At 47.0% G+C, this 57,671-nt stretch carries 50 protein-coding genes, 7 pseudogenes and 1 riboswitch (1 of these 58 running past the window's edge); of the genes and pseudogenes, 36 read left to right on the forward strand and 21 right to left on the reverse strand.

Annotated elements, in window-relative coordinates; genetic code table 11:
* Window positions 1–56 precede the first annotated feature (56 nt).
* The 10 genes and pseudogenes from HEN21_RS11570 to HEN21_RS11615 form a co-directional block, all read left to right on the forward strand.
* Entirely contained in the window at window positions 57–3,461 is a 3,405-nt protein-coding gene (locus HEN21_RS11570) for a type VI secretion protein IcmF/TssM N-terminal domain-containing protein (protein WP_176252479.1), read from the forward strand.
* A gap of 3 nt (window positions 3,462–3,464) precedes the next feature.
* A complete protein-coding gene (gene tssH, locus HEN21_RS11575; protein WP_176252480.1) occupies window positions 3,465–5,996 on the forward strand; it encodes a type VI secretion system ATPase TssH in 2,532 nt (843 codons plus the stop codon).
* Window positions 5,997–6,687: 691 nt separating this feature from the next.
* Window positions 6,688–7,827: a VasL domain-containing protein gene (locus HEN21_RS11580; protein ID WP_176252481.1), complete on the forward strand. Its 1,140-nt coding sequence runs from the start codon at window positions 6,688–6,690 to the stop codon at window positions 7,825–7,827.
* 499 nt (window positions 7,828–8,326) lie between these two features.
* Window positions 8,327–8,722 carry a hypothetical protein gene (locus HEN21_RS11585; RefSeq protein WP_286192463.1) on the forward strand — a complete coding sequence of 132 codons (396 nt, stop codon included), beginning with the start codon at window positions 8,327–8,329 and terminating at the stop codon, window positions 8,720–8,722.
* 358 nt (window positions 8,723–9,080) lie between these two features.
* Window positions 9,081–9,584, forward strand: coding sequence for a kinesin (locus HEN21_RS11590; RefSeq protein WP_286135442.1), 504 nt, complete (start codon window positions 9,081–9,083; stop codon window positions 9,582–9,584).
* Between the two features lie 69 nt (window positions 9,585–9,653).
* On the forward strand, window positions 9,654–10,184 hold the full coding sequence (locus HEN21_RS23075; protein WP_286181326.1) for a hypothetical protein: 531 nt from the start codon (window positions 9,654–9,656) through the stop codon (window positions 10,182–10,184).
* Window positions 10,185–10,547: 363 nt separating this feature from the next.
* Window positions 10,548–11,695 (forward strand): annotated as a pseudogene (locus HEN21_RS11600) (IS3 family transposase).
* A gap of 97 nt (window positions 11,696–11,792) precedes the next feature.
* Entirely contained in the window at window positions 11,793–12,389 is a 597-nt protein-coding gene (locus tag HEN21_RS11605) for an AvrPphF family type III effector (RefSeq protein WP_105290856.1), read from the forward strand.
* A gap of 54 nt (window positions 12,390–12,443) precedes the next feature.
* A pseudogene (locus HEN21_RS11610) lies at window positions 12,444–12,638 on the forward strand (Hha/YmoA family nucleoid-associated regulatory protein).
* 209 nt (window positions 12,639–12,847) lie between these two features.
* Window positions 12,848–13,077, forward strand: a pseudogene (locus HEN21_RS11615) (IS66 family transposase); the annotation flags it as partial.
* Here HEN21_RS11615 and HEN21_RS11620 read toward each other — a convergent pair.
* The 3 genes and pseudogenes from HEN21_RS11620 to HEN21_RS11630 form a co-directional block, all read right to left on the reverse strand.
* Window positions 13,055–13,619: pseudogene (locus HEN21_RS11620) on the reverse strand (DDE-type integrase/transposase/recombinase); the annotation flags it as partial. The pseudogenes HEN21_RS11615 and HEN21_RS11620 sit on opposite strands and share 23 nt — an antisense overlap.
* A gap of 109 nt (window positions 13,620–13,728) precedes the next feature.
* Window positions 13,729–14,076: an IS66 family insertion sequence element accessory protein TnpB gene (tnpB, locus tag HEN21_RS11625; RefSeq protein WP_176252089.1), complete on the reverse strand. Its 348-nt coding sequence runs from the start codon at window positions 14,074–14,076 to the stop codon at window positions 13,729–13,731.
* A pseudogene (locus HEN21_RS11630) lies at window positions 14,076–14,201 on the reverse strand (IS66-like element accessory protein TnpA); the annotation flags it as partial. The gene tnpB (HEN21_RS11625) and the pseudogene HEN21_RS11630, both read right to left, overlap by 1 nt.
* A 425-nt stretch (window positions 14,202–14,626) precedes the next feature.
* On the opposite strand from HEN21_RS11630, the gene HEN21_RS23080 reads away from it, so the two are divergent.
* From HEN21_RS23080 to HEN21_RS23445, 5 genes and pseudogenes are all read left to right on the forward strand, one after another.
* Complete coding sequence (locus HEN21_RS23080) at window positions 14,627–15,205, forward strand: hypothetical protein (protein ID WP_286192464.1); 579 nt, start codon at window positions 14,627–14,629, stop codon at window positions 15,203–15,205.
* Window positions 15,206–15,305: 100 nt separating this feature from the next.
* Window positions 15,306–15,473: pseudogene (tnpB, locus tag HEN21_RS11640) on the forward strand (IS66 family insertion sequence element accessory protein TnpB); the annotation flags it as partial.
* 215 nt (window positions 15,474–15,688) lie between these two features.
* Entirely contained in the window at window positions 15,689–15,889 is a 201-nt protein-coding gene (locus HEN21_RS23435; protein WP_404864662.1) for an IS66 family transposase zinc-finger binding domain-containing protein, read from the forward strand.
* 24 nt (window positions 15,890–15,913) lie between these two features.
* A pseudogene (gene tnpC / locus HEN21_RS23440) lies at window positions 15,914–16,625 on the forward strand (IS66 family transposase).
* A gap of 53 nt (window positions 16,626–16,678) precedes the next feature.
* Window positions 16,679–16,825: a transposase domain-containing protein gene (locus tag HEN21_RS23445; RefSeq protein WP_329807557.1), complete on the forward strand. Its 147-nt coding sequence runs from the start codon at window positions 16,679–16,681 to the stop codon at window positions 16,823–16,825.
* A gap of 98 nt (window positions 16,826–16,923) precedes the next feature.
* Here the strand turns inward: HEN21_RS23445 and HEN21_RS11650 are convergent, their stop codons facing one another.
* Both HEN21_RS11650 and HEN21_RS11655 read right to left on the reverse strand, forming a co-directional pair.
* Window positions 16,924–18,585 carry a flotillin family protein gene (locus tag HEN21_RS11650; RefSeq protein ID WP_183082914.1) on the reverse strand — a complete coding sequence of 554 codons (1,662 nt, stop codon included), beginning with the start codon at window positions 18,583–18,585 and terminating at the stop codon, window positions 16,924–16,926.
* Between the two features lie 26 nt (window positions 18,586–18,611).
* Window positions 18,612–19,241 carry an OB-fold-containig protein gene (locus tag HEN21_RS11655; protein WP_000599921.1) on the reverse strand — a complete coding sequence of 210 codons (630 nt, stop codon included), beginning with the start codon at window positions 19,239–19,241 and terminating at the stop codon, window positions 18,612–18,614.
* A gap of 266 nt (window positions 19,242–19,507) precedes the next feature.
* Between HEN21_RS11655 and glgS the strand changes: the two genes are divergently transcribed.
* Entirely contained in the window at window positions 19,508–19,708 is a 201-nt protein-coding gene (gene glgS / locus HEN21_RS11660; RefSeq protein WP_010348753.1) for a cell surface composition regulator GlgS, read from the forward strand.
* A 34-nt stretch (window positions 19,709–19,742) separates the two neighbouring features.
* Here the strand turns inward: glgS and ubiK are convergent, their stop codons facing one another.
* Window positions 19,743–20,042 carry a ubiquinone biosynthesis accessory factor UbiK gene (gene ubiK / locus HEN21_RS11665; RefSeq protein WP_010347865.1) on the reverse strand — a complete coding sequence of 100 codons (300 nt, stop codon included), beginning with the start codon at window positions 20,040–20,042 and terminating at the stop codon, window positions 19,743–19,745.
* 121 nt (window positions 20,043–20,163) lie between these two features.
* A riboswitch (FMN riboswitch) is annotated at window positions 20,164–20,312 on the forward strand.
* A 103-nt stretch (window positions 20,313–20,415) separates the two neighbouring features.
* On the opposite strand from ubiK, the gene ribB reads away from it, so the two are divergent.
* On the forward strand, window positions 20,416–21,069 hold the full coding sequence (ribB, locus tag HEN21_RS11670; RefSeq protein WP_001077004.1) for a 3,4-dihydroxy-2-butanone-4-phosphate synthase: 654 nt from the start codon (window positions 20,416–20,418) through the stop codon (window positions 21,067–21,069).
* A gap of 63 nt (window positions 21,070–21,132) precedes the next feature.
* Here ribB and HEN21_RS11675 read toward each other — a convergent pair whose 3' ends face one another.
* The 4 genes from HEN21_RS11675 to HEN21_RS11690 form a co-directional block, all read right to left on the reverse strand.
* Window positions 21,133–22,185 (reverse strand): fimbrial adhesin, encoded by a 1,053-nt coding sequence (locus HEN21_RS11675; RefSeq protein ID WP_016231454.1) that lies wholly within the window; start codon window positions 22,183–22,185, stop codon window positions 21,133–21,135.
* Window positions 22,182–22,922 carry a fimbrial biogenesis chaperone gene (locus HEN21_RS11680; protein WP_010348750.1) on the reverse strand — a complete coding sequence of 247 codons (741 nt, stop codon included), beginning with the start codon at window positions 22,920–22,922 and terminating at the stop codon, window positions 22,182–22,184. The genes HEN21_RS11675 and HEN21_RS11680 overlap by 4 nt, the downstream gene beginning before the upstream one ends.
* Window positions 22,923–22,937: 15 nt before the next feature.
* Window positions 22,938–25,460 carry a fimbria/pilus outer membrane usher protein gene (locus HEN21_RS11685; RefSeq protein ID WP_176251834.1) on the reverse strand — a complete coding sequence of 841 codons (2,523 nt, stop codon included), beginning with the start codon at window positions 25,458–25,460 and terminating at the stop codon, window positions 22,938–22,940.
* Window positions 25,461–25,539: 79 nt separating this feature from the next.
* Window positions 25,540–26,103 carry a fimbrial-like protein gene (locus HEN21_RS11690; RefSeq protein ID WP_000915004.1) on the reverse strand — a complete coding sequence of 188 codons (564 nt, stop codon included), beginning with the start codon at window positions 26,101–26,103 and terminating at the stop codon, window positions 25,540–25,542.
* A gap of 571 nt (window positions 26,104–26,674) precedes the next feature.
* Between HEN21_RS11690 and yqiD the strand changes: the two genes are divergently transcribed.
* The gene (gene yqiD / locus HEN21_RS11695; RefSeq protein WP_000469267.1) at window positions 26,675–26,845 is read left to right on the forward strand and encodes a protein YqiD; all 171 of its coding nucleotides are present in this window, start codon (window positions 26,675–26,677) and stop codon (window positions 26,843–26,845) included.
* Window positions 26,846–26,902: 57 nt separating this feature from the next.
* Here the strand turns inward: yqiD and zupT are convergent, their stop codons facing one another.
* Window positions 26,903–27,676 (reverse strand): zinc transporter ZupT, encoded by a 774-nt coding sequence (gene zupT, locus HEN21_RS11700; protein ID WP_000115866.1) that lies wholly within the window; start codon window positions 27,674–27,676, stop codon window positions 26,903–26,905.
* A 142-nt stretch (window positions 27,677–27,818) separates the two neighbouring features.
* Between zupT and ygiD the strand changes: the two genes are divergently transcribed.
* Window positions 27,819–28,607, forward strand: coding sequence for a 4,5-DOPA-extradiol-dioxygenase (ygiD, locus tag HEN21_RS11705; RefSeq protein WP_176251881.1), 789 nt, complete (start codon window positions 27,819–27,821; stop codon window positions 28,605–28,607).
* A gap of 113 nt (window positions 28,608–28,720) precedes the next feature.
* Here ygiD and HEN21_RS11710 read toward each other — a convergent pair whose 3' ends face one another.
* From HEN21_RS11710 to tolC, 3 genes are all read right to left on the reverse strand, one after another.
* Entirely contained in the window at window positions 28,721–29,881 is a 1,161-nt protein-coding gene (locus HEN21_RS11710) for a glutathionylspermidine synthase family protein (protein ID WP_000442877.1), read from the reverse strand.
* Between the two features lie 5 nt (window positions 29,882–29,886).
* A complete protein-coding gene (locus tag HEN21_RS11715; protein WP_000831533.1) occupies window positions 29,887–30,558 on the reverse strand; it encodes a DUF1190 family protein in 672 nt (223 codons plus the stop codon).
* Between the two features lie 147 nt (window positions 30,559–30,705).
* On the reverse strand, window positions 30,706–32,187 hold the full coding sequence (tolC, locus tag HEN21_RS11720; protein WP_176251880.1) for an outer membrane channel protein TolC: 1,482 nt from the start codon (window positions 32,185–32,187) through the stop codon (window positions 30,706–30,708).
* Between the two features lie 205 nt (window positions 32,188–32,392).
* Between tolC and nudF the strand changes: the two genes are divergently transcribed.
* Genes nudF through parE form a run of 5 tightly spaced genes read left to right on the forward strand, consistent with a single transcriptional unit; the run spans window position 32,393 to window position 36,799 of the window.
* The gene (gene nudF / locus HEN21_RS11725) at window positions 32,393–33,022 is read left to right on the forward strand and encodes an ADP-ribose diphosphatase (RefSeq protein WP_000917108.1); all 630 of its coding nucleotides are present in this window, start codon (window positions 32,393–32,395) and stop codon (window positions 33,020–33,022) included.
* Window positions 33,023–33,445, forward strand: coding sequence for a DUF1249 family protein (locus tag HEN21_RS11730; RefSeq protein WP_000833387.1), 423 nt, complete (start codon window positions 33,023–33,025; stop codon window positions 33,443–33,445).
* 24 nt (window positions 33,446–33,469) lie between these two features.
* Window positions 33,470–34,297, forward strand: coding sequence for a 3',5'-cyclic-AMP phosphodiesterase (gene cpdA, locus HEN21_RS11735; RefSeq protein ID WP_000444757.1), 828 nt, complete (start codon window positions 33,470–33,472; stop codon window positions 34,295–34,297).
* Window positions 34,297–34,878, forward strand: coding sequence for an esterase YqiA (gene yqiA, locus HEN21_RS11740; protein WP_000105733.1), 582 nt, complete (start codon window positions 34,297–34,299; stop codon window positions 34,876–34,878). The genes cpdA and yqiA overlap by 1 nt, the downstream gene beginning before the upstream one ends.
* Window positions 34,879–34,906: 28 nt before the next feature.
* Window positions 34,907–36,799 carry a DNA topoisomerase IV subunit B gene (gene parE / locus HEN21_RS11745; protein ID WP_000195277.1) on the forward strand — a complete coding sequence of 631 codons (1,893 nt, stop codon included), beginning with the start codon at window positions 34,907–34,909 and terminating at the stop codon, window positions 36,797–36,799.
* A gap of 62 nt (window positions 36,800–36,861) precedes the next feature.
* On the opposite strand, the gene HEN21_RS11750 is transcribed toward parE, so the two are convergent.
* Window positions 36,862–39,003: a TonB-dependent siderophore receptor gene (locus HEN21_RS11750; protein ID WP_176251879.1), complete on the reverse strand. Its 2,142-nt coding sequence runs from the start codon at window positions 39,001–39,003 to the stop codon at window positions 36,862–36,864.
* Window positions 39,004–39,376: 373 nt separating this feature from the next.
* Here HEN21_RS11750 and HEN21_RS11755 point away from each other — a divergent pair, with 373 nt between their 5' ends.
* The 5 genes from HEN21_RS11755 to HEN21_RS11775 are packed head-to-tail and all read left to right on the forward strand — an operon-like array spanning window position 39,377 to window position 44,054.
* Complete coding sequence (locus tag HEN21_RS11755) at window positions 39,377–40,186, forward strand: ABC transporter ATP-binding protein (protein WP_105285414.1); 810 nt, start codon at window positions 39,377–39,379, stop codon at window positions 40,184–40,186.
* Window positions 40,183–41,166: a FecCD family ABC transporter permease gene (locus tag HEN21_RS11760; protein WP_176251930.1), complete on the forward strand. Its 984-nt coding sequence runs from the start codon at window positions 40,183–40,185 to the stop codon at window positions 41,164–41,166. The genes HEN21_RS11755 and HEN21_RS11760 overlap by 4 nt, the downstream gene beginning before the upstream one ends.
* An 8-nt stretch (window positions 41,167–41,174) precedes the next feature.
* Entirely contained in the window at window positions 41,175–42,212 is a 1,038-nt protein-coding gene (locus HEN21_RS11765; RefSeq protein ID WP_176251963.1) for a FecCD family ABC transporter permease, read from the forward strand.
* A 10-nt stretch (window positions 42,213–42,222) separates the two neighbouring features.
* The gene (locus tag HEN21_RS11770) at window positions 42,223–43,170 is read left to right on the forward strand and encodes an iron-siderophore ABC transporter substrate-binding protein (RefSeq protein WP_010356901.1); all 948 of its coding nucleotides are present in this window, start codon (window positions 42,223–42,225) and stop codon (window positions 43,168–43,170) included.
* Complete coding sequence (locus HEN21_RS11775; protein WP_176251931.1) at window positions 43,167–44,054, forward strand: MurR/RpiR family transcriptional regulator; 888 nt, start codon at window positions 43,167–43,169, stop codon at window positions 44,052–44,054. Before HEN21_RS11770 ends, HEN21_RS11775 begins: the two co-directional genes overlap by 4 nt.
* Before the next feature lie 44 nt (window positions 44,055–44,098).
* Here HEN21_RS11775 and HEN21_RS11780 read toward each other — a convergent pair whose 3' ends face one another.
* The 4 genes from HEN21_RS11780 to qseB all read right to left on the reverse strand — a co-directional run bounded on the left by HEN21_RS11780 (window position 44,099) and on the right by qseB (window position 47,140).
* Window positions 44,099–44,413 (reverse strand): putative quinol monooxygenase, encoded by a 315-nt coding sequence (locus HEN21_RS11780; protein WP_000958592.1) that lies wholly within the window; start codon window positions 44,411–44,413, stop codon window positions 44,099–44,101.
* Between the two features lie 30 nt (window positions 44,414–44,443).
* Window positions 44,444–45,025 (reverse strand): NADPH:quinone oxidoreductase MdaB, encoded by a 582-nt coding sequence (gene mdaB, locus HEN21_RS11785; protein WP_000072420.1) that lies wholly within the window; start codon window positions 45,023–45,025, stop codon window positions 44,444–44,446.
* Between the two features lie 109 nt (window positions 45,026–45,134).
* On the reverse strand, window positions 45,135–46,484 hold the full coding sequence (gene qseC, locus HEN21_RS11790; RefSeq protein WP_016159777.1) for a quorum sensing histidine kinase QseC: 1,350 nt from the start codon (window positions 46,482–46,484) through the stop codon (window positions 45,135–45,137).
* Window positions 46,481–47,140, reverse strand: coding sequence for a quorum sensing response regulator transcription factor QseB (qseB, locus tag HEN21_RS11795; protein ID WP_001221480.1), 660 nt, complete (start codon window positions 47,138–47,140; stop codon window positions 46,481–46,483). Before qseB ends, qseC begins: the two co-directional genes overlap by 4 nt.
* Before the next feature lie 151 nt (window positions 47,141–47,291).
* Between qseB and ygiW the strand changes: the two genes are divergently transcribed.
* The 7 genes from ygiW to HEN21_RS11830 all read left to right on the forward strand — a co-directional run bounded on the left by ygiW (window position 47,292) and on the right by HEN21_RS11830 (window position 57,112).
* Window positions 47,292–47,684: an OB fold stress tolerance protein YgiW gene (ygiW, locus tag HEN21_RS11800; protein ID WP_000731637.1), complete on the forward strand. Its 393-nt coding sequence runs from the start codon at window positions 47,292–47,294 to the stop codon at window positions 47,682–47,684.
* Between the two features lie 52 nt (window positions 47,685–47,736).
* Entirely contained in the window at window positions 47,737–48,219 is a 483-nt protein-coding gene (locus HEN21_RS11805; RefSeq protein ID WP_000795660.1) for an AraC family transcriptional regulator, read from the forward strand.
* Window positions 48,220–48,328: 109 nt separating this feature from the next.
* Complete coding sequence (locus HEN21_RS11810; RefSeq protein ID WP_000288653.1) at window positions 48,329–49,936, forward strand: ABC transporter substrate-binding protein; 1,608 nt, start codon at window positions 48,329–48,331, stop codon at window positions 49,934–49,936.
* Between the two features lie 137 nt (window positions 49,937–50,073).
* Window positions 50,074–52,332 carry a DNA topoisomerase IV subunit A gene (gene parC, locus HEN21_RS11815; protein ID WP_176251932.1) on the forward strand — a complete coding sequence of 753 codons (2,259 nt, stop codon included), beginning with the start codon at window positions 50,074–50,076 and terminating at the stop codon, window positions 52,330–52,332.
* 227 nt (window positions 52,333–52,559) lie between these two features.
* Window positions 52,560–53,297 (forward strand): 1-acylglycerol-3-phosphate O-acyltransferase, encoded by a 738-nt coding sequence (gene plsC, locus HEN21_RS11820; RefSeq protein ID WP_176251933.1) that lies wholly within the window; start codon window positions 52,560–52,562, stop codon window positions 53,295–53,297.
* Window positions 53,298–53,369: 72 nt separating this feature from the next.
* The gene (ftsP, locus tag HEN21_RS11825; protein WP_000059392.1) at window positions 53,370–54,782 is read left to right on the forward strand and encodes a cell division protein FtsP; all 1,413 of its coding nucleotides are present in this window, start codon (window positions 53,370–53,372) and stop codon (window positions 54,780–54,782) included.
* A 110-nt stretch (window positions 54,783–54,892) separates the two neighbouring features.
* Window positions 54,893–57,112 (forward strand): YgiQ family radical SAM protein, encoded by a 2,220-nt coding sequence (locus HEN21_RS11830; RefSeq protein WP_000095166.1) that lies wholly within the window; start codon window positions 54,893–54,895, stop codon window positions 57,110–57,112.
* Window positions 57,113–57,154: 42 nt separating this feature from the next.
* On the opposite strand, the gene yqhH is transcribed toward HEN21_RS11830, so the two are convergent.
* Together yqhH and HEN21_RS11840 are read right to left on the reverse strand one after the other, a co-directional pair.
* On the reverse strand, window positions 57,155–57,412 hold the full coding sequence (gene yqhH, locus HEN21_RS11835; RefSeq protein WP_000719321.1) for a lipoprotein YqhH: 258 nt from the start codon (window positions 57,410–57,412) through the stop codon (window positions 57,155–57,157).
* Window positions 57,413–57,473: 61 nt separating this feature from the next.
* Window positions 57,474–57,671, reverse strand: the 3' portion of a protein-coding gene (locus HEN21_RS11840) for a hypothetical protein (protein ID WP_176251934.1). Its footprint extends 51 nt past the window's final position; the window shows 198 of its 249 coding nt (coding positions 52–249); its start codon lies beyond the right edge, outside the window — the gene reads right to left on this strand; its stop codon occupies window positions 57,474–57,476.

Consider the following 57,671-nt stretch of genomic DNA (forward strand, 5'->3'; position numbering starts at 1 on the left):
GTATCATTGTTATTTATTTTATATTATTATTTATGGTGTATGTGAGCTGATTTTTTATGTTTAAGAAAACATTTTCATTATTTCTCTGGATTTTTGTTTCTGCTTTCGTTTTATCTGTTTGCTATGTCATCGGCGTGCTTAGAAACTGGACAGATACTACAACTGCATTTTACTGGTTTTTTGTAATTCTGGTTACTCTTTCCCTGAAACTGCTTATGGATTGTATCCATAATTGCTTTTCTGCAGAAAAATACAGAAAGCTGCTAAAGTTATTTTCTCGTAAAAAAAGAACATTAACGCTTGATTCATATTTTAAGAAAGGCTTAAATATCATAAGCAAAAAAAGAAGAGGAGTGGTCCCTTGGTTTTTACTTACCGGTGATTCAGAAAAAAATAATTCCCTGCTTAAGGATATTAATCTTCCTGTCTTTCACAGTGATGGGTTAAATAGTATTTCCCAGCAATTTCGAACAATTCGTTGGTGGTTTTTCAGAGATTTAAGTGTACTGGAGTTGTCAGGTAAGATGTATGACAACCCAAGGGTGCTGAACTCCGTGATAAGTTTTTTATCAGCACGTAAATGTAAAAAACAACCACCTCATGGAGTTGTTCTTGTCATTCCGGTTGATAAGTTACTTGATCATGATTACACTTATATTCAGGTATTATCTCAAAAAACAAGGAGTTTTATAGAACAACTGTCGTCACACTTACATCATAATATTCCTGTCTTTCTGGTGATAAGTGGATGTGAGCACATCAGTGGATATTCAGCACTAGCGAAAAAAAATTATCAAAAAAATAATAAATGGTACCCAGTATTTTGGGCAACCAATAAATCAGAAACAAATGTATCTGAATATGATTCATCATATATATTATCATCATTAAAATCTAATATTACGACATCAATATGCCATGTGCTTGATGATACATTAAGTGATCAGGAAAAAAATGAGATTCTGCTGTTTCCTGATAAATTGGATGATCTAAAACATTCACTTGATGTGTTTATTTCCACATTCAGTATCGATAATGTGTTTTTTTCTCAGACAGAGATCTCCGGGGTCTGTTTATCTGGTGAGCTAGTGTTGAGTAAGGATAAAAATTGTTCTTTTGCAGATGTTTTAATTTCTAAAATACTGCCACAAATACAGTATTCAGAAGTTATTCATGTTAATAAACGAAGAATAAAAATGTCACTTAAATCAGCTATAGTCATGACTGTGCTGTGTTTTGTTGGCTATAGTGCATATTGTTCATATCATGTATATGATATCAGCCCAGGTTCTGTTGATACTAGCCATGCATTTCTGACAGAGCAAATATTAAAATATGAAGATAAAGTCAGGTCTAATATACTGTTTTTCCCTTTTAAACCTGCGTTGGATGATAAATATTTATTTTTCAGAGAGTCCCTTCGTAAAAATACCAGATTTTATACCAGTCCTGTCTCATGGCGCGTTGCCGAATATAAGAAAAAATTCATGCAGGCTTCCCCGTCAGAAAAGCGAGAGCTGATTCTGTCGCTTTCCTCATCACTCATCTGCTGGGATAAAATGATTAAAAATGAATCGCTGAGTGACTTAACAAAATCACCAGGTATTCATGAATCACTAAAAATAACCAGACCTTATGATAAAATATCATCAATAGCTTCACTTGCTATAGAAAGAGATGAGATACAAAAAAATAATGGAAGTAATAATATTGATGTATTCAGAAACCTCCTGACAGAGTTGATTCAAAGTGATCCGTCTTATTCATGGTTTGTTTCTGAATATGTTAATATTCCTGCCGTAAAAATTACGGATTTTTGGGAAGATGAAAACTCTTCTGTCTATCTTTCTGGTATGTGGACACAGCCGGGACAGGATAAACTTCATCATTGGTATGAGAATATCAAAGAGGCATATGGACGTGATACGATTCCGGAAGCATTTTCATCTTTTGTGCAGAACCTGGATGAAAGTCGTCAGGAGCATTTCAGACAGTTTATTATGGCTGTCGCAAGGGAGCGTAAAAATTCACATTCAGGTTTAATGAATCCGCTGCAACTGACTAATATTATATATAATCGTTCATCTGAGCATAAATTTTTTCAGTTTGTAGATGATGAATTACATAACATACCAGCAAGTTCGGCGCAGGACTGGCTTTCTGATTTCAGACTGCTTTACCGTCTTTTTTCACTTAAAGTGGATAACGGAATAAAGCGTCAAATAGAACAATTTGATCTCATGTTACGTATATACCTGATTTCTGTTTTTAATAACAGTCAAATGAACAGGACGCCGGATCATGTTACCGCATGGAGAGATTGGCAGAATGCTCTACGTAATGCTGTAAATTCAGAGTTACATACAGCATCATCAGTTGAACTTATCCGGAATGCTATGCGTTCAGATCCAAAAAACAAGCTGGAATTATTATTTGATGAGTTTAAAAAGGTTCGTTCAGTCATTAACAGCAATAATACAGAACCAGTGATTGATTCTGTATGGGATATTTATGAACGGCAAAATTATCAGCTTCTCGACCATGCTGTCACTTATATGGGGTGCTGGGTTGATGAACAATGGAAGAATTCTGTTTTAAGCCAGTTAAATTCAAGTGAGCATAATTTCAGTCATTCTGAAATGCAAGGCAAAATATATAAAAACATTATTGGTTTTTTAAATGGCCCAGCTAACGGAGTTTTAGCGATTGATCCGGAAGGTGTCAGATTATTGTCTTTCAGGGGAAGAAGTATACCGTTTTCTCCTTCATTCATTAGTTTTATCAATGACATTGTTTCTCCAGATGATTTGATTGACGTTCAGCTCAGAGACCGGACGCAAAACAAGGACGACTTAATAAATGTACAGGGACAATTAGACGTATTGGATCAGACCCTACAAGAAGTTGAATCACAGCCTTACAAAATTACGATAAGTAGTGCACCTGCGACAATTTCAGGTAGTCCAGGAATTAAACCAACAGGTACAACTTTGACTCTTGAGTGCAAAACAGGTAACAGTAGTATACGAAGTATGAATTTTGCCGATTCAGGTATTTTCACCTGGTATCCAGGACGTTGTCACTCTGTAAGTATTGATATTTTGTTCCCTGATTTTTCTACCACCTATAAATTTACAGGTGAAACAGCCTGGATTGATTTTATCAACAAGTTTTCGGATGGTGAGGATGAGTTAATGACAAAAGATTTTTCTCCAGAATCAAGAAGTCTTCTTGAATCAATGGGGATAAAAGGTATTCTCGTCCGTTACAAACTGAGTGATACAAGCGATCTAAGTCAGGGATATATCGAATGGGAACAATTAAAACAGAAAAAGGATAAACTTGAAAATTTGCAGGTGAATTTGAGTACTAAACTGCTTACAAAACATAGCTGGGAGAAAAGTGGCTGGATTTCCAGACTGCCTAGAAATATAACAATATGTCCAGCAGTACAGGAGTGATAAATGAGTACCTATCTGAAATTAATTATTAATAAATTAACTCCAGAAAGCCGAAGTACTCTTGATTCTGCTATTAATTACGCAATATCAAGAGAACACCATGAAGTCGATTGTTTGCATTTTCTGTGGAAGTTATTACAGGAATATAAGTATATAACCGAAAGGTTTTATGAACTGTCTTTATTTAATCCTGAAAGGGTTCTTAATGCCATTGAAAGTGAACTTATCCATATCAATACAGCGCCACAATCCTCACCTGTATTTTCTGAGTCGATGCAAACTCTACTGGAAAAAGCATGGATACATGCCACTACTAAATGGCAATACAATCATATAGATCTCTCTGTTTTTTTGATTACTATGATTAACATCAGAGATTCTATATTTCCTTACAATGTGGCTGATGCATTATATTGTGATGTAGATGCGGCAGAGAAGTTGCTTATTTCTTTTTCAGGAAAAACAGAACATTCTGCTTCTCATCGCTCCACTGATAACACTCCACATAAATATATCAGTAAATATACTGAAAATTTCTCTTTGCTGGCAGAAAAAGGGAAATTAGATCCAGTTACTGGCAGAGAGAAGGAAATCAGACAACTTATCGATATTTTGCTTCGTCGCAGACAGAACAATCCAATACTGACCGGTGAACCGGGAGTTGGGAAAAGTAGTATAGTAGAAGGCTTAGCATTGCAAATTGCATCCGGCCATGTGCCTGATGCACTAAAGAATGTCAGGATTCTTGCGCTTGATATGGGCGCTTTGCTTGCGGGAGCCAGTGTCAGAGGGGAATTTGAAAATCGCTTAAAATCGCTGTTAACCGAACTTAATTCTTTGGATGGTACTGCTATTTTGTTTATTGATGAGGCCCATTCTCTTATCGGTGCAGGAGGACTTCCAGGACAAACTGATGCAGCGAATTTACTTAAGCCTGCTCTTGCCCGTGGGGAATTGCGCATTATAGCTGCAACGACATGGGGAGAATATAAAAAGTATTTTGAAAAGGACGGTGCATTAGCCCGGCGTTTTCAGATAGTTAAAGTAACAGAGCCAAATCAGGATTCCACTGCAGGGATGCTACGTGCTCTTTTACCCATGATGGAAAAGCACCATAATGTCTCTATCAGGGAAGAAGCAATAACTGCAACGGTACATTTATCAGATCGTTATCTGCATGGGCGTCATCAGCCAGATAAATCTGTAAGTCTGTTAGATACAGCCTGCTCACGGGTTGCTGTATCTCAGTCCACATCACCAGATGCCATTCAGGATATTGAAGCCTCATTAGCAAGACACCAGGGAGAACTTGCACTGCTGACACAGGAAAAATCAAATGTTCAGCGTCAGGAAATACTTGTAAATAAAATTACTCAACTTGAGAAGAATCTTGAGCAACTTAAATCAGCATGGCGTCATCAACGTGAACTGGTTGCCAAGATACAAAGTACACATGATATTTCATCAAAGGATATGTACAGAAAAGAACTGGAAAGTGCATACAAGAAAGACAGTCCTATGGTTTTTGAGTGTGTGGATAAAAATTGTGTTGCTGATGTCGTTTCCGGGTGGACTGGTGTTCCACTGGGAGTATGCCTTGATAGTGAACAACAAAAAACATCCGGTCTGTTAAGATATCTGGAGCAGCGAGTTTTGGGGCAACGATATGCTATGTCTGCTATAGCATCACAAATCCTTATTTGCCGGGCAGATCTTAAAGATCCGGTAAAACCAGATGGGGTATTTTTACTCGCAGGCCCTTCTGGCACCGGTAAAACGGAGACAGCCAGGGCTCTGGCCGAGTTTGTTTATGGGGATGAGAATAAACTTATCACTATTAATATGACTGAATTCCAGGAGGCTCACACGGTTTCCACTCTGAAGGGGGCTCCTCCAGGATATGTCGGTTTTGGTCAAGGAGGGACTCTTACAGAAAGAGTGAGTCATAATCCATACAGCGTTATTCTGCTTGATGAAATTGAAAAAGCACATCCGGATGTTCTGGAGTTCTTTTTTCAGATATTTGATTTGGGGATTATCGAGGATTCTGAAGGTAAGATGGTGTCTTTCAGGGATTGTTTCATAATAATGACATCAAACCTTGCCAGTGAAAAAATCACAAGTCTATGGAATGATGGTGAGATAAATAAAGACAAAATAAAAGAAATGCTTCTTCCTTTATTTAATGAACATTTTGGAACAGCATTTATGGGAAGAGCTAACTTAATTCCGTTCACACCGTTGCATACCAAAATACTTAGAGATATCGTACTCATCAAAATCGATAAGATTTGCCAACGTTTTGAACAGGCATCTGGTAAGATGTATGAAATAGATTACACTGATTCTCTCATTGATTGGATTACACATCATTGTCAATGTGACAAGTCTGGTGCGAGGGATATAGATGCAGTACTTAACAGAATGGTTCTTCCTGTCCTTGCCAGATATTTAATTGACTCTGAAGATAATAAAATAATAAAAAGAATAAGAATGTCAGTAAGAAAAGACAATATTATATTACGTAATTTGTAATTTACTATGTTGATTTCTCCTGTACGGAAGTTAAATTGAACCAGAAATGTCTGGTTCTCATATGGCGATGTGCCAGGCATGGCGCGTAGCACCGTGACTGACACAGTTCTTCAACCGTTGTGTCTGAAAAACGACCTGGAGGTGTAAGTCCTTTACACATCCGGTGAGGAGAAGTGTTAGCGGAAGGTCAGGGGGGACGAAGTGAAATCTGAAGGAATCCGGATACAAAATGCTGGTCTGGCGAACAGGAAGGGATTAAGGCGATCGAGGTAAGATGGTATACATTCCGATACTCACACGTCACGCTGTAGCGAAGCACCGACAGGCATAAGCAGGAAAGCCACTCGAATTACCCCGGCAACTCAGCATGTGTGTCACTGGTGTCATGAGGTGTACTGGAACAGGCCGCTTAAGTCAGTCGACACCGTGGTAATGTGCAAACAGGTTGCACGTGAAGGGCTGAATATAATTTTAACCGTTATTACGGCATCCGAACCCGATGATGACGAATGAAGCACAAGTGCAGGCAACTGCGGTCATTGTCAGCCGCAGGGGAGGCGGATGGTATCCAGCTGTAAGAACGGTATTACACAATATTGCCTTGCTGATCTCTCATTACAATGAGAACCATATTCATGTTGTCTTCATTGGGGGACAGGCGTAAGTGGGTCAATAAAAATGGCTTAAGAAAATGGACAAAAATTTTATACTAGATCTTTCTGTAAATACTACTGATCCAAAAAATAATAAAGAATTTCTTTGGCTTAGTTATAGTATAAATAATTTAACTTCGGTAAAATATGAAAGATCATATTGGATGACACTGGAGAAAAGATGTCTCTCTTTATTCAGGGAAAACGGATATGACCTTCAGACAGGAGCATGGTTCTGTCTTATTTCCGCCCATCTATATAGTTGGGAAGGACTGGCGATTTCCTCATGGAAATTTGCAGATTCATTTGTTAAACAAAAAAAATGCTGGCCTCATGTCACGGCCACTCAGATGCGAATAAATATTCTTGTCTGGTATATTAAAAATGTTATTCCTGCAATACAGACTCTGCCTGATGATGAAAAAACTTACACATCATTAACTTTACTGGAGTATGCTTTAACATTATTGACTGAGCTTGAGTATAACCTTCTTTCCGGAAAATGTTTTATTATTTCAGATGTGCTGGCTGAACTCAGGAGGCAAAAAAGTGATGATTCTGAAAGTTTTGATTCTGAAGTTTCTAATGCAGAAAAGAGTCAGCCTTCTAGCGGGCGTTTATCCCCACATGTTGACTCAAATGATATCACAGGGCAAAAACATAATACGTTGATAAATAATCGTAAAAAAACACGCGTATATTATAATGTGATTTCTTTTATATCAGGTGTTTTAATAACCATTTTTATAAATTATTCAGGAAAGCCTGAAACAGCACTGAAACTCAGGAGCATCATACCTGATAGTTTTCTTACTGAAATGGTTATGAATTATTCAGGATGTTCAGAATTCACTCCTGATTCAACAGACTCCTGGTCTCAGCTCAACAAGAAAATTGATGACTTTACAGAAACACTGAATACAATTGAGGATAATGGAGGTTATATTACCATATCAAAGTTAAAAACGATTGCGTATGATATGAAAAATACTTTTCTCGAGTATGACCCCCCTTTGAATGTAAGAATATCAAAATTGTATAATAACGTGAATATAAGTAAAGAGGATATTAACAGAGAACTTGAAATAATACAGTATAATATTAATAAGTTTAATTGTGAGATTAGTAACTTAAAAATGAAAAATGAGTTGTTAAATGACAAATTAATAACAAAGTAAAATTTATATTTTGTTTCTTTCCATTTGAGTTTTCAGAACGTGATTCTTTCATTAATCCTGAGTATACCTATCAGAGAGGAAAAGGATGCAGCCCGCATATTGTAAATAGATGGTATTGTCAAACTTTGGCGTTTGTAGAACCTTAAGATAGACTGTATATAATTGCTCATGGAAATATAGCAGTAATTGGTGATGGAGTCCGTGGGACTGAAAAACTCAGGTGTGTCTAATAAGATGCCATTTGGCATGATAGTTATTTGTTCATATCTGGGGTCGCCCATACCCTCATTATGGAGGCAATTACTCTGAGCGTTCTGCCAACAATCCTGCCGTTGACAGAACAGTTGACAGCAACCTCTCTCTCTGTGATGGGGCTCGATGGTAACCGTGATATAAGTCAGCCAGTAACCACGAGAGTGGACAACGATATTCATGGAGTGAGTAAACCTCTGAATCACGTATCGTAATAGAATTCAACTAATTATGGATATCATGATTTATGAAACGTTTTTTTTCTAAAAACAAATTTAAAGAAATTGATGAAAAAATTTCTGATGGAGATCTTATTTTTGGTATTGCAGTAGTAATAAAAGAAATTCAGCTACATATAATAAAGAGGAATGATTTTAGATACATAATTCAGGCTGATCTCACAAATGATATATGGAATTATGCTGATACAAGATTTGTAATAAAGAATAACAATGAAAGAACACTTGGTTTTTTTAATTACATATCAAGTCATCACAAGTATAATGTTGCAGTTTTGTTTGTGTTAAATACTTTTAAAAATAGGATTAACGTTTTTAAAAAAACAAGTAAATGTGGTCTTGAATATCAGTTGCTTGTATTGAAAAAAAAGTTCATTTTTTTATCGATAAGCTTGATTTATTAGCTATTGCTGATAAGTCTGAAGGATTTGGAATGAGTGTCACTGCAAGTGAGTTAAGATGGTTATACAGACACCGATATATGACTGATGTGCAACAAAATCTTATATTTTGGAGTAATTATAAAGTAATATCTAATGATTGCGTCTTTTCATTACCTTTATGGCGAGCATATATTCCAAGTAATACTTATAAGTAAGGTGTCAGGACGGTTAAATTACTGTTTGTTGAAATTAAAACAGCATGCAATTATATTGCATGTGAAAAATTAAAGTATAAAGTGTAGTCTCATGCGTAATTTAATATATATGTCATTATCTTAATGTGTGTCGGTGATTTATGGACTTTACATATAGAGTAGATATGAAACACCAATGGCGTCCAGGAATAGGTGGTTTTGTCGATCTGAACTGTGGTTGGTATTGTCAGGATGCTTTACTGAACTGGTATTGTAATAAAAATAAATTGTCTTATCTTTTATTAAAGAATAAGGCAAAAAGAAGTCGATTAAGTTATGGTTTTTCTCCTGAGGATAGTTTTTGTCATAGAATTTTTCTTCCTAACAATATTGAGTGCTACAAATATGCCCTTTTAAAATATGGGCCTATTATAGCCTCTGGTAAAATAGGCATGGCTGACTTTGGACTTTTGGGGGGAGTCAATCATTATGTTTTAATTGTTTCAGTTAATACCAAGCGTAATAAAATAACAATACAGGATCCATTAACTTTCAGTTGGGGGAGGTTTGGGTATTCAGATTATAGTATATGCGATTTTCACAGGGTCACTGGAAGAATAGATGAAACCTTGGTTATTAATAAATATAAGGTTAATCTGTTTCTTGGTGGTCAAAGCTTCGCTGTGTAGATATGTAGCGTGGAGGAATTTTGTGTTGAGATGATCATTTTTTTGTAAATAGATAGTGGAGAAAGAATTATGAATATTGATTTTGAATTTCATTTTGAGCAAATGAAGTTTATGAGGTCAAGAATTTTAGATGTCTCCTTACATAAGGGGGTTTGTTTATCAATGTGTATTGATTTTATAGACAGACGGAGAAAACAGCTTCCATGTGATTTTCTTTATTTCAGCCAACTTTATAAATTTGCATCCTATCAAAGGGCTGTAAGTTATGGAGTAGAAGCCGGAAAGATACAGGATGCAGTTTTGTTTCCAAACGGAAGATTTTTGATTGGAGATAGAAAGCCTGCATATTTGTTTCGGGAGGCATGCCAAGAATATGAGTTTACCCCAGAAGAATTACCTGATGGTGACTTTATAATTAATATTGTATACTATACCCAAAATTGTCATGTGATTGCTTTACGTAAAAATAAATGCGGAATTGAGGTCTTTAATCCAAGCGAAGGATTATTTAAATCGGAAGATGTAAATACTCTAAATGTATATTTGCAAGAAAGAAACAAAAAAGTATGCCAGTATATTCACATATATCGCTGCCAGTAATTATTGATGTATTCAATAGAGTGAGTAATATGAACGAACTATAGACATACCCCGGCACGTAAGTGCACCGTGCACATTTCGATGCATTGGTGATTCCTCGCTCACTCGCTCGTTACACTTAGTCATGAGACTGCGGCGAGCACTGTATAATATCGCCATATGTACTATTATCCGTAACTTGAGGATGCAGGCAGCCGTTGTGATTTCCCGTGCGAAAAATAATTTTAAAAATGGATGCCATAAAATATAATGGTGTTTATATGATGATAACATGAGCCGGGACTTTGAAATACCAGACAGTGGATGTATCTTAAAATAAGAGATAGGCTTGGATATATCTCTAACACTAGTTCTAATTTTGAGATGACTGGAATTTTGCTGGGGCAGGAGCTCCGTAAGCGTAAAATACCTCAGGAAAAAATCGCTATTACTCAGCAGACAATGGAACCCGACATGATTGTGTCCCATGCAGCTCGTTTACATGGTATTAATCCCTCTGTCTGTTGTTTAAGTGGAAAAAACAATATCGGGAAGGATGCCTCACTGCTGTTGCTGCCTCAGAGCTGGCTGCTGCTATAAAATAAATAAAAGAGTTACAGTGTTTGCTGGGTAAGAAAACAATGGAAGTTGAGATCCTCAAAGAAGCTGTGGAGTATGGTCAGTCGAGAAAATGGATAGTGCATGTCCCTTTGTTGCCAACGGACAAGGAATAACCCCGGTAAGCCGTATTCTGGGCGTGTCGCGTGCGCAACTGGCACGAAAGATGAAAACATCTGGTAATAAGTCGAATACATCGTCACAGGCGTGATGAGGCTGCGGAAATGTTATTACGCACCCTCGATATCATTAGCAATATGCCGACATATGGCTATCGCCGTGTCTGGGCCATACTCAGGCGACAGTCCCGTAACGGAGGACTGCTGTTCGTGAATGCAAAGCGCGTTTATCGGATAATGAACGAAAATAACCTGTTGTTATTACATGACAAACCTTCACTGCTGCAGCGGGAACATAAAGGTTGAATATCGGTGAGCGAAAGCGACCATAGATGGTGTTCCGATGGCTTCGAGTTCGGTTGTTATGATGGAGAAAAACTACGGGTCACGTTCGCCTTGGACTGTTGCGATCGTGAAGCCATAGACTGGGCAGCGGGCACGCGAGGTTATGATAAGGCTACAGTGCAGGATGTCATGTTAGGAGCTATAGAAAAACGCTTTGGCTATAAAGAGCCGTAAAGAGCCATCCAGTGGCTGACCGATAACGGTCTGTTCTTACGGCTCATGAAACACGGCAGTTCGCCAGAGAGTTGAATCTGGAACCCTGCACAATAGCAGTCAGTAGCTCCAAAGTAACGGTATGGCATAAAGGTTCGTGAAAACGATGAAGGAAGATTACATCGCGTCATGCCTAAAACGAATGTAAGAACGGCATTGTATAACCTTGCAGTGGCGATCGAGCACCATCCGCATAGTGTGCTGGGTTATCTCTCTCCGAGGAAATATCGGCGTTAGCGAGTAACGTTAACTTAAGATACAACGGTTGCCTGTATATAGTGGGTCAAGGATATAACATATATGATGATAACATTTTATAAATGAGGTAATGCTAATGTTTTCAAGAAATCACCCTCATCGTCAGCCGTTCAATGCCAGAAACTCAAGGTTTTCTGAAAGAGCTATTGATCAAACACTTTCATATAAACCGTTTGGTGATAACCATTCTCCGGTATTATGGAACTCGATATATGGTAGTCTCGATAACTGGCCAGAAACAGCACATATGATGGCACTTCTCGGCATTCACCCAGACACATGGCTTGTGCGTATCACTTTACCCGATTATGTGGACCTTGAAAATATGCGGATCTCAGGGCATTCTCATACAGTGGCAAAAATTGAGGACCCTTATGATCTGAAACCCCATCCTTTGGTATCCGGGTTAAAGCTTCCCAGAACAAAACCCTCCCAAGATTTAGGACTTGAATGTCTTAATGTCATGTATACGAACAGTCGTATATCCCTGCATCGGGCGAAAATGAGTGTGCTGGGATATAGAAAAAGTCATCGCGATATTGTAATTTGTTTCCAGATGAAAGATATTCTGTCTGCTGGGGGTAAAATATACAGGGATGCATCATCGTCTCTCGAAAATGTTTTGATTTTGGGGCTTCCTGCAGGCGCATCTATACCTTTCAGAATAATATAATAAAAAGCAATAACAAATTTTATCATGCGATGAATGCCAATACAGAGAAATAATATGAAAACACGGAAGGAATGGCTTTATCAATTAAGGATGTCGACCCCAAGAGATACTCTTGAAAAAGTTATTGGGATTAACAGTTTATCTAAAGCAGTGGCGTTTTTTTCTGCGGCAGATCATCATTGAGCAGAACAGGTCATGGATGAACTCTATGATAAAGTTTCTTCTGGTGTCTGGAAGTATGTTTACTAAATGAGAAACGTTATATGTGAAATAAATATTAATAAGGCATTTTGGGGCATAAAGAGACTGTAATGTCATGAAAAAATGACTTATATAAAGCTCATATTTCACTCTCTTTCACCTTTGGCAATATACAAACAGATTCATAAAGGATAGTAGGGTTAATTATTGATGTTTATGGCAGACCGTATAAAAGTGGTCAGGGAGGACTGGAAGTTATAGCCCTGGTATGCTACTTCGCGTACAGCCCGGACCGGAAAGGCATCCATCCACAGAATCACCTGGCCGGTAACAGCGATGTGCTTCAGGTCGGTGATTCCGGGCTTTATACGAATCCGGCATAATAACAGAAGTCGAGTGTATGGCCCATGCCCGGAGAAAAATCCACGATGTGCATGCAAGAGCACCGACCGACATCACCACGGAAGCACTGCAGCGTATCGGTCAACCAGCACCGTTTTCACACTGCCACCGAAGTAGCGGAAGACGCGAACCAGTGATTCGTAGGTGTGCTCAGCATCCTGTTTTGGTGCGGCGAAGACATGGAAGCGGCGGGAGAACCCCTGCGTATTAACCGCAAAGTTAACTTTGCACCGTTGCCCGGCAACCTCCACCTCAACTTCGCCCCAGTCGTGCTGGAGCTGGTATCCTGGCTGAGTTTCGAAGCAAACCGTTCTTTTTGACGGACGCATTTTACGTTTGGGCTGGATGTAGTAACGCAGAATGGAACGTCCGATAGCCCATTGCCTTAATCTCCGCGAAGATAACCTCGCTATTCCAGACATTCTCTGCCAGGCGCATGTCGATGTAATCCATAAACGGTTTCAGCTTAACCATTTTGTGGCGGGTCTTTCTGGCTGGCGGTTCAGAGTATTTGAGGTAGCGTTTGACAGTTCGTCCAGAGCAACCAACCTGAGTTGCAATATCGACAATGTACGCGCCCTGCTGGCGCATTTGCTTTATCATGTAAAAGTCCTCTCTGCTCAGCATGTTGATGTCCTTTCTGGTGTGAGAACCTTAAGGAAACAACATGCTGGGTGGAGCGGACAATTCAAATGGTGAATTACCGTCTTATATCACTGGCGCTAACAACAACGAGTTATATGCGGATTCCAGAGCGTTCCGTTCGTTTTGGGTGCTTCCAGTTGATGCCTTCGGGAAGCATGGACAACTGAGCAGGAGTAAGGTGCACCTTTCCGTCACGGGTGACTGACCAGACGAAGCGGCCCCGCTCCAGGCGTTTGGTGAAGAGGCACAACCCGTCGCTGTCAGTCCACAACACTTTTATCTGGTCACTGCTGCGTCCGCAGAAGATGAACAGATGCCCGGAGAACGGGTCATCCTTCAGGACGTTCTGAACTTTTGAGGCCAGGCCGTTAAAGCCATTTCGCATATCGGTAATACCTGCAACCAGCCAGATACGCGAACCGGCAGGGAGAGATATCATCAGTGGCTGCTCTCTTTCATTTCGCGGATAATTGTCTGTAATAACGCTGGCGTCAGTTCGCCTTTCAGCCTGAGGGTTCCGGCTGGCTGAACCAGCTCGCAGCACAGACTGTCGGATGGTGTATTCTATCAAAAAACGTACCAAACACCCTATTGATATAGGTAAGCATGTTTAAAATAAATAGCTAACTATGATAATTTCAAAGCTCCTCTCTGGACTGATATTATCTATTTATTCGTGATATTCATCAACGGCAGGCCTGTTTGCAGCATCAGACTATTTTTATTAGTTAATACACTGGGAAATAATAAAATGATAACAATATCACGGATTTTTTTTTCGAGAAACAATAAAATTCTGGCGCAGAATAAATCAGAACTTCATTGTGTAACAAATCTCATGTCAACTTGTGGCTGCTGTTGAGAACGGTTCACCATTTTATGAAAACGATCACCCCATTCCCGGGAGGAAATCCTGGTCTGGTGAAAGTGAGGCAGGATTAGGCGAAGCTATTTAGCTGTCAGTTTTTCCAAATAGGAGTAAATTTATCATGAGAGTCGTTTACTTTTTTCCTTTTGACGATCGGGACGCAGAGGCGTTGTATGAACAGGAACGGAAACACTATCATCGTAAAGGTATTGAATTCATAAGTATTCTCGATAGCCCTAAAAAGCGCCTGGATTTTCTTAGCCCTACGGACAGATTATATATTGTTGCTCATGGTAATCCATGGTGTATTGGTCAGAGTCAAACTTCAGAGCAAACATTAAGTACTGTAGGGCTTGCTAAGCTTATGGTAAGCAAACATCTCACCAAGAATTTTGTTGATATTAGACTACTATGTTGTCAGTCTGGCATCAATGCCTCTAAATACACCTCTTCATTTGCTCAGAGATTTAAAGAGGCCATGGTGTCTTTTGGCTATAATAATCTGCAAGTAACTGGTTACTTAGGGGGGGTAATAACATTAAGAGATTGGCGTCTTGAAAATAAAGAAACAAGTGGTTTTTATAAAGAGAAAAAAAAAGGAATAAACCCTGATAAGTCATATTGTTATATGATTAAGTCAAGGCTGGGATTAGACGAGTTCTTAAGATATGCTGCTTCAGATTTCAAAAAGATATTCTAAAGGTAAGCAGCTCACCATTGCCGTATTGATATTTGTTGTCCGCTTAGATTGAACACCCCTGTTTTCCTGGAGAGTGTTTTATCTGGGAACTCGGACTGCCAGTGACGGGTTGTGCCTCTTCACCAAACGCCTGGAGCGGGGCCGCTTCGTCTGGTCAGTCACCCGTGACGGAAAGGTGCACCTTACTCCTGCTCAGTTGTCCATGCTTCCCGAAGGCATCAACTGGAAGCACCCAAAACGAACGGAACACGCTGGAATCCGCATATAACCCGTTGTAAAGTGGGGACATGGACACCTCACTTGCTCATGAGAACGCCCGCCTGCGGGCACTGTTGCAGACGCAACAGGACACCATCCGCCCTGCGCCAGTCTTCTGCCCGTAAACCGTTACCGGCCTCACTTCCCCGTGAAACCCGGGGCATCCGGACGGAAGAGGAATGCTGTCCGGCCTGTGGTGGCGAACTCAGCCCTCAGGGATGTGATGTGTCAGAGCTACTGGAGCTTATCAGCAGCGCCTTTAAGGTTATCGAAACACAACGTCCGAAACTGGCCTGCTGCCGGTGCGACCTTATCGTGCAGGCGCCGGTTCCTTCAAAACCCATTATACGCAGTTATGCCGGACCGGGGCTTCTGGCCCATATCGTCACCGGGAAATATGCAGACCATCTGCCGTTATATCGCTAGTCAGAGATATACCGTCGTCAGGGCGTGGAGCTGAGCCGTGTCACGCTGGGGCGCTGGACAGATGCCGTCGCCGGGCTGTTGGAGCCGGTGTATGACGAACTGCGCCAGTATGTGCTGATGTCCGGTAAAGTTCATGCTGATGATATCCCCGTCCCGGTCCAGGAGCCGGGCAGTGCTAAAACCCGGACAGCCCGGCTGTGGGGCTACGTCCGTGATGACCGTAACACCGGTTCGGAGATGCCCCCGGCAGTCTGGTTCACATACAGCCCGGACTGGAAAGGTATCCATCCACAGAATCACCTGGCCGGTTACAGCGGAGTGCTTCAGGCCGATGCTTACGGTGGTTACTGGGCGTTGTACGAATCCGGCAGAATAGCGGAAGCCGCGTGTATGGCTCATGCCCGGAGAAAAATCCACGATGTGCATGCAAGAGCGCCGACCGACATCACCACGGAAGCCCTGCAGCGTATCGGTGAATTGTATGCCATCGAGGCCGAGGTCCGGGGATGTTCAGCAGAACAGCGTCTGGCGGCAGAAAGGCAGAACTGCGCCACTGATGCAGTCACTGTATGACTGGATACAGCAACAGATGAAAACACTGTCGCGTCACTCGGATACGGCAAAAGCGTTCGCATACCTGCTGAAACAGAGGGACGCACTAAGCGTGTACTGCAGCAATGGCTGGGTGGAAATCGACAACAACATCGCAGAGAACGCCTTACGGGGTGGGCTGTAGGCCGGAAGAACTGGCTGTTCGCGGGCTCCGACAGCGGCGGCGAACATGCAGCGGTGCTGTACTCGCTGATCGGCACATACCGTCTGAACAATGTGGAGCCGGAAAAATGGCTGCGTTATGTCATTGAACATATCCAGGACTGGCCGGCAAACCGGGTACGCGATCTGTTGCCCAGGATAGTTGAACTGACCTCTCAGTAAATATCAATACGGTTCTAGCGAGCAGCTTACCTTTTTAGCTGAACGCAGATATAAAAAATCCCCGGCTTTTCGGGCCAGGGATGTGAATATAAGAAAATCTACTCTACTTTATCTGCGACGGGAATCGATGAAGCCAATGGTGAAGTCAATGCCGCCAACGAACCGCCTGAAACGCCGATTTCATTGAGGAGAGAGTCAATAAGCGGTGCCTGTGTGCGGTAAGAAAGGGCGGCTGATAACGCCTGTTCTGCCAGATTACCTCCACCAACGCAGCCTGATGTTGCATCACCCGTAGCGCCACCACGATTCAGACCATCGACCTGAATGATCTTAATACCGTCAATAGACTTCATTGGCTCAACGGATCTCTCAATTACTGCAGGAAGAGACTGCAACAGCGCCAGCTTGAACTTAAGGCTGGTTTGTTCGTCAGAAAGTACGTTGATAGCGTCGTTCAGTGCGCGTTGTGCTTCCGCTTCCGCCAGGCCTTTTTTACGTGTTGCCTCAGCTAACTCTACGATTGCTGCCGCCTGCATCTCTGCGGCTTCTTTTTCAGCTTTCGCGCGGACGGTCAGTTCGACCGCTTTGGTTTCCGCGTCTTGTGCTGCGGCAATCAGAGCAACCTGCTTGGCACGATCGGCTTCGGCGGTCTGACGTGTTGTTTCTACGTTTTGCTGGGCGCTTACCGCTTCTGCAAGTGCGAGGTTGGCACGCGCTTCCGCTTGTGACTGCTGTTCCGATTTGGCCGCAATAGCGATCGATTTCGTCTGGTTGGCGATTTCGGTGACCTGCTGCTGTTCGATCTCTTTAATGCGAACTTCGCGTTCGGCCTCAACTTTTCTTGAGCGCACGGCCTGTTCGCGGTCGATTTCTGTTTCCTGAATCTGCCGTTCAGCCAGAATATGCGTTTGCTCTGCCTCACGACGACGTTCAGCTTCAAAAGCCGCAATTTTCGCATTCTGCTCTGCGGTGCGGGTTTTAACCTGCTGCTCCTGCTCAAGTGTCATAAACGCTTCTTGCTGTTCAATCTCGAGCTTTCGCGACAGCGCATCACGGTTTTTCTCACGCACCGCAACTTCTACATCCTGTTCAACTTCGTTACGCTCGCGGCGACGGCGTTCTGTTTCCTGCGTCAGCTTGGTTAAACCTTCGGCGTCAAAGGCGTTGTTCGGATTGAAATGCTCTTTCGACGTCTGGTTAAAGTTGGTAAGTGACACGCTTTCCAGTTCCAGACCGTTTTTCGACAAGTCTTCTGCAACGGTATTTTGCACCCCCTGAACGAAGTTTTCGCGTGTATCCTGTAACTCATGCATGGTCATTTGTGCTGCGGTGGCACGCAGAGCATCGACGAATTTATCTTCGACCAGCATCCGCAAATCTTCCGGTGACAAGGTTCGTTGCCCCAACGTCTGAGCGGCGGTGGCGATGCCTTCTACCGACGGTTTTACCCGCACGAAGAAAGCGACCACGACATCGACACGCATACGATCTTTTGTAATCAAACTATCAATCGTCGAGCGACTAACTTCCAGTTTCAATGTATTCATATTGATAGGGATTATTTCATGGAAGATCGGCATAACAATTGCGCCGCCACTCATAACCACTTTTTGTCCGCCTAATCCGGTACGGACAAATGCCTGCTCAGCAGATGCCCGACGATAAAGCCGCGCGAAAATAATACCGATAATAAATAGAACGCATACGGCAACAATCGCCATAAACATCCAGGAAGGCACTAAGTTAACAATATCATCCATTATTAAATTTCCTTTTAATTAAATACTTATAATATATTTGGCCAGGGATTTTTTTCAGCCAAATACCGCGTTGGAGAAAGTCGGCAAATAATTAATACCTCGTCACCTTTATTAAAAAATTTCCCTTCTTCGGGTTCCAGTAATAAATAGTGTGTTTGACCGAATTGATCGGTGAGTTTTCCTTCACAGGGGTTACCTGAAGTCGCCTGATGACCGGTAATTAATGCCATGCAGCCAATATATTCTTCTTCGGTAATAGCAGAGCTATGGTCACGTGGAACCCAGGGGGCAATTATCTTACCGGTATAATGCACCATGATAATTGAGAGCAGTAAACTGACAGGAACAACGAACAGATTCGAGAGTGGGGCTTGCCAGAGCAAGATGCAGGCGTGTTGTAGCAAAACACCAAGCAGCCCAAAGAAACCGGCTAGCAGGCAGAGGATGACGAGGGCTGGTAGCCGTCCGATATTGAGATAATGAAGCGCCTGACTAATATTACCTGTGGTTATGGAATCGTAATGATCAAGATGTGCATCGAGAGCGCCGGATAGCATATGGCCACAGATAATGGCAATAATTTCCAACAGACCGATTAATAGTACAAAGGAAATAGCGAAAAGATAAGGTGCGTTATAGTCGGCAAATAAAATCATCAGTCACTCCATCGTCCATTCAGTGACGCATTGTTTATTGTGGTATGGTTTCCTTGCTTACATTTATCTTGGCTAATAATAACATATGTTAGTGAGTTCTTAAAAGGAGAAGTCATTTAATGTTATTTTTTATTTTTTGAAAAAGTGTGATCCTAAACAATATATTTACGCACGTTATGTTTAAAGGCACTACACTGATTAGGGAATACTGAAATCAGAAAAAGCATATAGCCTTAAAAGGTATGCGATAACCGGAGGATGTGCTTATGGATCATAGTCTTAATTCTTTAAATAATTTCGATTTCCTGGCGCGTAGTTTTGCCAGAATGCATTCTGAAGGCCGCCCGGTCGATATTCTGGCCGTCACCGGTAATATGGATGAAGAACATCGGACCTGGTTTTGCGCCCGCTATGCCTGGTATTGCCAGCGGATGACACAGTCAAAAGAACTGGAATTAGAACATTGATATTACGGGCCATTTGGCCCGTTTTTGTGTTGCTTTATTCTGCTTTATCAACGGGTGGGATGGCTGGAGGAGACTGAACTTCTGCTACCGGATTATTGCGTGCTTCCAATTCACTGATGCGCTGTTCCAGTAACGCCAGTTTCTCACGGGTCCGTAACAGAACCTGCGTCTGAACGTCGAATTCTTCACGGCTCACAAGATCGAGACGCGTCAACTGCGCCTGGAGGGTTTGGCGGATTTTTTTCTCCACATCTTCCCCGAACTCCCTGATTCCTTTAGGCATTGATTCGTGAACCTGGCGAGCAATTTGCTCAATTTTTTTCGGGTCAATCATTGTAGTTTCCCTGTACTGATAGGTGTTTAGTGCCATTGTAGTGCGATAAGGGTAAGTCATAAACCAGAATTATGTGAACCTGTGCGTTGCCGCCGCTAATCATTAGCGTTATAGTGAATCCGCTTATTCTCAGGGCGGGGCGAAATTCCCCACCGGCGGTAAATCAACTTAGTTGAAAGCCCGCGAGCGCTTTGGGTGCAAACTCAAAGGACAGCAGATCCGGTGTAATTCCGGGGCCGACGGTTAGAGTCCGGATGGGAGAGAGTAACGATTCTGTCGGGCATGGACCCGCTCACGTTATTTTGGCTATATGCCGCCACTCCTAAGACTGCCCTGATTCTGGTAACCATAATTTTAGTGAGGTTTTTTTACCATGAATCAGACGCTACTTTCCTCTTTTGGTACGCCTTTCGAACGTGTTGAAAATGCACTGGCTGCGCTGCGTGAAGGACGCGGTGTAATGGTGCTTGATGATGAAGACCGTGAAAACGAAGGCGATATGATCTTCCCGGCAGAAACGATGACCGTTGAGCAGATGGCGCTGACCATTCGCCACGGTAGCGGTATTGTTTGCCTGTGCATCACTGAAGATCGCCGTAAACAACTCGAGCTGCCAATGATGGTAGAAAATAACACCAGCGCCTATGGCACCGGTTTTACCGTGACCATTGAGGCTGCTGAAGGTGTGACTACCGGTGTTTCTGCCGCTGATCGTATTACAACCGTTCGTGCTGCTATTGCCGATGGCGCGAAACCGTCAGATCTGAATCGTCCGGGCCACGTTTTCCCACTGCGCGCACAGGCGGGTGGTGTACTGACTCGCGGTGGTCATACTGAAGCGACCATTGATCTGATGACGCTGGCAGGGTTTAAACCGGCAGGTGTACTGTGTGAGCTGACTAATGACGATGGCACCATGGCGCGTGCGCCAGAGTGCATTGAGTTTGCGAATAAACACAATATGGCACTGGTTACTATCGAAGATCTGGTGGCTTATCGTCAGGCGCACGAGCGTAAAGCCAGTTAATAGCCTGTATATTTTGAATATAGAAAAGCCGGGCATCTGGACTGACCCCGGCTTTTTTGCTATTTAGTGATAGTTTATTTTTACGATCAAGTCTTTCTGGAAGGGGCCGAATCTAAGCGATTCGCCAGGTTTTTGTGTTAATTCCGCCAGGTAGTCATGGGTCGCCGTGGTGGAAGATTGTCCCGGTACATAGGTGGTAAATATTTTATACTGGTTAAATATTACGGAATCCTTCGTTTTTTGGTCGATGATGTTCATCAACAGACCATTTCCCATTTCCAGATGGGTATCGTCGTAGAGTGTGTCACTTGTATAGAAACTTGTTGCAACGTCAAATTGTTCGCTGCAATCAGCAGTGGCATCTTTTATTGTTGAAACACTAAAAGCTGCTTTGGGGGGAAATGTCGAGAAAGAGTTTGCAGCGATTTGACCAAAGTTGACGATCTGGCTCTCTGGATAAATGCGCATAGTTACGCCGCAATCAAGAAATGAAATATTGTCTAGACCTGTAATATTCACATGAAGGTTTTTTGCTCCGGGGTTAGTGTTTGCACCTTGTCCACCATCAAATTGCAACACGTTTACATCCCCAAAGTCCCAACTGAGGCCCTCTGTAGAAGGGGGAAATTGAGCGAGTTTTACATACAAGCGAAAACGAGCATTGAATTCGTTATTTTTCTGATATGTGCTGCCATTACAAGCTTTAGTTGTATATTGATCCCCCGTTGAATTCTTTCGATCCAGACACACTCCCGTATCTATGCTCTGACCATTTCCTTCATAGTCCTGACCGTTATAAGTCACACCAAATATTAAATACGGGTTGTTCAGAACGATGGGATCATTAAACTCTGCCAATTTGATCCAGGCATGAATATTTTCTGTGGGGTTAGCAGATGACCAGTTACCTGCATTGTTGCAAAAAACGTGGACAGCGATATCGTCACTTTCCCAAATTTTCTGACCCAGAATGGCATTTTGAGGAATTCTGAAGGAGGGCATCTCCTTTTCGATCAGCGTAGGTCCTTTGTTTTTATTCTGATAGCAATCGACAGCATAAGAAGAAACGTTAAAAAACAAACACAGAATAGCTAACAGCCTAAAAAGCGTAATCATAATTTTCCCTTTCTGGCTGATGTGCTTTGACACAGAGACTGGACGGAGTTGCACTCAACTTTAAACATTTCCAGACCACCATAGTCGCCAACAAAACCGAGCAGGAATGTGGCTGGTAGGTTGTTCAGGTGCTGAGTCGCTGTTGCAAACGGTGCTACCATAATGCTGTCTGCCCCAGGCATTAATGTTTTTCCGTTAGTGCCTATATAACCAACAGTAATATGATAAGGCGTTGGATTATTGAGCGTGAGTCCTGTCGCAGTACGGGTTACCGTGACTTTTTGCAGAGGCACCATTTGCCCCTCTTTTAATTCAATGGCTTTTGGACGCCAGAATAATTTCAGGCGGCTTTGCATCGCGATCTGCATTACATTCTGTTCTTTGGCGCGAGGCGGAATTTCCCGGACGTTATAGTAGAACAAGGTTTCCCTGTCTTGTGGTAAGTTATTGAGCGATGCCAGTGCCATCAGACGAATTTGCACCTGTTCATCTGCTTCGATACGTTCCATTGGCGGCAGCGTTGAAATATAGTCGCGTGTTTTTTTGCCGCTGGCATCTTCAATCCATGACTGCGCCAGATAAGGTTCAGTTTTGCTTTGATTGGTCAGACGAACTGTCGCACTTTTACTGGAAGCATTAAAAATAATGCGCGTCCTGTCCGGTGAAACCGTGGCCTGGGCAAAACAACTTATCACCAGTAAACAAATCATTCCCGTTGTGATTATTGGCATTTTCATTTCATTCATCCTGAATTAATTGACTTTTTTACACGGTAAAATAATAGCGTTTTCGCTGATATTACTTTTATTGGGCGGAGTCATTTCGCACATGTTATCCCCCCATGTTAAACGCAATGTACTATTTTCCTGAATTCCGCTGAGATAAACGAAGCCATCTTCTGCAACCAGGCCCACATCTTTACCTGATGCTTTATCCGTTACGCTCACTCCAAGTGGCGGGAAACGGCCATTTTCCATGCGGATCACTCCGACGATCTGGTATCCGGTGCTGGCATTCAGTTTCGCGTAACCGATCGCGCCCTCAGTGAGCGTGGTGCGAATGACTGAGTTTTCAACATCCACACCTTCGGGCAATTCGTTGTTATTCACTCTTAGCATGGCGGTGGTGTAGTTCGATAAAGAAGGAACAACAGCAACGCCCATCCCGTTGGTCACGGTACGGTTAGAGTTAATCTCAACGCCAGCAATGCCGTCTGTATCCACCATCATGCGGGCATTATCACCGTAGCTATAATCATGAAGCGCAACACCGTGACGCGTGGCTGTCAGAGAGCCGTACCAGCCAGCAGTGATTGAGTTGTATTGATTTGGTTGCATACTACCGTTGATATTCAGGCGTCCCCACGGAGAATAGTGCTGATAACTTCCGCGCAGTGTTGGCTCTCCATCGCGGATATTGTCGTCTGTTGCCGATGCTGAAATATTCCAGGTATTGTTACGATCTGATGTGTCATACCAGGAGATCATTTGCGAGGTATTACTGTCACCGGTACGTTGCATACTGTATGAGATATTACGATTTTGCTGTAAAGGCAGAGAGAATGAGAAATAATACTGATTCTCTTCGTCGTCATCCCAACGAATCCGGCTTATTGCCAGCGAAGCGGAGATCCCTCTGAAATCACCAATATCAAAATTTCTGCTCAAAGACAGGGAGTAATTGGTATTACTTTCACGGTCCCAGTAGGTATTACGTGTAATATTGAGATAAGAGTTCAGCTCCAGCGCAGCAAAGTACTGGTTCAGCGAAATTACATAGCTCTCTTTTTCATTATCGACGGTTTCATCACCGTTGCGCGAGGCGAGATACTCGCTCATCGACACATAATCTTTATCAGAGAAACGATAACCCGCGAAGGTAATCTGGCTCCCAGTTGATTCAAAATGTTTTGCGTAGTTAAACCGATAACTATAGCCGCGTAATTTATCGCTATTCTGTTGTTGCAGAGAGGCTTCTGCGCCGGTGACATCGAATGAAAGCGAGCCGAACTGATTAAGGTTAAAACCTACACCGGTAGTAATCGCCTGATAATCATCAGCCGTAAACATGCCGCCGCCATAGAGAGAGACGTTATTCAGCCATCCCCATGAGGCTTCCGTCGTCCAGAAGAATGGGTTATTGATATCGTTATGCCCAACGGAGGTTGGTTTCCCAAGTGACATTTTATAGCGCACTTGCCCTTTACGGGTTAAATAAGGGATAGAAGCAGCGCCGACTTGAAAGGTGTTGGTGCGACCATCTTCTTCTTCTACAGTGACATCCAGTTGCCCCTGGAGCGATTGCCCCAAATCAGAAATGGTAAATGGCCCTGGTGAAACGGTAGTTTGATAAAGGACTCGACCATTTTGTGCAACGGTGACTTTGGCGTTAGTCTGCGCGATACCGGTAATTTGCGGGGCGTAACCCTGTAAATCGGGTGGCAACATACTTTCGTCACTTTCTAAGGATGCACCAGTAAAGTGGAATGTATCGTAAAGATTGGAACTCAGATCGTATTGCCCCATGGTAAATTTTGATGACCATGTGGGGATAGGACGGAACAAATAGGTGCGCGCAAAGTCGCCGTCGTGGCTAACGGAACGGCCTTCAGTAAGATTCTGATTATATTGATAATCACTGCGTAAACGCCATGCGCCGAGGTTGAAACCTAATGTGCCGTAGGAACTGATATTTTGGGTGCTGTCGCCGTGATGTGGCGCATACTGGCTGGCGTACAGGTTGTAGTCGAGAATAAACCCTGCGATACCGTCATCCCAGAATTCGGGGGGAGTCCAGTTTTTGGCCTGATATTTGAGCCATGCCTGAGGAACACTGAGTGATAACACCATTGTTGACTTATCGAGGCGCGTTATTAATTCTGGTTTTAGGCTTAAATCAAGGCAGTCAGTGCTTTGTATTGTTTGTAAGGTGTCAATGAATTCTTCATTCAGGCCAAAGTTAGTTAAATGCTCTTTCGTCAGGCACAGTAACGAACCGCTTTCTGTATCTGCTTTTACCCAGTCCAGCGTCGACGCTTGCGGTAATATATTTTTATTGATCTGCACGCGAACAAGATATTTGCCTGGAGTGATATATCCTTTTTTCTCGAATCGGGAGAGATCGATATTTGCACGATCTTCAACGTCAATCATATCAACGTTGAATTCTACCGCTTGTGTCGGAAAAACTAATAACAGTGAGCATACAACACCAGAAAGGACATTTTTTATTGAGAGAGATAATTTATCCCGACTAAACGTGTTTTTAGTTTGCATAAAAATCCATTTTTACAATGTCCCAAACAGCCGATGAAACTTCATCGGCTTGATTTTCTGGCGTTATCTATGAGTATTATTATTTGTAGTCGAGGACATAGTTTGTCTGCGCCTGGACGTTACCTGGTGTTGCATTTTTAGCCAGGGATTCCATGCGAGCTTTGAAGTTCAGCTCCTGGAATGAGTTGGTGGTAGGGAAATTGATGGTGACTGGAGTACCCAGGGTCACATTAGTGTTGTCAGATTTTATCAGGCGAACACCAACACCCGATGCACTACCGATGTTGCCATCAAGGGTGTTTTTCAGCAGGCTGGAGTCAGTGGTATCAACGCTGGCAGAACTGAAGGTAATTTTGACTTTATCGACAGTATTTGTGCCATCAGACAAAATGCAGTCCTGCAGATGAATGGTGACATCTACCGGCAGAGATTTTTGTCCACTGTTCAATACAGTGCTGGCAACTTCACCAAGGTTGATGGTTTGATCTTCATCACCAGGCGCGATAGAACATGGTGCATCGATAACTTCACCTTTAAAAGTGATTTTACCTGACCCCTGATTTGTATCATCAGCAAGAGCGTTAAAAGCGACACCAGAAATTAACGTAGCCGCGAATGCAGACAGAAGGGTTTTCTTTAACATGAGTATAATCCTTTACAAATAGGAAGTATGAAATATGAGAGAAAATATATTTTTTGAATGAAATATTAATTTCAGTAAAATGTTATCACGTGGCTAAATGCAAGTCTTGTTATGTTTTTTTAAATTGACTTTAAGAAAAACTTAAACAATAAATAAAGAAAATGAATTTGCTATTACATCAATCAAAATAAATAAAATTAATTGATGTGGTGAATGTTGTTTTGAGTAAACAGGTGAAATTAACCTCCGTTGTTAGGCGGTTTGTGCTTGTCGTTAATAGCTTTCCATTTATATTCTGAATGCTAATGAAATATTGTAAACATATGGTTTACATAAAATAGCAACAATGAAATATATATAATGAATAGATACCCTATGTTGAAGGAAGTATAAGTATTTTTAATGTAAAGGGTGTTTTTTAAACAACAAATGATATGTTTCTGTTCATTAAATATGATCGAAATCATATAATTGTTTCTCTATTATGCGACCATATGAATATATCCGAAAATGGATGTGTGAAATTTATTCGCCAAATGTTTAATAATGTTAAATATTAAGGGTAAAAAGGATGTTTATCGCCTGGTACTGGATTGTATTGATTGCGCTGGTTGTGGTGGGTTATTTTCTGCATCTGAAACGTTATTGTCGGGCGTTCCGCCAGGACAGAGACGCACTGCTGGAAGCGCGTAACAAATACTTAAGCAGTGCGAGAGAAGAAGTAGCAGAAAAGCTGGAATAGAGCTTTTGTGATGTCTGCAGATGTTGTCCATGCGCCGGACAACATCTGAAGTCGTTTTTAACCAATTCCTGCCGTTTGTAGCAGCACTAAACTGAACCCCATTACTGACATTCCACATAGCACGCCATAGCTGGGGTTATTATTGGGATCAATTTCTTTGGCCAATGGCATTAATTCGTCAACGGAAAGTGCGACCATAATACCCGCAACCGCCGCCATGATTGCTGCCATTACCACTGGAGAAATCATGCTACCGAGGATTAACCACGCCAGAACACCACCGAGAATTTCTGCCAGTCCAGAAATCCCGGCCCACAGAATTGCGGTGCGTTTCGAGCCTGTTGCAGCATAAACCGGCCCTGCTACTGCCAGACCTTCAGGAATATTGTGCAACGCCACTGCCAGAGCGATACCAAAGCCCAGCTCCAGGTTACTGCTCGCTGTGACAAAGGTGGCAATCCCTTCCGGGAAGTTATGCAGGCTGATACCCAGAGTGAGCAAAATGGCAGTGCGCTTGATTGATTTTGGTAGCGGCTGCACTGATTTTTGCATTAAATCCTGCGGGTGGGCATGGGGCAACATGCGGTCCAGGCCAAAATAGCCCAGCAAACCAACGATAAACATACCGTAGCCCAGCACAGGCGACATCCCTTCGGCGGCTAATGCGGCAGGAAGCATCTCCATTAATGAGATGAGCAACATGATCCCCGCCGCAAATCCCAGCGAAAACGCCAGCAGTCGGTTTGAGGGTTTTTGTCCAAGAACGCCGAGAAACGCGCCAATAAACGTGGCTGCCCCCGCCAGTATGGTCAGAATGAGAGGTACTGACATCGACAACTCCTTATAATTCTTCAACTTCAGGTGGAGCTTCAAAATAACTGATGATCATCATCATGGTTATCAGGGTTCTTCGCCCACCGAACAAGCGTATTGTGAGGATATCAAAATGACACCTTCAATTAAGGATATCATCATGTCTTCAACGCGTATGCCAGCATTGTTTTTAGGTCACGGTAGTCCGATGAATGTGCTGGAAGATAATTTATATACCCAGGCCTGGCAGCAGCTAGGCGAGACATTGCCGCGCCCGAAAGCGATAGTCGCTATTTCTGCGCACTGGTTTACTCGTGGCACGGGAGTAACGGCGATGGAAACACCGCCGACAATTCATGACTTTGGCGGTTTTCCTCAGGAATTATACGAAACCCATTATCCGGCGCCGGGTTCACCAGCGTTGGCACAGCGACTGGTCGAATTGCTGGCGCCAGTACCCGTTACCCTGGATAAAGAAGCGTGGGGTTTTGACCACGGTTCCTGGGGCGTGCTGATTAAGATGTATCCTGACGCTGACATCCCGCTGGTACAGTTGAGTATTGACAGCACTAAACCCGCCGCCTGGCATTTCGAAATGGGACGTAAACTGGCGGCGCTGCGCGATGAAGGGATAATGTTAGTTGCCAGTGGCAACGTGGTGCATAACCTGCGCACGGTGAAGTGGCATGGTGATAGTTCACCGTATCCGTGGGCGATGTTATTTAATGAGTATGTGAAAGCGAATCTGACGTGGCAAGGGGCGGTTGAGGAGCATCCACTAGTGAATTACCTCGACCATGAAGGTGGGGCGTTATCGAACCCAACACCGGAACACTTTCTGCCATTGTTGTATGTGTTAGGTGCGTGGGATGGTCAGGAGCCGGTGACTGTTCCAGTTGATGGCATAGAGATGGGCAGTTTAAGCATGTTGTCGGTGCAGGTAGGCTAACGGAGAAAATATCCCCCTTTGTCGGCCCACATCCGGCAACGGCTGTCAGATGCGGCGTAAACGCCTTATCTGAGCTACGATACCGGATGGCGAATGCCATCCGGTATCATTGATTACTCTACAAAAATATGCGGATAAAACCGAGACATATCCTGGGTGATTAATGCGCGGTCTTCACGAATCCCAATTCCGGCAGGCTGATCATTCACCAGCCAACTACCAATCAGCATATAACTGTCGCCAAATTTCGGTAGTGGATGGAATTGCTGAACAATCATGCCTTCTTCGCCATACGGACCTTCCGCCGCTTCAATGGTTTTGCCGTTCTCGATGATTGACACGTTTGCGCCTTCACGTGAGAAGATCGGCTTAACCACATATTTTTCCATTTGCGGATGATCATCTTCCGCAAAATAAGCGGGCAACAGGTTCGGGTGATTCGGGAACATCTCCCACAGTAGTGGCAGAAGCGCCTTGTTGGAAATAATGCTCTTCCATGCTGGTTCCAGCCAACGCACGCCAGCATCTTCCAGCTTAGTGGAGAACATTTCGCGCAGCATAAATTCCCACGGATACAGTTTGAACAGATTAGCGATGACCTGATCCTGCAAATCCGTGAACTGACCTTTTTCGCCTAAACCGATATCGTCGATGTACAGAAACTCGGTGGCGATTTCAGCTTCGGTCGCGCAGTCCTGCAAATACTGAATTGTGCCGCGATCTTCCACTGTGTCGCGACAGCAGGTGAGATGCAGCAACTGAAAGCCGTACTGCTCACGCAGCTCGACAAAGCGATCGATCAGCTTTTCTTGCAGACTGTTAAACTGGTCGCTGCCTTCCGGTAGGTTGCTCGCGTTAAGCTGATCTTCCAGCCAGATCCACTGAAAGAACGCAGCTTCATACAGTGACGTTGGTGTATCGGCGTTATTTTCCAGAAGTTTAGGTTCGCCAGTGCCATCCCACGCCAGATCAAGACGCGAATAAAGCGACGGCTGGTGAGTCAGCCATGACTGACGCACAAAACTCCAGGTGTGTTTTGGAATGCGGAATTTGGTCATCAGCTCGTCGCTGGCGATCACTCTTTCCACCACTTTCAGGCACATCTGGTGTAGTTCGGCGGTGACTTCTTCCAGCTTTTCGACCTGTGCGAGGGTCAATTTGTAGTAAGCATCTTCACACCAGTACGGCTCACCGTACATGGTATGAAAATTGAAACCGTACTCGTGAGCTTTTTCGCGCCAGTCCGGGCGCTCGGTAATACTGACTCTTTCCATCGGTATCAGCCGCCCATTGAACGAGAAGAAGTGCCGGTTGCGCTACGCTGCATGGTGCTTTGTTTGGCAACAGATTCACCAAAGCCGCCACGGGTAACGGTGGTGGTGGTCGCCGGTTTCGGCGCCATAGCTGTTTTCGGTACGGTCATGGTGCGGCCTGGCTGGGCAGCGCCATAGTTTTTACCGGTGGCATCAGTATATTTGCCGTAAGCCGGGCTGGCCGGGTTTTTCGAGGAGAACAGCGGCTGCTGTGCAAAGCCCGCGCCGCCGCCCATCAGACGCCCCATCATGTAACCAGCCATCAGCGGCATCCAGAAGCTACCGCTGGATTGCTGAGCCTGTGCCTGGTTTTCTGGCGCCATGCCAGCCTGAGCCGGCGCCTGCTGGCATTGACCTTCGCCAAATTCAGCAACACAGTCTTCCCGAGTGGCGTATTTCGGCGCAGTACGTTCCGCTTCTTTCAGCGCATTATTGTACGCAGTGGCGCATTCTGCGCTTTTACCTGGGTTTGCAGCTGAACAATCATCAGCATTTTGATACAGAGACACAGTCTCATCACTCTTTTCACAGCCAGCCAGCATAAAAACAGTGGCAACCGCGAGAGCGACAGGTGTCAGATGGCGTGCGCTCCAGTTTTTACGGAACGATGCGTGGCGTATGGATTTTGTCCGTTTCATTTTTGTCTTCCGGGACCAGTGGTAAATACCCATCAGAATAGAGGATGGCTGGTCGAAATTGAAGCGAGAAGGGGGAAGAATGCGGCAGATAACCCGTATCTTTACGTTGCCTTACGTTCAGACGGGGCCGAAGCCCCGTCATCGTCATCAGTTACGGAAAGGGTTATGACCGTTACTGGTGGTAGTGCGTGCGGATGTTTGCTGAACAACTGGTGCCGGGCTATCAGGCGCATAGCCATCAGCAATAGCATTCTGTTCTGGCGTTGGCGGTGCAACGTTTTCCGGGTTAGTGGAAACCGGTTTGCTCAGCGCATTGTTCAGTGCCAGCAGATCCTGCTCGTTCAACGTACCCAGAGCTGATTTAATATTCAACTGGTTAATCAGGTAGTTATAACGCGCATTTGCCAGTTCTTGTTTGGCGTTGTACAGCGTAGTGGTAGCGTCCAACACATCAACAATGGTACGCGTACCGACCGAGTAGCCCGCTTCCATCGCGTCTAATGAGCTTTGGGCGGAAACAACGGCTTGTTTGTAAGCGTTAATGCTACTGATAGATGCATTTATGTTGTTGAAAGAGGAACGCACGGTTTGCACGACGCTACGGTGTGCGCTTTCCAGTTGTTCGCTGGCACCGACAAAGTTGTATTGTGCCTGTTTCACCTGCGAGTTAACCATCCCGCCCTGATAAATCGGCAGCGAGAAGCTCAGGCCAACTTTGTTCTGGCCCATATTGCTGTCGTCAAACTGGGCACTGTTCGCACCACGGGTTTTCGAACCACTATAAGAGGTATCAGAAATCCCGGTAGAAGCTGTTAAATCCAGCGTCGGTAAGTGACCGTCCTGCGCCTGGCGAATTTGCTCGCGCGCCAGATCCTGGCTCAAACGTGCCTGTAACAGCGACAGGTTGCGTTTTTCTGCTTCTTTCAGCAGCGCATTAACCGGCTGTGGTTTGTCGGTTTTGAAGTTTTCGACATTCAGTGCTGCCAGTTCCGGATAGTAGTTACCGGTGATCTGACGCAGTTGCTCAACGGCATTGTCGAGGTTGTTACGTGCGGTCACTTCGTTCGCCAGCACGGTATCGTACTGTGCGCGGGCGTTCTGCACGTCGGTGATCGCCACCAGACCCACGTTAAAACGTTGGGTGGTTTGATCCAACTGACGGTAGATCGCTTCTTTTTGCGCCTGAGTATAGGAAAGAACGTCAATGGCATTCAACACGTTGAAATAAGCGGTCGCGGTGTTGAGGATCAAGGTTTGTTGATCGGTCTGATAGGTGACGTCCTGAATACCGGCAGCCTTTTCCTGCAAGGTCAGCGCACGCCATTTCGACATATCGAAAATGGACTGAGTCAACTGCAGGGATGCACTGGTTGCGTTAGAGTTGATGCCGTTCGCGTCGCGGTAGCCGTTGCTATAGGTGTAATCTGCACCTAAACCTAGCTGTGGCAGTAATGGACTGCGCGCTTCATTAATTTTTTCAAAGGCAGCATCACGATCGGCGGCAGACTTACGCAATTCCGGGTTACTAAGGCGTGCTTGCTGATAAACTTGCATCAGGTTCTCGGCCTGGCTCAACGTACTGAACCCAGAAAGGCTCAGGCCGATAAGAATGGGGAGCAATTTCTTCATTTGCATTCCTTGTGGTGAAGCAGTATTTAGCGCTGATCAAACTGTAAAATTATTGCGGATTCTAGCAGAAGCCGCTACCGCAAAAGGTTGGCGTTACGTGCCATAGGGCATTAATGTGCCTCAATTTAACACATGACTGCTCAAACGGCAGTCAAACGTCGCTGAAATTCACATTTTATTCACTATTAGTGCCAGGACATTAACCATGCTTAAGCCAGACAACCTGCCCGTTTCATTTGGCAAAAACGATGTAGAAATTATTGCACGAGAAACACTTTATCGCGGCTTTTTTTCATTAGATCTTTATAGGTTTCGTCATCGTCTATTCAACGGGCAAATGAGTCATGAAGTCCGCAGGGAAATTTTTGAGCGCGGTCACGCCGCAGTCTTGCTACCCTTTGACCCAGTGCGTGATGAAGTCGTGCTGATTGAGCAGATACGGATTGCCGCATATGACACCAGCGAAACCCCCTGGCTACTGGAAATGGTTGCCGGGATGATTGAAGAGGGGGAAAGTGTGGAAGATGTCGCCCGTCGCGAAGCGATTGAAGAAGCGGGGCTGATAGTCAAACGAACCAAACCGGTGTTAAGTTTCCTCGCAAGCCCAGGCGGCACCAGTGAGCGTTCGTCAATTATGGTGGGCGAAGTGGACGCCACGACCGCAAGCGGTATTCACGGTCTGGCTGATGAAAACGAAGATATTCGCGTTCATGTGGTAAGCCGGGAACAGGCATACCAGTGGGTAGAAGAGGGGAAAATCGACAACGCAGCGTCGGTCATCGCTTTGCAATGGCTGCAACTGCATCATCAAGCGTTAAAAAATGAGTGGGCATAAATGAAGCGTTACACACCTGACTTTCCTGAAATGATGCGCCTGTGCGAGATGAACTTTTCACAATTGCGCCGTTTGTTACCGCGCAATGACGCACCCGGCGAAACTATAAGCTATCAGGTGGCAAACGCACATTATCGGCTAACGATAGTGGAATCGACCCGATACACTACCCTGGTGACAATAGAACAGACTGCGCCCGCGATCAGCTACTGGAGCCTTCCGTCAATGACGGTGCGTCTGTATCATGACGCGATGGTGGCTGAAGTGTGTTCAAGCCAGCAGATTTTTCGCTTCAAAGCGCGGTATGATTATCCTAATAAAAAGTTGCATCAACGCGACGAAAAGCATCAAATTAATCAGTTTTTAGCGGATTGGTTGCGATACTGTTTAGCACATGGAGCGATGGCGATTCCGGTTTATTAGCGTCGTGAAACCTAAGGACACCATTTGGAAAGCCTGTTAACCCTTCCTCTGGCTGGTGAGGCCAGAGTGAGGATTTTACAAATTACCGACACTCACCTGTTTGCACAAAAGCACGAAGCCCTGTTGGGGGTTAACACCTGGGAGAGCTACCAGGCTGTGCTGGAGGCGATTCGTCCACACCAGCACGAATTCGACCTGATTGTCGCGACAGGTGATTTAGCGCAGGATCAAACTGCTGCGGCCTATCTGCACTTTGCAGAAGGCATCGCAAGCTTTCGTGCGCCCTGCGTCTGGCTGCCGGGAAACCATGATTTCCAGCCTGCGATGTACAGCGCGTTACAGGATGCGGGTATCTCCCCGGCGAAGCGTGTGTTTATCGGTGAGCAATGGCAAATCCTGTTGCTGGATAGCCAGGTGTTTGGCGTACCGCACGGCGAATTGAGCGAGTTTCAGCTTGATTGGCTGGAACGTAAGTTGGCTGATGCGCCAGAGCGCCATACGTTGCTGCTACTGCACCATCATCCGCTGCCTGCAGGCTGTAGCTGGCTCGACCAACACAGTCTGCGTAACGCAGGTGAACTGGATAATGTGCTGGCGAAGTTTCCGCACGTCAAATATCTGCTGTGTGGTCATATTCATCAGGAACTCGATCTCGACTGGAATGGGCGCCGCCTGCTGGCAACGCCGTCGACCTGTGTGCAATTTAAACCGCACTGTTCCAACTTCACGCTGGACACCATTGCCCCCGGCTGGCGTACGCTGGAGTTACATGCTGATGGCACGCTGACTACCGAAGTGCACCGCCTGGCGGACACGCGTTTCCAACCTGATACCGCTTCAGAAGGCTACTGATGTCTACGCTTCTTTATTTACACGGTTTCAACAGCTCACCGCGTTCTGCAAAAGCGAGCTTGTTGAAAAACTGGCTGGCGGAACATCACCCTGACGTTGAGATGATTATTCCGCAGTTGCCGCCGTATCCTTCCGATGCGGCAGAACTGCTGGAATCCATTGTCCTGGAACATGGCGGCGATTCGCTGGGTATCGTCGGTTCGTCACTGGGGGGTTACTACGCCACCTGGTTGTCGCAATGTTTTATGCTGCCCGCAGTGGTGGTAAACCCGGCGGTGCGCCCGTTTGAACTGCTAACAGACTATCTCGGTCAGAACGAGAACCCCTACACCGGGCAGCAATATGTGCTAGAGTCACGCCATATTTACGATCTCAAAGTCATGCAGATTGACCCGCTGGAAGCGCCGGATCTTATCTGGCTGCTGCAACAGACGGGAGATGAAGTGCTGGATTACCGCCAGGCGGTGGCGTACTACGCTTCCTGCCGCCAGACTGTAATAGAAGGCGGCAACCACGCATTTACGGGCTTCGAAGATTATTTCAACCCGATCGTCGATTTTCTTGGTCTGCACCATCTCTGACGATCAACTCGAATTGCTAACTTAAACCATGACGCAAACTTATAACGCTGATGCCATTGAGGTACTCACCGGGCTTGAGCCGGTTCGCCGCCGCCCGGGGATGTATACCGATACCACTCGCCCTAACCATTTGGGGCAAGAAGTTATTGATAACAGTGTCGATGAAGCACTGGCGGGTCACGCAAAACGCGTGGATGTAATCTTACATGCTGACCAGTCGTTAGAAGTGATTGACGATGGTCGCGGGATGCCGGTGGATATTCACCCTGAAGAGGGTGTACCGGCGGTTGAACTGATTCTTTGCCGTCTGCACGCAGGCGGTAAATTTTCAAACAAAAACTACCAGTTCTCTGGCGGCCTGCATGGCGTGGGGATCTCGGTGGTTAACGCCCTGTCAAAGCGCGTAGAAGTCAACGTGCGCCGCGATGGCCAGATTTATAACATCGCGTTTGAAAATGGCGAAAAGGTTCAGGATTTGCAGGTTGTCGGCACTTGCGGTAAGCGCAATACCGGTACCAGCGTGCACTTCTGGCCGGATGAAACCTTCTTTGACAGCCCGCGTTTTTCTGTTTCACGCCTGACACATGTCCTGAAAGCCAAAGCAGTACTGTGCCCCGGCGTTGAGATCACCTTTAAAGATGAGATCAACAACACTGAGCAACGCTGGTGCTATCAGGACGGTCTGAACGATTACCTGGCGGAAGCGGTAAATGGTTTACCGACGCTGCCGGAAAAACCGTTTATTGGTAATTTCGCTGGCGATACTGAAGCGGTTGACTGGGCGCTACTGTGGCTACCGGAAGGTGGTGAACTGCTGACCGAAAGCTACGTCAACCTGATCCCAACGATGCAGGGCGGTACGCACGTTAACGGTCTGCGTCAGGGCTTGCTGGATGCGATGCGTGAGTTTTGTGAGTACCGCAACATTTTGCCGCGCGGCGTGAAGCTGTCGGCGGAAGATATCTGGGATCGCTGCGCATATGTGCTGTCAGTAAAAATGCAGGACCCGCAGTTTGCCGGGCAGACCAAAGAGCGCCTCTCTTCGCGTCAATGTGCGGCATTCGTTTCTGGCGTGGTGAAAGATGCCTTCACCCTGTGGCTGAACCAGAATGTCCAGGCAGCGGAACTACTTGCTGAGATGGCAATTTCCAGCGCCCAGCGTCGTATGCGTGCCGCCAAAAAAGTGGTACGTAAAAAGCTGACCAGTGGACCGGCATTGCCAGGCAAACTGGCTGACTGTACTGCGCAGGATCTCAATCGTACCGAACTGTTCCTCGTGGAAGGGGACTCCGCAGGCGGATCCGCTAAGCAGGCGCGCGATCGTGAATATCAGGCGATCATGCCGCTGAAAGGTAAGATCCTTAATACCTGGGAAGTCTCTTCCGATGAAGTACTGGCCTCGCAGGAAGTGCACGATATTTCGGTAGCGATCGGTATTGATCCTGACAGCGATGATCTTAGCCAGCTACGTTACGGCAAGATCTGTATTCTCGCGGATGCGGACTCCGATGGCCTGCACATTGCCACGCTGCTCTGCGCTTTGTTTGTAAAACACTTCCGCACGCTGGTGAAACATGGTCACGTTTACGTCGCTCTGCCACCGCTCTACCGTATTGATCTGGGTAAAGAGGTTTATTACGCGCTGACAGAAGAAGAGAAAGAGGGCGTACTTGAGCAATTAAAACGCAAGAAAGGCAAGCCGAACGTTCAGCGTTTTAAAGGGCTGGGGGAAATGAACCCGATGCAATTGCGCGAAACCACGCTTGATCCGAATACTCGCCGTCTGGTGCAGTTAACCATTGATGATGAAGACGATCAGCGTACTGACGCGATGATGGATATGCTACTGGCGAAGAAACGCTCGGAAGACCGCCGTAACTGGTTGCAAGAGAAAGGCGACATGGCGGAGATTGAGGTCTGATAATCCTCCCGTCAGGAGAATAAAACATAGCCCAGTATACAATCGTATACCGGGCTTTTTTATCAAAACTCCATTTTCACCGTGAATTGCACTTCACGAGGATCGCCAATCTGGTTGCCCAGATTATTTGTGGCGATGGAAGAGGTGTAATACGTTTTATCAAACAGGTTTTTGACGTTTAATTGCAGAGTGACCGGATACTGCAATTTCATTTTGTATGCGGCGAAGGCATCGGCAACGAAATAGCCTGGCAGATAATAGTCAGCCCCATTGGTTGCCGAACGACGGCTTACGCCATGTCCGCCACCGCCAAACGTCAGTGTGTTATTGCCTGGCATGTTGTGAATGTCATAGGTCAGGAATAGCGAACCGGTATGACGAGGAACATTCGGCAATGGTTTTCCTGCATAATCAGGATCATCCAGAACCTTAGCATCGGTATAGCCGTAGCTGGCAATTATATTAATATTTTCAGTTAATGCTCCCGCAAGGTCGACCTCTACCCCTCTTGAACGAACGCGGCCTGCCGTTTTGGCGATGGTTTCGTCACCAATACTTTCGGTATACAAGACGTTACGTTTATGGATATCAAACAGCGCAATATCTGCGGTTATACCATCGAACAGCTCGAATTTTGCCCCGACTTCGTAAGCATTAGATGATTCCGGTGGAAGATCGCCAATGTAGCTGGCAATTGACGATTGCGGCATAAATGTTTGCGAATAATTAGCAAATAAGGATACCGATGGCGTCAGTTTGTAGACCAACCCCAGTTTGGGAGTCCATTGTTCATCGCGACTGTCAGTATTGACATTAAAAGGGCGGCCTTTACCCGCATACTGCGTGTAATACTGATAGCGGATCCCGGCGACGGCAATCCAGTTATCGGTCAGATAGAGTGCGTCCTGTGCGTACGCTGAGTAGCTCTCCTGTTTGATCGTCTGATCGCTGTCCGACGCCGAGACCGTTGTGCATTTGCTGGTATTGCCATAAACAGGATTATAAATATTGAAATCTTTAGCGTTTTTACAGCGAATCATATCTGTGCGCAGAAGATCATAATATTCATATGACACCCCACCCAAAATTTCATTATAGAATCCAGCAATATCAACATTCCCTTGCAGATCCGCACGAGTAGAATGCATACGCTGGGTAGATCCCTGAGTTGCATCAACACGCCGTGTCAGTGTTCCTGTCGTTGCATCATACGCGGTAACGCGAGCTTGATTATCGCTGTATTTATCCTGGCTGTAGCTGTAATCAAAGCGCGCTGTCCACTGGCTATTGAGATGATATTCTGCGTTGAGTTGCGCCAGATCGGACTGACCATCTGTAATATTAAACGGTTCGTCGAAACGTATTTTTCGATCAACGTTTACGGGCTGTTTCGTCGTAAGGTCGAAAATCGTTCCACGATCGAACGGCGTTTTATAATCCCGATGGGAATAGAGCATGGTTACTGTTGCATTATCACCAAACCAGGTGAGTGATGGGGCAATAAATGTACTGCGCTCTTTACCGAAATTCCGCCAGTAATCTTCATCCTGCACTTCCCCCGTCAGGCGGTATGCCAGCTGAGTGCCTTCAAGGGGGCCTGTGATATCAAGTTGCCCGGTGCCACCACCGAAACTGGAGGACGTGGCTGAGACAGAACCATGGAATGTTTTTTCCGGGCGCTTTGTCACGACGTTAATCAGTCCGCCAGGATCGAGAATGCCATACAGCGTGGAGGCCGGGCCTTTTAGCACTTCCACACGTTCTGTTGCGGCGTTGAAGCTGCGAGGAAGTACGGTTCGCAGACCGTTGGTCATGATCGAGCCATCCCGGTTTGCGCCAAACCCACGGCGTACAAAAGCATCCTGAGTCCCGCCTAATGTATTGGTCTGTACCACGTTACTGACGTTATAAAGCGCCTCATCCAGCGTCGTCGCATTCTGATTTTCCAGTACTTGATCGCTAACCGTATTGACCACCTGCGGAATATCCAGCATTGGCATATCGGTTAATGTCGCCGTGGAGGTGCTCAGAGGTTGATAACCATCGGTAGCCTCAGTTGCGGTGTTTGCATCCGCTGTAACAGTGATTGTTTCGCCATCTTTGGTCGTTACAGTGTCGGTTGCATGAATCATCGGTGCCGCAAAGAGCAGTGAAAAGAGCGCCCGACCTTTGACTCCTGAGAATGAAGGTGTGAACTTAGCCATTTAGTCTGTTATCCCAAAAACTCGCGGATTGTCGCGAGTGAAAATTGTTTCTTGTTGCTCACTAAGCACTATCCGTTTGTTATTTCGCCATCGGATATGTAATTGAGAATCATTCAATCATGTGGTGATGTAGTAGTAAATGAGAAATAACAAAAAATTGCTACATGTGTTTTTATGAGAGATTAATGCAATTTAGTTGTGATTAAATTATTAATATATAATGGTTTTATTTTTATCATTAAAAATATTTAACCTGTTATTTACCTTGTTTTTGTGTGGCTTTTAACTTCTTGACTACTACATTTTGTGGCGTCAAACTCTCAAAGGAGAATGAGTTTTATTTTTGTTTGTCTTTGATTAAGTTGGCGTACACGTGGCACATAACGCAAAAGGGCAGGGGCTGATCCTCGACAATGTTTCTGCCGGGTATCACAAGAAAATCATTGTTGATGGTGTTTCTTTCTCCGTTCCCACAGAAAAAATGACCGTTCTGGTTGGGGCAAACGGTTGTGGAAAGTCGACGTTGCTCAGCACCATTGCACGTATCTTGCAACCCATGGGCGGCTCGATATTGCTGGATGGTAAAGCGATTCACGAGCAACCAACGAAAGAGTTATCCCGCAGACTTGGGATCTTGCCGCAGTCGCCATTATTGCCAGAGGGCTTAACCGTTTATGAACTGGTGTCGCGTGGGCGCTTTCCCTGGCAAAATTTCATACGTCAATGGAGCGACGCCGACGAACAGGCGGTAGAAGAGGCACTGAAATTAACCGGTACGCAGGAGTTTGCACATTTACCGGTTGAAAAACTCTCTGGTGGGCAGCGCCAGCGATGCTGGATTGCGATGGTGTTGGCGCAAAAGACGCCTTATATCCTGCTGGATGAACCCACAACCTGGCTTGATTTACGTTATCAGGTTGAAATTCTTGAGTTATTACATGATTTAACGCGTCATCACGGGCGTACAGTCGTCGTGGTGTTGCATGATCTGAATTTTGCCGTGAATTATGGTGATACGCTGATATTTTTACGCCAGGGGAAAGTGGTGCGTGTATTGAATGAGGGGGAGCATTGCACACCTGAGCTGGTAAAAGCTGTCTTTGACGTTGATGTTCACGCATCAATAAATCCTCTGACGGGGAAATCGTTTTTCATGCCGTTTCGTGGTGTAGAAAAAGTATGATGCGCGCGGGGCTGGTTACTGTATTTTTCCTCGCCTTACTGCTGGTGGGATGCGTGGTATATCCAGGGATTGGTGCCCGATTTATTGCACCACAAACGGTGTTGCAGGCATTTCTTCATTTTGAACCGCAAAACTTCGATCACAACGTAATTGTAAGACTCCGTTTGCCGCGTTTAGCGGCAGCATTGCTGACTGGTGCTTCTCTTGGCGTTGCTGGTGCTTTGTTGCAGGCTGTCATTCGTAACCCATTGGGGGAGCCACATATTTTAGGCTTAAATGCCGGCGCCGCCCTGGCTGTCGTTGCCGCCAGCGCGCTTGGACTGGCCTTTCCTGTTGGGCGCCCACTGCTGGCATCTGCGGGAGGCGCGTTATTGTTCCTGTTGATATTGCTGCTTTCCTCCGCAGGGCGTTCAGGGTTAACGCCAATGAAAGTTACTTTATGCGGCGTGGCGCTATCGGCGTTTGTTTCCTCAATAACGGCTGCAATCCTGATTCTTGACGAGCAAACGTTGCTGGCGATGCGGACATGGTTAGCAGGTGATTTAGCGGGGCAGGATTGGGCGACGCTGGGTACGTCCGCCTGGTTTTCTTTGGGGGGATTTGTATTAGCCCTTTACCTTGCTCCCTCTCTTAACATGTTGGCACTGGGCGATCGTATGGCGCAGGGGCTGGGTGTCTCGGTACTACGCACGCGGACATTCACTTTGATCGCGATCGCGTTGCTTTGCGGTGCTGCCGTATCGATAGCTGGCCCCATTGGTTTTGTCGGCTTGCTAGTACCGCAGATTGTCAGGCGCCTGGTATCAGCGGATCTGCGCGTTCTGCTCCCTCTTTCAGCTTGTGTCGGCGCCCTTTTGTTATTACTGGCAGATATTATTGCCCGGACGCTTTTCACGCCCCATGAGTTAGCGACCGGTGTCATGACGGCGTTAGTTGGTGCGCCCGTTTTTGTCATTATGGCGACGAGGATGTTCAAATGAGTCGGATAATGAACGTCGGGCTACGTCCACTACGTGTTGGTAAGTTTTCGACACTGGTACGCCCTAAAAATCTGGTGTTGCTTGGTGGGCTGTTTCTGTTTGCGGTTGGAATACTGATATTCGGTCTGATGCATGGTTCTTTTTCTGTCCCGGCATCGGAAGTCGGGCGAGCGTTGTTTGCTCCAGAAAACGTAAGCACAGACGCACGTTATATTGTGCAGGATATTCGCTTGCCGAGAGTCATCATGGCATTGCTATGCGGAGCCATGTTAGGTATGGCGGGGGCCGCGATGCAATCCATTGCGCGTAACGGCCTTGCCGATCCCGGTTTAATCGGCGTTAAAGAAGGATGTAGCGTGGCTGTGCTGTGGCTGATTTTCCAGTTTCCAATGCTGGGAATGTTCTGGCGTCCAGTGGCTGGTCTTGCTGGTGGCTTATTGGTAGCTTTAATCGTGATTTTTTGCGCGCGCGATATTTCTCGCCCGCGATTTGTTCTGATAGGCATTGGCGTGTCCTGGTTTTTCGCCGCCGGGATCGGTGTATTTATGACCACAGCAGATGTTCGTGATGTACAAACTGCATTGATGTGGTTATCGGGAAGCCTTCATGCAGCCAACTGGATGTTAGTCGGTATTTCAGCCTGTTGGATGGTGCCAGCCGCTCTTTTATTGCTGTTCACCGCCCGGACTGCGGATATCGCTCTGCTTGGTCATCAGATTGCAACCGGGTTAGGTGTGAATAGTTCCCGTCTGGCGTTATTGCGTGTAGCCGCACCAATAATCCTGACAGCTGTCTGCGTTTCATGTGTTGGTAACATCGGTTTTGTCGGATTGATAGCACCGCATATATCACGTTTTATTCTGCGTGGCGGGCAGACGACATTACTGCTGGGGAGCGCAGTATCGGGGGCGTTATTAGTTATCCTGGCGGATAGCATTGGTCGTTTGGCTTTTTTGCCTTTGCAACTGCCAGCCGGCATCATTATTTCACTGATTGGTGGACCATTCTTTTTACTACTGCTCTGGCAACGCAGGAACAGTTTTTAACGGGAGTTATATGCGTTTATTTTTTTCTCTGCTGATACTGTTGTCATTTTTTGCCCGTGCAACAGAACCGGTTCAGGTCTTTACTGATGATTTAGGGCGCAAAGTCACTGTTCCTGCACATCCAAAGAGAATTGTCTCTTTACACGACCTTGATATCACTATTCCTCTGATTGAGCTCGGTGTACCTCCTGTCGCCAGCCACGGGCGAACACGGCCTGATGGTAGCCATTTCATTCGATCAGGCGCGTTACTAACAGGCGTCGACTTCGATAATTCATCGATAGCCTTTATTGGAACTGCTGATATTGATATTGAAGCGATTGTGGCGGCAAAGCCTGATCTGATCATCACAGAACCGACCCGTAATACGCCCATTGAACAACTGGAAAAAATTGCGCCCACGGTGAGCATTGATCATCTCAAAGGGGGCGCGCCAGAAATCTACCGCAAGCTGGCAGAACTTACAGGAACGCAGGCGCGGCTGGCGATACTTGAACGCCGCTATCAGGCACAAATCAATGCGCTGAAGGCGACGCTGGACAGCCAAAAAATAACGGTATCGGTGATTCAGGCAAATCAGGGAAAAATTAATGTGATGCATAGCTATCATTCGCTGGGGCGTGTATTACGCGATGCTGGTTTTCGCTTTCCGCCGCTGATTGAGAGCATTCCTGAAGGTGGGCGAATGGATGTGAGCGCGGAGCGTTTGCCTGAACTGGATGCCGATTTTGTTTTTGCAACCTGGCGTGGTGACACCGGTGGTAAACCTCAGGATGAGCTGGCAGCAATGGAAAAAGTCATGCCGGGATGGTGTCAATTTCTGACGGCCTGTCGTTCCGGGCGCTATGTGCTGATTTCTCGTGAAGAGGCGATTTCTAACTCCTTTGCATCGCTGGGGCTGATAGCCGCGCAGATACAATCACAAATTGCAGGGCGACCTCTACCGGAGGCCAAATGATTCAGAAAGACAAAACACGAGTTGATATTTTTGGTGAGCGTTTTCGTACTCGCGCGAGTCAGTTAACGCCTGGGTTAAGAGCCGTCGCCAGCTACATTAATGAACATCGTGAAGTGGTACTCGAGCAAACGGCGATGGAAATTGCGACCACATTGAACACTTCTGATGCCACAGTGATTCGGGCTATACAGACCCTGGGGTTTGCGGGGCTACGAGATCTGAAACGCACTCTGGAACAGTGGCTTGGTCCTGCTCTTAGTTCCAGCGAAAAGATGTCTACGACGGTGAGTAACTTGACGAGCGATGTTAACACCGCAATCGATTTTGTTCTTGAAGGGCATTTGTATACCTGTAATGTCCTGTCAGAGCCTGAAAACCGCCATGCGCTTGCACAAGCGGTAGCTATGCTGGTGCAGGCGCGGCAAGTTGTTATTTTTGGCATTGGCGCTTCGGGTATTCTGGCGGACTATACTGCACGGTTATTCAATCGTATTGGCTTACCCGCCACGGCGCTAAACCGTACTGGTATTGGCCTTGCCGAGCAACTGATCGCGCTTCAGCGTGGTGATGTATTGATCATGATGGCGCAAAAATCCGCACACCGGGAAGGACTGACAACGCTGCGTGAAGCAAGACGGCTGGGGATCCCTGTTATTTTGCTGACAAACGCTCTGGATTCGCGTTTTAGCAAAGACGCCAGTATCGTGATTCATGTTCCGCGCGGCGATGAAAAGGGGAAAACGCCGCTACATGGTACGGTATTGTTGTGCCTGGAAATGATTGTCTGGTCGGTGGCTTCCGCAGTGCCGCAGCGTGCGGTTAAAACCATTAAGCGAATTAACGATTTCCATCGGGGTTTGAAAACGGGAAGAAAGACTGGCTAATCTGACCTGAGACCGGTAACAGCACCGGCCTCTTTTCAGAAATGTCAAAGCCCCGGCTGCAGAATACGAATATTCATCTCCAGCACGTCGCCTTTTACGGCTTCACTATATGCTTTCATGTGCGGGGTTTGCAGATGCGCTTCAAGATGGGCAATGCTTTCCCACTGCTCAATCATCACGATAGAGTCCGGCGCCATAGACTGGAAACTCACGCCAGCAGCGCAATCCACCATCGGCGCATAGCCGTGGCAACCTTCTTCCTTCAGTACGATTGGAACGATTTTAGCAAACTGATCCAATACCGCCTGACGGTGATGTTGGCCAGGACGAGTACGGATTTCAGCGATTACTGTAAGCATGGTTAACTCCTTCTAAAGCCAGAGCTCTAGTTAACCAAAAATTTCCACAAGATGCTTGCGATATTCTTCAGTATAGCGGGGAACATCAGGCATTTTTATCACGTCATTAGCGATAAATGTCGGCAGCGGTTCCATGCCAAGGAATTGGTTTGCTTTATGGAACGGCAGATACACGCCGTCAACGCCGACGCCGTGGAAGAACTGATCTTTTTCGGTGAAGGCTTCCATTGGTGCGTTCCAGGTCAGAGAGAGCATATATTTTTTGCCCTGCACCAGGCCGCCAGAGCCGTATTTTTTCGACGGATCTTTGCGGGTACGACCATCGCTGGCATACAGCGTACCGTGACCTTCGGTGAACACATCATCAATGTATTTTTTCACCGTCCACGGCGCGCCCATCCACCAGCCAGGCATCTGCCAGATAACCACATCAGCCCAGAGAAAGTTTTGTACTTCGGCTTTGACATCGTAGTCGCTGTCGGCGCGAACGATGCGGACATCATGCCCGAGGTCGCGGAGCGTGCCATCCGCGACTTCGGTCAGGGTGTCGTTCAGTTGACCATTGGAGTGGGCGAATTTCTTCGCGCCGTTGATAATCAGGGTATTGCTCATTTTTTATCCTCAAGGTGAGAAGTTTGTCGACTATAGTACGTCACAGAGCGGTACGGTGAAATTAGCAAAATGTGCAAAGTCTTTTGCGAATTTTGCAACAATATCACCACTACCAGCTCACCTTCGCCTCAAATCCACCTTGTTTTGCATTCCCAAACACAACATTCATGCCATGCAATTTGGCGATCCGCTGGACAATCGACAGCCCAAGCCCACTGCCGGTGGCGGTTTGTCCCGGTGGGCGATAGAAACGTTCGCCGATTCGCGCCAGTGCCTCTGGCGTCACACCGGGGCCGTTATCCCTCACGATGAAATTATCGGCATTCAGCGTGACGTCCACCACGCTGCCTTGTGGGCTGTAGCGCACGGCGTTATCCAGCAGATTTCGTACCAGCAAACTTAGCAATAGCGGTTGTCCGGTGCGTTTGATGCCCTGTGCGTTGAGCGTCAGCCGCACGTCAATTTTCGCCTGCTGCGCCGTGTGGTAAATATCCATTACCGACGATTGCAGGAGATCTTCAAGTGGGATCTCCGCGACATCCTGAAGGTTATCCAGCGAGTCGAGCCGCGACAGAGTGAGCAGTTGATCAACAAGGCGGGTGGCGCGATCGATCCCGGAATGTAATTGAAGCAGTGCTTTTTTCCGTGCCTGTGGATCGTCGTCAGAGAGCTGCGCAACTTCGGTTTGTACTTTCAGCGCCGTTAACGGGCTACGCAGTTCGTGAGCAGCATCGGAGGTAAAGCGTCGTTCACGAACCATCATCGTATGAGTACGGTCGAACAGTTGATTCAGCGACTCGACCAGCGGACGCACTTCGTTGGGTACACCGTCAGCGTTGAGCGGTTTTTCCGAGTCAGGATCGCGCATACGTAGCGCCAGCGCCAGTTTGTTTAGTGGCGAGAGTTCACGACCTAGTAGTACCATCATGATAATCAACATGATAGGCAGCGCGATAAGCCAGGGAATGAGCTGTCCGGTGACAATCGCCAGCGCCATGTCTTCACGGTATTCCCACTCCTGGCCAACAACGATGCGATACTTACCATCGGGGGATGTCATCCAGACAAAACGCCAGGGGTCGTCTTCACCTACCAGTTGCCCGTTAGCAAACCCTTCACGTTGATAGCTATAGGGAATATCTTCGCCATTATCGCCATCGTTAAGGACCATGTTGCCGTCGTGAGTAAAGACAGCAAAGGTCAGCGCATCATCATCTACGTGACCGTGTTTTAATTTATTCGGTGTCTGCGCCATACGATCTGCCGCATTGATTTCGTTAAGATCGAGCGTACTTAACCGTTTGGCAAACAGCATCAACTGGGTATCGAATAACTCATCGACATTATCAATTGTTTGTTTCCAGGCGACAAAGCTGGAGAGTAGCCAGGTCACCGAGGCCAGAATCAAAAAGATCAGCGTCAACCTGACTCGCAGACTAAGGCGTTGGGTAAATTTCATTTCTCACCTAATGTGTAGCCAATACCGTGAACGGTGCGAATAAAGTCGCTGCCGAGCTTACGTCGCAGATGATGCACATGCACTTCGATGGCATTGCTGGTGACCTCTTCGTCCCAGGTATACAGTTTTTCTTCAATCAGTTTGCGCGGCAGTACCCGACCGGCGTTACGCATCAGTAATTCCAGCAGGGCAAATTCTTTTGGCTTCAGCGTTAAGAGTTCGCCGGCCTGGGTGGCGATACGTTTGCCTGGGTCGAGCATTACGTTACCGTGATGTAGCTCATTGCTGGCTTGCCCGTTGCTTCGGCGCATCAGAGCTTCCAGCCTGGCTGCGACTTCTATCAATGCAAAAGGTTTACAAAGATAATCGTCGGCTCCCAGACGCAAACCTTCCACGCGTTCCGCCAGGGCATCGCGCGCGGTCAGGATTAATACTGGCTCACGCTGACCTTTATCCCGCCATTCGCGCAAAATATCGCGACCATCCATTCCTGGTAAGGTTAGATCAAGGATTACTGCGTCATAAGGTGCGCTATAAAGCGCCTCTTTTCCCTGACGACCTTCCGTAAACCAGTCAACACTAAAGCCCATCTTACTAAGACCTGTTTTGATGCCGTCGCCAATCAGCATGTCATCTTCTATCAGTAAAATTCGCATCTTTTCATCCCTGCGATAGCTGTATTCGTTGTCAGTAAACCGTGTTGTAACGCGCTCTGTACAGTACTAAATTTTCTTTTTTTTTCTTAAGAAGTTGTTAAGGAGTATCTTGTTTAATGTTCGAAAACAGACATTAAAGGGAGTAACAAACATGAAAAAATTAGCAGCAGTAATTGCAGTAATGGCTCTGTGTAGCGCACCAGTTATGGCAGCAGAGCAGGGTGGTTTTTCTGGACCATCAGCAACGCAAAATCAGGCCGGAGGATTTCAGGGGCCGAACGGCAGTGTAACTAACGTAGAAAACGCAAAATCCCTGCGTGATGATACCTGGGTAACTCTGCGCGGCAATATCGTTGAACGCATCTCTGACGATCTCTACGTGTTCAAAGATGCCAGCGGTACTATCAATGTCGATATCGACCACAAACGCTGGAACGGTGTAACGGTGACACCGAAAGATACGGTTGAGATTCAGGGGGAGGTCGATAAAGACTGGAACTCAGTTGAGATCGACGTTAAACAGATTCGTAAAGTGAATCCGTAATTGTTACCGCTCCCGGGACGCGTTCCCGGGAATAATTTCGCAGGGAGGCAACATGAAAAACCAGGCACTGGCCGTGAACATCATCAATTTCCCTTCAACCCGCGTGGCTTTGTTGCCGCATCGTTGTAGCCCTGAGTTGCTCAACTATAGCGTGGCGAAATTTATCATGTGGCGCAAAGAGACGGGACTTTCCCCTGTTAACCAAAGCCAGACATTTGGCGTCGCCTGGGATGATCCTGCCAGCACCGCGCCGGAAGCGTTTCGCTTTGATATCTGCGGCAGCGTTAGCGAAGCGATTCCGGAGAATCGTTATGGCGTGAGTAATAGTGAGCTTGATGGAGGACGTTATGCCGTGGCTCGTCACGTTGGCGAACTGGACGATATTTCGCGCACAGTATGGGGCATCATTCGTCAGTGGCTGCCTGAAAGCGGAGAGAAAATACGTAAAGCGCCGATACTGTTTCACTACACTAATCTGGCTGAAGGGATGTCAGAGCAACGGCTGGAAACAGATGTCTATGTGCCGTTGGCGTGACGGGAAATATTTTAACGGAGTGTGAGCCAAATCACTCGCTATAAGTTTGAGCTAACAATCTCACCGGCGTATTGTTGTCGGGCTTATAATTTCTCCGGTAAGGAATACCATGTATACGCGAAATTTATTATGGCTGGTCAGCCTGGTAAGTGCGGCTCCTCTCTATGCTGCTGACGTTCCCGCCAACACACCGCTCGCCCCGCAACAAGTCTTTCGTTACAACAATCATAGCGACCCAGGTACGCTCGACCCGCAAAAGGTTGAGGAGAATACTGCTGCGCAGATTGTGCTGGATCTGTTTGAAGGTCTGGTATGGATAGACAGTGAAGGCAAAGTGCAACCCGCTCAGGCCGAATCATGGGAGGTGTCAGATGGCGGCAAACGCTATGTTTTCCATTTACGTAACGGCTTACAGTGGTCTGATGGCCAGCCCTTAACGGCACAGGATTTTGTCCTCGGCTGGCAGCGCGCGGTTGACCCCAAAACGGCAAGCCCTTTTGCCGGCTATCTGGCACAGGCGCATATTAAAAATGCAGCGGCTATTGTGGCAGGTAAAGCGGATATTGCATCGCTGGGTGTGAAGGCTACCGATGATCGCACTCTTGAAGTCACGCTTGAGCAACCCGTTCCCTGGTTCACGACCATGCTCGCCTGGCCGACGCTGTTTCCGGTTCCGCATCATGTGATTGCGAAGTATGGCGATAGCTGGAGTAAGCCTGGACATATGGTTTACAACGGCGCTTTTGTGCTTGATAAATGGGTAGTTAACGAAAAGATTACAGCGCGAAAAAATCCTCAATACCGCGATGCAGAGCATACTGTCTTGCAGCAGGTTGAGTATCTGGCGCTGGATAATTCGGTCACCGGCTATAACCGCTATCGCGCGGGAGAGGTTGATCTCACCTGGGTTCCGGCGCAGCAAATTCCTGCAATCGAAAAATCACTTCCTGGCGAGCTGCGAATTATCCCGCGTCTGAACAGCGAATATTACAACTTCAACACCCGGAAACCGCCGTTTGATGACGCCCGTGTGCGGCGGGCGTTGTATCTTACGGTCGACAGGCCGTTAATCGCGCAAAAGATACTTGGGTTGCGAACGCCCGCAACAACGCTGACACCGCCAGAGGTAGAAGGATTTCGTGCGCCAACGTTCGAGGAACTGCAAAAGCCAATGGGTGAGCGTGTTGCGATGGCAAAAGCCTTGCTGAAACAAGCGGGATACGACGCCTCTCATCCGCTACGCTTTGAACTGTTCTACAACAAGTACGATCTGCATGAAAAAACGGCGATAGCCTTGTCTTCCGAATGGAAAAAATGGCTTGGCGCACAGGTGACGCTGCGCACAATGGAGTGGAAAACGTATCTCGATGCCCGGCGTAGCGGTGATTTCATGTTGTCGCGGCAGTCGTGGGATGCGACATATAATGATGCATCCAGCTTCCTGAACACGCTTAAAAGCGATAGTGAAGAGAACGTCGGCCACTGGAAAAATGCAAAGTATGACGCGTTACTAAACCAGGCCGCTCAGACCACTGACGCGACAAAGCGTAATGCGCTGTATCAACAGGCAGAGGCCATTATCAACCAGCAGGCACCGCTCATTCCTGTCTACTATCAGCCACTGATCAAACTGCTTAAACCTTACGTTGGCGGTTTCCCGCTGCATAATCCCCAGGATTATGTCTACAGCAAAGAGTTGTATATCAAGGCACATTGATGCCTTTATCGCCGTCGGAGCACGTCCGGCGGCACTATTCACACTGATCTCCTGTGACTCGACGCGACAGATAATGTAGTATCTCCGGCAATATTGCCCCTTTGAAGGCTGGCGAATAAGTTGAGGAATCAGAATTAATGAGCGATATGGCAGAGCGCCTTGCGCTACATGAATTTACGGAAAACGCCTACTTAAACTACTCCATGTACGTCATCATGGATCGTGCGTTGCCGTTTATTGGTGATGGTCTGAAACCTGTTCAGCGCCGCATTGTGTATGCGATGTCAGAACTGGGTCTGAATGCTACCGCCAAATTTAAAAAATCGGCCCGTACTGTGGGTGACGTACTGGGTAAATACCATCCGCACGGTGACAGCGCCTGCTATGAAGCGATGGTACTGATGGCGCAGCCGTTTTCTTACCGTTATCCGCTGGTTGATGGGCAGGGAAACTGGGGGGCACCGGACGATCCGAAATCGTTCGCGGCAATGCGTTATACCGAATCCCGCCTGTCGAAATATTCTGAGCTGTTATTGAGTGAGCTGGGGCAAGGGACGGCGGACTGGGTGCCAAACTTCGACGGCACGTTGCAGGAGCCGAAAATGCTGCCTGCTCGCTTGCCGAATATTTTGCTTAACGGCACCACCGGTATTGCTGTCGGGATGGCGACGGACATTCCGCCACACAACCTGCGTGAAGTCGCCCAGGCGGCAATCGCTTTAATCGACCAGCCGAAAACCACGCTTGACCAGTTGCTGGATATTGTTCAGGGCCCGGACTACCCGACCGAAGCGGAAATTATCACCTCCCGCGCCGAGATCCGTAAAATCTACGAGAACGGTCGTGGTTCTGTGCGTATGCGCGCGGTGTGGAAGAAAGAAGATGGCGCGGTAGTTATCAGCGCCTTACCGCATCAGGTTTCTGGTGCGCGCGTACTGGAGCAAATTGCTGTGCAAATGCGCAACAAAAAGCTGCCGATGGTTGACGATCTGCGCGATGAATCTGACCACGAGAACCCGACCCGTCTGGTGATTGTGCCGCGTTCTAATCGTGTGGATATGGATCAGGTGATGAATCATCTGTTTGCCACGACCGATCTGGAAAAGAGCTATCGTATCAACCTCAATATGATTGGTCTGGATGGGCGTCCGGCGGTGAAAAACCTGCTGGAAATCCTCTCCGAATGGCTGGTGTTCCGTCGCGATACCGTGCGCCGCCGTCTCAATTATCGTCTGGAGAAAGTCCTCAAGCGCCTGCATATTCTTGAAGGTTTGCTGGTGGCGTTTCTCAATATCGACGAAGTGATTGAGATCATTCGTAATGAAGATGAACCGAAACCGGCACTGATGTCGCGTTTTGGCATTACGGAAACCCAGGCGGAAGCGATCCTTGAACTGAAACTGCGTCATCTCGCCAAACTGGAAGAGATGAAGATTCGCGGTGAGCAGAACGAACTGGAAAAAGAGCGCGACCAGTTGCAGAGCATTCTGGCTTCCGAGCGCAAGATGAATAACCTGCTGAAGAAAGAGCTACAGGCCGACGCACAAGCCTATGGCGACGATCGCCGTTCGCCGTTGCAGGAACGCGAAGAAGCGAAAGCGATGAGCGAGCACGATATGCTGCCGTCCGAACCCGTTACCATTGTGCTGTCACAGATGGGTTGGGTACGCAGCGCCAAAGGCCATGACATTGACGCACCAGGCCTGAACTATAAAGCGGGCGATAGCTTCAAAGCGGCGGTGAAAGGCAAGAGCAACCAACCGGTGGTATTTGTTGATTCCACTGGTCGTAGCTACGCCATCGACCCGATTACGCTGCCGTCGGCGCGTGGTCAGGGCGAACCACTCACCGGTAAACTGACGTTACCGCCAGGTGCCACTGTTGATCACATGCTAATGGAAAGCGACGATAAGAAACTGTTGATGGCTTCCGATGCTGGCTATGGATTCGTCTGCACCTTTAATGATCTTGTTGCCCGTAACCGTGCAGGTAAAGCATTGATTACCTTACCTGAAAATGCGCATGTTATGCCGCCAGTAGTGATTGAAGATGCCTCTGATATGCTACTGGCTATCACCCTGGCGGGACGTATGTTGATGTTCCCGGTAAGTGAGCTTCCGCAACTGTCGAAGGGTAAAGGCAACAAGATCATCAACATCCCATCGGCAGAAGCTGCGCGGGGCGAGGATGGTCTGGCACACCTGTATGTACTGCCGCCGCAGAGCACTCTGACTATTCATGTCGGGAAACGCAAAATCAAACTGCGCCCGGAAGAACTGCTGAAAGTGACCGGTGAGCGTGGTCGCCGTGGCACCTTGATGCGCGGTTTACAGCGTATCGACCGTGTCGAGATTGACTCACCTCACCGCGCCAGCAGTAGCGATAGCGAAGAGTAACATGCCGGAGGGGCTTTCTCCCGTTTGTAAGGAACGCCGGATGACACGTTAAGTCGTCATCCGGCAGCGTAATCAGCCCCAGGAAACGATAAAAATTCCCTTGAAACCGTTGTTTATTCATGCGTTGCGATTAACAATACGCTTTTCCAGAGAGCGGCTTTTAACAATGCCCTAACCTGATTTCAGGTGACGTACAATGCCAGTCTCTCAGATCTTCAGAGGGTGTTATGCTATATATCTTTCGTCTTATTATTACCGTTATTTACAGCATCTTAGTCTGTGTTTTCGGCTCCATTTACTGCCTTTTCAGCCCGCGAAATCCAAAGCATGTAGCCACCTTCGGGCATATGTTTGGGCGCCTTGCGCCGCTGTACGGGCTGAAAGTTGAGTGTCGCAAACCTGCAGATGCTGAAAGCTATGGTAATGCTATCTATATTGCTAACCACCAGAACAATTATGACATGGTGACAGCATCGAACATCGTGCAGCCGCCGACGGTTACAGTGGGTAAAAAGAGTTTGCTGTGGATCCCCTTCTTTGGGCAGTTGTACTGGTTAACCGGCAACTTATTGATCGACAGAAACAACCGTACTAAGGCGCACGGCACTATCGCGGAAGTGGTGAATCACTTCAAAAAACGCCGTATTTCCATCTGGATGTTCCCGGAAGGAACGCGCAGCCGTGGTCGCGGTCTGTTGCCGTTTAAAACTGGGGCATTCCATGCGGCAATTGCGGCAGGCGTCCCGATTATTCCCGTGTGTGTTTCCACGACTTCGAATAAGATTAATCTTAATCGACTGAATAATGGTTTAGTGATCGTAGAAATGCTGCCGCCAATTGACATCAGTCAATATGGTAAAGATCAGGTTCGCGAGCTGGCTGCTCATTGTCGTTCGATAATGGAAAAAAAAATCGCCGAGCTCGATAAAGAAGTCGCAGAGCGCGAAGCCGCCGGAAAAGTTTAAGTCGGCAATCTGTTTTTTGCGGGGATGTTTTCCTGCACGGTATTACTTTAGCCAGTTTTACATGGAGCAAATATGTCACTCAGTCGGCGTCAGTTCATTCAGGCATCGGGGATCGCACTGTGTGCAGGTGCTGTCCCCCTGAAGGCAAGCGCAGCCGGTCAACAGCAACCACTGCCCGTTCCGCCGCTGCTTGAATCTCGCCGTGGGCAACCGCTATTTATGACAGTACAACGTGCGCACTGGTCATTTACGCCAGGAACGCGCGCGTCGGTTTGGGGTATCAATGGTCGCTACCTGGGGCCGACTATTCGCGTCTGGAAGGGCGACGATGTTAAGCTGATTTACAGCAACCGACTGACAGAAAATGTCTCAATGACAGTGGCTGGATTACAAGTGCCAGGTCCACTGATGGGCGGTCCGGCACGCATGATGTCGCCAAACGCTGACTGGGCGCCTGTGCTGCCAATTCGCCAGAATGCTGCGACTTTGTGGTATCACGCTAATACCCCCAACCGCACGGCGCAGCAGGTCTATAACGGCCTTGCCGGGATGTGGCTGGTGGAAGATGAAGTCAGCAAGTCGCTGCCCATTCCTAACCATTATGGTGTGGATGATTTTCCTGTCATTATCCAGGATAAACGGCTGGATAACTTTGGTACGCCAGAATACAACGAACCGGGAAGTGGCGGCTTTGTTGGCGATACGCTGCTGGTCAACGGTGTACAAAGCCCGTACGTTGAAGTTTCGCGCGGTTGGGTGCGCCTGCGCCTGCTGAACGCATCGAACTCCCGTCGCTATCAACTGCAGATGAGCGATGGTCGTCCGTTGCACGTGATTTCTGGCGATCAGGGATTCCTGCCTGCTCCCGTGTCGGTGAAGCAGCTTTCGCTGGCGCCGGGCGAACGCCGTGAAATTCTGGTGGATATGAGCAACGGTGATGAAGTGTCTATCACCTGTGGCGAAGCGGCGAGCATTGTTGATCGTATTCGTGGCTTCTTTGAGCCGTCCAGCATTCTGGTTTCCACGCTGGTGCTAACGTTGCGCCCGACCGGCCTTCTGCCGCTGGTCACTGACAGCCTGCCGATGCGCTTGTTACCGACTGAAATCATGGCCGGTTCACCGATTCGCAGCCGTGATATTAGCCTGGGCGATGATCCCGGCATCAACGGGCAGCTATGGGACGTTAATCGCATTGATGTTGCTGCCCAGCAGGGAACGTGGGAACGCTGGACGGTACGCGCGGACGAGCCGCAATCATTCCATATTGAAGGTGTGATGTTCCAGATCCGTAACGTGAATGGCGCAATGCCATTCCCGGAAGACAGAGGCTGGAAAGATACCGTCTGGGTTGATGGACAAGTGGAACTGCTTGTTTATTACGGTCAGCCTTCCTGGGCGCATTTCCCGTTTTACTTTGGTAGCCAGACACTGGAAATGGCGGATCGCGGCTCTATTGGGCAGTTGCTGGTTAATCCAGTGCCTTAATCGCCATACTCGCCCGAGGAGGGCGAGTATGGAATACCTTTCGATTTCTCTTTCGTTCCGGCTTATAATCCCCGGCCTTTGATTATTTTTTTATCATTTCTGGAAGCAAAATGAGCTCTATCTCCCTGATCCAACCGGATCGCGACCTGTTCTCCTGGCCGCAGTACTGGGCCGCCTGTTTTGGACCGGCACCGTTTTTGCCGATGTCTCGTGAAGAGATGGATCAACTTGGCTGGGATAGCTGCGACATCATTTTGGTTACTGGCGACGCGTATGTCGATCACCCAAGCTTCGGGATGGCGATTTGCGGTCGTATGCTGGAGGCGCAGGGCTTTCGCGTCGGGATCATCGCCCAGCCGGACTGGAGCAGCAAAGACGACTTTATGCGTCTGGGTAAACCGAATCTGTTTTTCGGCGTGACCGCAGGCAATATGGACTCGATGATCAACCGTTACACTGCCGATCGCCGTTTGCGTCATGACGATGCTTACACGCCGGATAACGTCGCGGGTAAGCGCCCGGATCGCGCCACGCTGGTTTATACCCAACGTTGTAAAGAGGCATGGAAAGATGTTCCGGTGATCCTCGGTGGTATTGAAGCCAGCCTGCGCCGTACCGCGCATTATGATTACTGGTCTGATACCGTGCGCCGTTCCGTGCTGGTGGATTCCAAAGCCGACATGCTGATGTTCGGTAACGGTGAGCGTCCGCTGGTGGAAGTGGCGCATCGTCTGGCGATGGGCGAGCCGATTAGCGAAATCCGCGATGTACGTAATACCGCGATTATCGTGAAAGAGGCTCTGCCTGGCTGGAGCGGCGTGGATTCTACTCGTCTTGATACACCAGGGAAAATCGACCCTATTCCGCATCCGTATGGCGAAGATTTGCCGTGTGCGGATAACAAACCGGTGGCTCCGAAAAAACAAGAAGCCAAAGCCGTTACCGTGCAGCCGCCGCGCCCGAAACCGTGGGAAAAAACCTACGTTTTGTTACCTTCTTTCGAGAAAGTAAAGGCAGATAAAGTGCTGTACGCTCATGCTTCGCGTATTTTGCACCACGAAACCAACCCTGGCTGTGCCCGCGCGCTGATGCAAAAACATGGCGACCGCTATGTGTGGATCAACCCGCCAGCTATTCCGCTTTCTACCGAAGAGATGGACAGCGTCTTTGCGCTGCCGTACAAGCGCGTGCCGCATCCGGCTTACGGTAATGCCCGTATTCCGGCTTACGAAATGATCCGTTTCTCGGTCAACATTATGCGTGGCTGCTTTGGCGGCTGCTCTTTCTGCTCTATTACCGAGCATGAAGGGCGCATTATTCAGAGCCGTTCGGAAGATTCGATCATCAATGAGATTGAAGCGATCCGCGACACCGTTCCGGGCTTTACGGGCGTGATTTCCGATCTCGGTGGGCCAACTGCCAACATGTATATGTTGCGCTGCAAGTCACCACGCGCCGAGCAAACTTGTCGCCGTTTGTCGTGTGTTTACCCGGATATTTGCCCGCATATGGACACTAACCACGAACCGACGATCAACCTCTATCGCCGCGCGCGCGATCTGAAAGGCATTAAAAAGATCCTGATCGCCTCCGGTGTGCGTTATGACATCGCCGTGGAAGATCCGCGCTATATCAAAGAGCTGGCAACCCATCACGTTGGCGGTTATCTGAAGATTGCCCCGGAACATACCGAAGAAGGGCCGTTGTCGAAGATGATGAAGCCGGGCATGGGTAGCTATGACCGCTTTAAAGAACTGTTCGACACCTACTCGAAACAGGCAGGTAAAGAGCAGTATCTGATCCCGTATTTCATCTCCGCGCACCCCGGTACGCGCGATGAAGATATGGTGAATCTGGCGCTGTGGCTGAAGAAACATCGCTTCCGTCTCGACCAGGTGCAGAACTTCTATCCGTCGCCGCTGGCTAACTCAACCACCATGTATTACACCGGCAAAAATCCGCTGGCGAAAATTGGTTATAAGAGCGAAGACGTCTTCGTGCCGAAGGGCGACAAGCAGCGTCGTCTGCATAAAGCGTTGTTGCGTTACCACGATCCGGCAAACTGGCCGTTAATCCGCCAGGCGCTGGAAGCGATGGGTAAAAAGCATCTGATTGGCAGCCGTCGCGATTGCTTAGTGCCTGCGCCAACCATTGAAGAGATGCGCGAAGCTCGTCGCCAGAACCGCAATACCCGTCCGGCGTTGACTAAACATACGCCGATGGCGACCCAGCGTCAGACGCCTGCTACGGCAAAAAAAGCGTCGTCTACGCAATCTCGTCCGGTGAATGCTGGGGCGAAGAAACGCCCTAAAGCGGCGGTTGGACGTTAAAAAATATCCCCGGCAACTGACATGCTGCCGGGGATTTTTTTATCATTCTGCGTACATACGCAAGCAGCGCAGGCAATCGAAATAGTCCTGCGCATCAAGGCGTGTATTGGCTCTGTTAGCTTCGGATTTGGCGGCGTAGATTTGCGGGCGTAATGCTTTTATATCCTGCTCAAGCCTGGCGATTTTGGTATTTAATGTTTGTACATTACCTGCCAGTTGATTGACCTTTTGCTCATTGACGCAACCACTTAATAAGCCGGTTACCAGAATGAGTGTTCCCACGGTGAAAATCTTTTTCATTATTTATTTCTCCCTGTTTTTTATTGTTCTGATTAATAGTTGATTGACGTTTAGTGGAGTATTACCACCGTGGCGGGTGCGCCCAAATTCCGTCTGGCCATCTCCCGGCATCATCCAGCCGTGTATTGACTTTTTCTGCCGCTTCTTTTGCTACCTGAATTTCCTGACGTAAAGCGTCGATATCCTGTTGGAGTTGCTTAATTTTTATATTTATCAGATAAATATCATTTTCTACATGACTGATTTTTTCATTATTGAC

Origin of the sequence: Escherichia sp. 93.1518 (assembly GCF_013368915.2) — a bacterium.
GTDB lineage: Bacteria > Pseudomonadota > Gammaproteobacteria > Enterobacterales > Enterobacteriaceae > Escherichia > Escherichia ruysiae.

Excerpts from the sequence above, each read along its gene's own strand:
- HEN21_RS11570 (WP_176252479.1), top strand. The coding sequence starts at position 57 with ATGTTTAAGAAAACATTTTCATTATTTCTCTGGATTTTTGTTTCTGCT.
- tssH (WP_176252480.1), top strand. The coding sequence starts at position 3,465 with ATGAGTACCTATCTGAAATTAATTATTAATAAATTAACTCCAGAAAGC.
- HEN21_RS11580 (WP_176252481.1), top strand. The coding sequence starts at position 6,688 with ATGGACAAAAATTTTATACTAGATCTTTCTGTAAATACTACTGATCCA.
- HEN21_RS11585 (WP_286192463.1), top strand. The coding sequence starts at position 8,327 with ATGAAACGTTTTTTTTCTAAAAACAAATTTAAAGAAATTGATGAAAAA.
- HEN21_RS11590 (WP_286135442.1), top strand. The coding sequence starts at position 9,081 with ATGAAACACCAATGGCGTCCAGGAATAGGTGGTTTTGTCGATCTGAAC.
- HEN21_RS23075 (WP_286181326.1), top strand. The coding sequence starts at position 9,654 with ATGAATATTGATTTTGAATTTCATTTTGAGCAAATGAAGTTTATGAGG.
- HEN21_RS11605 (WP_105290856.1), top strand. The coding sequence starts at position 11,793 with ATGTTTTCAAGAAATCACCCTCATCGTCAGCCGTTCAATGCCAGAAAC.
- tnpB (WP_176252089.1), bottom strand. The coding sequence starts at position 14,076 with ATGATATCTCTCCCTGCCGGTTCGCGTATCTGGCTGGTTGCAGGTATT.
- HEN21_RS23080 (WP_286192464.1), top strand. The coding sequence starts at position 14,627 with ATGAGAGTCGTTTACTTTTTTCCTTTTGACGATCGGGACGCAGAGGCG.
- HEN21_RS11650 (WP_183082914.1), bottom strand. The coding sequence starts at position 18,585 with ATGGATGATATTGTTAACTTAGTGCCTTCCTGGATGTTTATGGCGATT.
- HEN21_RS11655 (WP_000599921.1), bottom strand. The coding sequence starts at position 19,241 with ATGATTTTATTTGCCGACTATAACGCACCTTATCTTTTCGCTATTTCC.
- glgS (WP_010348753.1), top strand. The coding sequence starts at position 19,508 with ATGGATCATAGTCTTAATTCTTTAAATAATTTCGATTTCCTGGCGCGT.
- ubiK (WP_010347865.1), bottom strand. The coding sequence starts at position 20,042 with ATGATTGACCCGAAAAAAATTGAGCAAATTGCTCGCCAGGTTCACGAA.
- ribB (WP_001077004.1), top strand. The coding sequence starts at position 20,416 with ATGAATCAGACGCTACTTTCCTCTTTTGGTACGCCTTTCGAACGTGTT.
- HEN21_RS11675 (WP_016231454.1), bottom strand. The coding sequence starts at position 22,185 with ATGATTACGCTTTTTAGGCTGTTAGCTATTCTGTGTTTGTTTTTTAAC.
- HEN21_RS11680 (WP_010348750.1), bottom strand. The coding sequence starts at position 22,922 with ATGAAAATGCCAATAATCACAACGGGAATGATTTGTTTACTGGTGATA.
- HEN21_RS11685 (WP_176251834.1), bottom strand. The coding sequence starts at position 25,460 with ATGCAAACTAAAAACACGTTTAGTCGGGATAAATTATCTCTCTCAATA.
- HEN21_RS11690 (WP_000915004.1), bottom strand. The coding sequence starts at position 26,103 with ATGTTAAAGAAAACCCTTCTGTCTGCATTCGCGGCTACGTTAATTTCT.
- yqiD (WP_000469267.1), top strand. The coding sequence starts at position 26,675 with ATGTTTATCGCCTGGTACTGGATTGTATTGATTGCGCTGGTTGTGGTG.
- zupT (WP_000115866.1), bottom strand. The coding sequence starts at position 27,676 with ATGTCAGTACCTCTCATTCTGACCATACTGGCGGGGGCAGCCACGTTT.
- ygiD (WP_176251881.1), top strand. The coding sequence starts at position 27,819 with ATGTCTTCAACGCGTATGCCAGCATTGTTTTTAGGTCACGGTAGTCCG.
- HEN21_RS11710 (WP_000442877.1), bottom strand. The coding sequence starts at position 29,881 with ATGGAAAGAGTCAGTATTACCGAGCGCCCGGACTGGCGCGAAAAAGCT.
- HEN21_RS11715 (WP_000831533.1), bottom strand. The coding sequence starts at position 30,558 with ATGAAACGGACAAAATCCATACGCCACGCATCGTTCCGTAAAAACTGG.
- tolC (WP_176251880.1), bottom strand. The coding sequence starts at position 32,187 with ATGAAGAAATTGCTCCCCATTCTTATCGGCCTGAGCCTTTCTGGGTTC.
- nudF (WP_000917108.1), top strand. The coding sequence starts at position 32,393 with ATGCTTAAGCCAGACAACCTGCCCGTTTCATTTGGCAAAAACGATGTA.
- HEN21_RS11730 (WP_000833387.1), top strand. The coding sequence starts at position 33,023 with ATGAAGCGTTACACACCTGACTTTCCTGAAATGATGCGCCTGTGCGAG.
- yqiA (WP_000105733.1), top strand. The coding sequence starts at position 34,297 with ATGTCTACGCTTCTTTATTTACACGGTTTCAACAGCTCACCGCGTTCT.
- parE (WP_000195277.1), top strand. The coding sequence starts at position 34,907 with ATGACGCAAACTTATAACGCTGATGCCATTGAGGTACTCACCGGGCTT.
- HEN21_RS11750 (WP_176251879.1), bottom strand. The coding sequence starts at position 39,003 with ATGGCTAAGTTCACACCTTCATTCTCAGGAGTCAAAGGTCGGGCGCTC.
- HEN21_RS11760 (WP_176251930.1), top strand. The coding sequence starts at position 40,183 with ATGATGCGCGCGGGGCTGGTTACTGTATTTTTCCTCGCCTTACTGCTG.
- HEN21_RS11765 (WP_176251963.1), top strand. The coding sequence starts at position 41,175 with ATGAACGTCGGGCTACGTCCACTACGTGTTGGTAAGTTTTCGACACTG.
- HEN21_RS11770 (WP_010356901.1), top strand. The coding sequence starts at position 42,223 with ATGCGTTTATTTTTTTCTCTGCTGATACTGTTGTCATTTTTTGCCCGT.
- HEN21_RS11775 (WP_176251931.1), top strand. The coding sequence starts at position 43,167 with ATGATTCAGAAAGACAAAACACGAGTTGATATTTTTGGTGAGCGTTTT.
- HEN21_RS11780 (WP_000958592.1), bottom strand. The coding sequence starts at position 44,413 with ATGCTTACAGTAATCGCTGAAATCCGTACTCGTCCTGGCCAACATCAC.
- mdaB (WP_000072420.1), bottom strand. The coding sequence starts at position 45,025 with ATGAGCAATACCCTGATTATCAACGGCGCGAAGAAATTCGCCCACTCC.
- qseC (WP_016159777.1), bottom strand. The coding sequence starts at position 46,484 with ATGAAATTTACCCAACGCCTTAGTCTGCGAGTCAGGTTGACGCTGATC.
- qseB (WP_001221480.1), bottom strand. The coding sequence starts at position 47,140 with ATGCGAATTTTACTGATAGAAGATGACATGCTGATTGGCGACGGCATC.
- ygiW (WP_000731637.1), top strand. The coding sequence starts at position 47,292 with ATGAAAAAATTAGCAGCAGTAATTGCAGTAATGGCTCTGTGTAGCGCA.
- HEN21_RS11805 (WP_000795660.1), top strand. The coding sequence starts at position 47,737 with ATGAAAAACCAGGCACTGGCCGTGAACATCATCAATTTCCCTTCAACC.
- HEN21_RS11810 (WP_000288653.1), top strand. The coding sequence starts at position 48,329 with ATGTATACGCGAAATTTATTATGGCTGGTCAGCCTGGTAAGTGCGGCT.
- parC (WP_176251932.1), top strand. The coding sequence starts at position 50,074 with ATGAGCGATATGGCAGAGCGCCTTGCGCTACATGAATTTACGGAAAAC.
- plsC (WP_176251933.1), top strand. The coding sequence starts at position 52,560 with ATGCTATATATCTTTCGTCTTATTATTACCGTTATTTACAGCATCTTA.
- ftsP (WP_000059392.1), top strand. The coding sequence starts at position 53,370 with ATGTCACTCAGTCGGCGTCAGTTCATTCAGGCATCGGGGATCGCACTG.
- HEN21_RS11830 (WP_000095166.1), top strand. The coding sequence starts at position 54,893 with ATGAGCTCTATCTCCCTGATCCAACCGGATCGCGACCTGTTCTCCTGG.
- yqhH (WP_000719321.1), bottom strand. The coding sequence starts at position 57,412 with ATGAAAAAGATTTTCACCGTGGGAACACTCATTCTGGTAACCGGCTTA.